Source organism: Geoglobus acetivorans (assembly GCF_000789255.1).
In the GTDB taxonomy this organism is placed as follows: domain Archaea; phylum Halobacteriota; class Archaeoglobi; order Archaeoglobales; family Archaeoglobaceae; genus Geoglobus; species Geoglobus acetivorans_B.
Window position 1 is genome coordinate 1 of sequence record NZ_CP009552.1, and the last position, 54,142, is coordinate 54,142.

Sequence of the window (54,142 nt, forward strand, 5' to 3'; positions counted from 1 at the left end):
CAATCTTGCTGTTTGGGGGAAAAATTTATCATATATCTTAGTAGCTTAGAATGTTTATGGACTTCAAGGATGATTTTAACGACCTGAGCTTAGATAACGGTGAGCGAAGTATCGATGAATTTGATATAATGTTTGTCATATCAATACTCTTAAGCTTGCTAATCTTTGCATATATTCAGCTTTCATCCTGATAACATCTGAAAAGGATACATTGGTGAGGATAAATTATAAATTCATTATCGGGTCTGAGTGTGAGAGGGATTGGACATGAGTGTTGAGAGACTGTTTCTGCACGAGAAGGCTGTGGACATCATAGTGAAGATCTACGAGGCGGAGAAAAACGGAGAACTGGCTTACCCGCTCAGTATATCCAGAGAGGTTGGCTCGCCTTACAGCTACATTTCCAAGGTTCTGGGAATTTTTGAAGATAATGCACTTGTGGAAAGCGAGTTCGAGGGTAGGATCAGAAAGGTAAAGCTGACGGATGATGGCAAAAAAGTTGCAGAGCTTTTGATTCAGCTGAAGGGTTTACTCAACAGAGATTTTGTTGCAAGAAAAAGATTGAAAATTATCGAAGATGTTTTCATGAGTCTCGACGGTCACAGGGGTGAAAAAGCCCTGAGAATCCTCTTGCCCCTGAAAGCCGAACTTGAGAGAGTTGAGAGCGATGATAGGGAGGTAATCGAAAGAGTTGAAGAACTGAGAAAGAGAATTGAGGAGATCATAAATGCCCAGTAGCAGTTTGGTTGATTCACTTAATTCTCTCGATTCGAAAAGGGATTTTGTCATAAATACTCTCTCGAGGTTAATTGAAATCAAAGCACTATCTCCCGAAAATGGTGGCAATGGTGAATGGGACAAGGCAGAGTATGTTGAAGGGCTGCTGGATTTTGCAGATGAAGTCAGGAGATATGATGCTGAAGATGAAAGGGCAAAAAACGGATTGAGGCCTAACATTGTGGCGAAAATAAAGGGCAAGAGCAGCAGAACTCTTTGGGTTGTAACTCACCTTGATGTTGTCCCTGAGGGCGATCTCTCTCTATGGGAAAGCAATCCCTTCAAAGCCAGAGTGGAGGGAGACAGGATTTATGGCAGGGGTGCTGAGGATAATGGCCAGGCAATAGTTTCAACTCTGCTTGCAGGAATGTTTCTTGCAGAAAATGAGCCTGACATCAGTTTCGGGATGGTTTTTGTTTCGGATGAAGAGACCGGCAGTGATTATGGTATTCAGCACCTGATTAAAGAAGGGGTTTTTGGAAGAAATGATCTTTTTGTCGTTCCTGATGCTGGCAGTCCTGATGGCTCTCTGATAGAAGTGGCTGAGAAAACGATTCTCTGGCTCAAGTTTGAAATATTTGGTAAACAGGGACACGCCTCAAGACCAGACACGTCATTTAACGCAAGCAGAAGAGCCATGAAGATGCTGCTGGAACTGGATGAGCTTCTCCATAAAAAATACGATTACAGAAATGAATTATTTGAGCCGCCCTATTCCACTTTTGAACCCACCCGAAGGGAGAAAAATGTTGATAACGTGAACACCATACCAGGACTGGATGTGAGTTACATGGATTGCAGGATTCTGCCGGATTACGACGTTGATGAAGTAATTGAGTTTCTGGAAAACTATTTCGAGAGAAAGAGGAGTGAAGATGGGTACGACTGCAGAATGGAAGTTGTTCAGAAATCGTGGTCACCACCTACAAATGAGGATGCTGAGATTGTTTCAAAGCTCAAAAAAGCGATAATGGATGTTAGGGGAATCAAAGCAAGAGCGATAGGTATTGGAGGGAATACCTGTGCATCGTTCTTCAGGAGAGCTGGCTTTGAAACTGCAGTGTGGAACACGAGTGATGAGACAGCACATCAGCCGAACGAATATGCCAGGATTTCGAATATAATTGAGGATGCCAAGGTTTTTGCATATCTTGCTTTTGAGAGGTGATGTGATTGTTTTATGATATCAGAGAAAAACCATTCATAATCTTCTGGGAATTAACGAGAGCCTGCATGCTTGCTTGCAGACACTGCAGAGCCAGAGCGATAAGGAAGAGAAATCCAGACGAGCTTACGACCGATGAGGCTTTTGGTGTAATCGAGCAGATAAAGGAGTTTGGCAGACCATATCCGCTCGTCGTTTTTACAGGTGGAGATCCTCTGATGAGGGAAGATGTCTTTGATATTGTTGAATATGCAACTTCCAGCGGTATCAGAGCAGCAATAGCTTTCAGTGGAACAAAGCTTGCTACGAAAGAAAGACTTGGGAAGCTAAAGGATGCAGGCATCTCCAGAATAGCAATAAGTCTCGATGGCAGCAATCCCGAGATACATGATCATTTCAGGGGTGTTGGTGGAACGTTTGAAACAAGTCTGGAGATTCTTGAGATGGCCAGGGAGCTTGAAATATCCCGGCAGATCAATACAACTGTGACGAATTTTAACATGGCCGATCTGCCGAATATAGCGAAAATCGGGATTGAGAACGAAATCGCTCTCTGGGATGTGTTCTTTGTTGTGCCTACCGGAAGGGCAAAGGCCGAGTACATGCCAACTTCACAGGAATTTGAGGACATTCTCAACTGGCTGTACGATTTATCTAAGGAAACACCTCTCAACGTTAAAAGCTCTGCAGCCACACACTTGAGGAGAATTGAGTACATGAGGGACAGCGGAACCTATGATTTGCCTCATGGGGAGCTTTACCACAGGCTTGCAGAGTCTCTGAGAGATATGCCTGAAGGAAGCTCCAAAGAGATAGTTTCCGGGGCGCATGGTAGGAGCATGGCAAGGGACGGCATCAGGAGAATGATGGGCATAACCGACGGGAGAGGGATGTTCTTCATCAGTCATGTTGGGGAGGTTTATCCGAGCGGCTTCCTTCCGCTGGTTGCGGGGAATGTCAGGACGAGAAGTCTGAAAGATATTTACGGAAATTCAGACATATTTGTCAGCCTGAAAAACCCGGATAATCTCAGAGGCAAGTGCGGAAAATGTGAATTCAGGCACATCTGTGGTGGTAGCAGAGCCAGAGCATATGCGATGACTGGCGATTATCTTGCAGCAGAGCCAAGATGCGTTTACAGGCCTAAAGGGACAGAAGTAATAATGTGACTGCTCATTTTTTGCTGATTTTTCTCTTTTATTGGCTTTTTGAATTTTTTCTGTTTTTAATACCATGCCCCAAAAATATCACGATTTTAAATTATAATAAATCCGGTCGATAAATTTAGCAAAACTTATTAATCATGGTCTTAATGGCTGGGGTATGGAAGCGGTTATCGTCCTTTTGCTCTCAGTGATTGCCTTAATCTTCGCACTGGGCGCATGGATCACTCGCGATAACTTCTATTCAGCACTATTCATGTCTGCAACGATGCTGGCCGTAGGTGCAATATATGCCTTCCATGGTATCTATTCGGTTTTCGTCCTGATTGCTTTCATATTCATTGGTGCCGTGGGTATTGTTACTGTGGCTCTTGCAGCAACATACCGTTTTGTCAACCCGAGGAAGGTCGATGAACGGTGGCTTGTCGTTGGTGAGGTTATTGCGGTAATTCTCGCTGTGACGGTTGGACTGAATACATTTATGGCAGGAGAGTTTTCAGATGCGTTTGATAAGATGCTCACGGATTATTCTGTTCTTGTTGCATTTCTGATCGTTCTGACGGCTCTACTCATGCTCTCTGCAATAAGCATGCTGAGGAGGGATAGCGCATGATTGAAACCGCAACGTCTGTCGGGCTGCTCGTAATCGGGTATCTGATTGCCACATCTGCAAAGGATGTTATCAGACTTCTGATATCTCTCGAGCTGATGTTCTCGGCAGTATTTCTGTCAGTTGTGCCTCTCTTCACCAACCCTTCTCTGATAGCTGAGGGCAATGCCATTACGCTGATAACGGTCTTTACGAGCGCAGGAGAATTGCTGATTATGATCTCGGCAATAATATTCCTCGACAGGAAGTTCAGAAAAACGACAGTGGATGTGATAACTACAGGAGGGGATGAGCTATGAGTCTTGCACTGTATGCATTTTTGATTCCGCTTGTGGCGATAGTTGCTGCGCCATTCATAAGGGGGAAGGGTGCATCGTACCTGTCCTCCATTGCCTTCATTCTGTCCTTCCTATTCATACTTTCGGATTTCGTAACGAAAAGCAGCTTTACTCTACCGCTATTCAATGCGCTTGAACCGATTGGAAAGATATACCTGCTTGGTGATGCAATAAGTCATGCCTTCGGGTTCACTATAGCTTTCGTTTCTGCAATGGTTGCTCTGTATTCATATCCGTATATGAAACACAGGTTCGAGGAGATGGGTCTCAACTCCGATGTGGAATTCAGGAAATACTGGTTCCTCTATAACCTGTATGCTGCATCAATGCTCTGGCTGGTATATGCCGGAAATCTCATTCTGCTCTACATCTTCCTTGAAATTTCTCTTATTGCATCGTTCCTCCTGATCTACTACTATGGCTATGGAAACAGGGTGTGGGTGGCGATTCTTTACTTTGTATGGACCAACATAGCTGGAGTTCTCGCGCTGGTGGGAATTCTGCTGATAGGTTTTGAAAACAAAACACTCGCGCTGGACAGCATCGCCGGAGTGAGCATGCTTGCGTGGACCCTGATTTTCATCGGCATGATGGTGAAGCTTCCTGGGCTGGGCCCGCATGTATGGCTGCCCTGGGCTCATGCTGAGGCACCCACTCCTGTCAGCGCTCTTCTGAGTCCTCTCACGGTCGGTCTTGCAGCTTATATTCTTCTCAGAATCTACCTGATCGATCCTTCCTTCATTCTGACTTACAGGTGGGAGATTTTCATATATGGTGTCATTACAAGCATTGTGGCTGGCTTTGGCGTGTTCAAGCAGACTGATCATAAAAGGCTGTTGGCGTACTCGACGATATCCCAGATGGGTTACATTCTAATTGCATTTTCACTCGGAACTGCTGGAATTGTTGGAGTTATCATTCAGTACATCAGCCACGCTTTCGGCAAGTCAATACTCTTCATGAGTGCTGGGGCAATCATAGCAACATATCATGGCCTGAGAGACCTCGATAAGATGAGCGGATTGCACGAGCAGGTTCCAACCATTGCAAATGCCGCTCTGATTGGCTTCATGAATCTGAGTGGTATCCTTACCATAGGAATGATTGGCGAGTTCTTTATTCTTAAGGGACTGGTTGACACCTATGGACTGTCTCTCGATACCATGCTCCTCGTGGTCTTCGTCTTCATAATTTCCGGGCTTTACAGCTTCTACACAATGAAGCGGATTTACTACGGCAAGGTCAGAGATTATGATAAAGTGAAGGTGAACAGGTTGCTTGACACGCCCCTCTACCTCATAGGTGCGATTTCGTTCCTCTTCATCCTGCCCCCACTTGCCACATGGTTTGTTGATGCGATATTAACATTCCTGGGAGGTGGAATCTGATGGAAGCGCTGATGGAGCTCGAGCTGAGTCCAGTGATCTGGCTTGCTTTGTTCTTCACACCCATACTTGCAAGCTTCCCTATAGCACTGATATGGCCGAAGAGACAGGATGAATTTGCCAGAAAACTGCCGTATCTCAGCGTCTTTGGACTGTTCGTGTCATTCCTGATCACTCTTTTTATTCTCTTCAGAGTCGAAGAAGGAAGGTATGTTTATCCCTGGCTTACTGCTCTGGGTATAAACTTCACCTTTGTTGTGGATTATCTCAGCAAATACATGGGCGCTCTGACGGGCTTTATCGCCTTTGTGATCGGAGTATATGGTACAGAATACATGAAGGAGGACTACAGGCTTGGATGGTACTGGTTCTTCTTCAACCTTTTCACGGCAAGCATGCTGCTTGTAGTTTACAGTGATAACCTGTTCATGCTGCTCATTGGCTGGGAAGGACTGGGCATTGCATCATGGGGTCTTATTGGCCACTGGTTCAGAGATGATGATGAAATCAGCTATGTCGGTGTGCTCAACAGGGTTGTTGGACCCCTCAAAATGTTCTGGAGCCCAAGCACGGGTGGATGGAGGGCCATATCGACGATCAGAGTTGGGGATATGCCCATGTTTTTTGCAGTGGCGGCAATTTTCGCTCTGACCGGGACCCTTGACATTTCACAGATCAACTGGGGTGGTCTGTTCGAGCATATCGGAACTTTGGGAACTGTGGTATTGCTGGTAGCGTTCCTCATGGGTCCATTCACAAAATCTGCACAGCTTCCGTTCAGCGAATGGTTGATGACTGCCATGACCGGTCCAACAACCGTTTCGGCATTGCTCCACTCCGCAACAATGGTCGCTGCCGGAACTTACCTGTTCATGAGGATAAGCTGGTACATTCAGCCATGGACACAGCATGCTGAGGGGCTTGAGTATGTGTATGCTTTTGTTCTCTTCCTTGGGCTTATAAGCAGCCTTTACGGTGCGCTGGTTGCTCTCGCGAGCCGGGAAAGGAAGGTGCTTCTCGCTGCCTCAACAATGTCGAGTCTTGGATTGATGTTTGCTGCAGCAGCATCCAGCATGTGGGTTGGCGAGTTTGCAATAATCGTTGCGTTCTGGTATCTCATCACCCATGCCTTTGCAAAAGCCACTCTGTTCCTTGTCGCCGGACACATAATCCATGAAACTCATGACAGATTCCTGTGTGGTGATAGGGAAGTTTTCAGCAAGATGAAGGTTACAGGCATTGTAACCCTCTTTGCGACCGTAACTCTCGCAGGCATACCTCCGCTCACCGCATACTGGGTGAAGTCGGGAATGGATGAGGTGCTGCACGAACTTAACCATGAGTTTGGTTTTATTCCCCTTGTCTTGCTGATAACAATATCTGCAATTTATGCAGCGTTCTTAGCCAAGTTCTTCGCTCTCAACTTCTGGAAGGGTAGGAAGGTACACCTGCACCTGCATGGTGGGAGGGTGATGACGACTGCATACACTGCAATGGTTTCCATGCTTCTCGTTCTTCTTGCCGCAATCTTTTATGGATTGGACAGTAATGCGGCGGAGTTTGTTCCTGCTGGCTTAGCCACGACATCTTTTGCCGTTGGACTGCTGGTTCTCACGACATATACGATAGGTTTCATGAAGCCAGAATACTACTCACCAGTTGGACAGGTTTTCTATGATAGGTTCTACATGATGGCCCTGAACGACTATATAGTGCCAAGAATCGGCTGGTTAATTGCACAGGTTGTGGATGTGTTCAACAGGACTCTTGACTTCATAGCTCACAGCTTCATTCCGGGGCTGTTTGAGGCGTTCTCATACGGTATAAGAGTGATTCAAAATGGAAGTCTTGAAAGGTATGCTAAGATAGTTGTGAGCTTGGTACTGGCTGTCTTGCTGATAGTTTCAATAACGGGGTGGTGGTAAAATGGAGTTTGTCATTTACTCGCTATTAATTCTCGCGGTTTCAGGAGCCCTGTCAATGAAAAACAAGTACATCGGACTTGCTGGAGCGCTGATAGCAGCTCTACTGACGGCCGTCAACAATCCACTTCTGCTCATGATCCTGGTCATTGCAATAATTAATCTTGCTTCCCTTGATCTGATGAAGGGCTTTTTGAGGGGAGTGGATTACACACTTGTCGGATTGATCTTTGTTGCAACAGTGTACGCATTCTACTCTCAGAGTCTCGCGTTCCTCCTCGGTATGTTTGTGGTGGCGAGTGTTCCCACGTACATGATGGTGATGGCCAGTGATACCGGAATGAGGGTCGAGGTGGGTATAAAGTACATGACCTTCATGGTAATTGCAACAGTTCTTTTCCTGATCGGAGCAGTTTTGATGGTTCATGCAAGCGCAACTTCGAGTCTCGCCCTTTACTACATAGGATTTACAATGCTTATCGTTGGACTCGCAATAGAGGTTGGAGCCGGCCCCTTCCATGAATGGGTTCCGGATGTTTTTGACACAGCCGATCCAATCCCCGTCTCTGTTATAGCGAGCATTGCAAAGTTCGTTCCCTTTGTGGTTGCATTCAAGATCGTGTCATCCACCCACATGGGTGATGAGGTCATAACGCTGATCGGAAGTATTCTTGCGGTCGTCTCTATGCTGGTGGGCAATATTGGTGCATTGACCAGCCAGAAACCTGCGAGGATTCTTGCATACTCCACAGTTGCAAATATGGGTTATATAATCGCAGCTCTGATTGTGGCCGTAAAGGAAGAGTTCATCTATCTGGCGTTTGCAGGAGCAATGCTTCAGCTTCTCACAAACTCACTTGGTAAGATTGGCTTTTTCATTGGAATTAAGGAGAAAGCCATGCCAACTGTAGAAACATACGTGCTGGCTCTATCCTTCATAGGCCTGCCGCCTCTGATGGGATTCTGGAGCAAGCTGTACATCCTTTCTTCACTGGTTTATGCGAACTTCATATGGGTTGCTGTGCTGCTCGTTTTGAATTCGGCCATGTCTGTCCCGTATTATGTCAGACTGATGAAAACTTTTGAGGGAACGAAGGGCTACCGGAAAGTAGCGGCGTATCTGATCACACTGACTGCGGTACTGATGTTGCTGACGGTTGTTCCGCCCAACTGGATAATCGAGTCGAGCAAGCTGCTCATGAGCTATCTTGCAATCGGAGGTGTCTGAAATGGAGGAAGTCATTGTCGTCGCATTTGTTGTGGTGGTCAGCTTCATTGTGGATGTGGCAGTGTATCTGCTTGCTAACCTACTCCCGAAGAAAAACCCCACTCCTCTGAAGTATGAGCGCTGGGAGTCTGGAAACATATCTGTTGGATTTCCAAAATACACTCTTCCAATGCAGTATTTTGGTTTTCTTGTGCTTTTCATGGCTTTCGAGCCTGTCGTTGTTCTGATACTGCTGTTTGCAATGTTTCCGGGTCTTGATTACCTGAAATTCCTCGCCATAGCGCTCGTGGCAATGCTTCCTGCATTTTACTTTGCATATAGGTTAGCTGATGAGGCTTCCCACAGGAGGGATGTGTATGGATGAAATGATTGAGTTCCTTCATAAGGGTCCACTTGCACCGCTCAAGAAATGGGGTACCAAGTACAGCATATGGCCAACTCACCTCGTTACCGCTTGCTGTGGTGTAGAGCTGGCCCATGCGTTTGCGAGCGGTTATGATGGTGAGAGGCTTGGAGTGCTGAACTTTGGAATGGCCAGACAGACGAACTGCATTGTGGTGGAAGGTGCGATAACGAGAAAGATGGCGAGAGCTCTGAAGATAACGTATGAGCAGATGCCAGATCCAAAGTTTGTGATTGTTATGGGCGTCTGCGGTATCAAGGGCGGCCTCTTCTGGAACGGATACAACATGGTAAAGCCTTTTGAAGTCGTTCCTGTGAAATACTATGCGCCCGGCTGCCCCCCAACTCCAGAGTCCCTGCTCAGATGTTTCAGAGCGTTGCAGAATGAAATTGATACGGGTGAGCCGAGAAACACAATAGTTTATCCCACTGTAAGGGAAGCTGTTGAAGAGGGTAAGAAAAAGAAGAGGCCGAAAAAAGTACCTCCTCCTCCAAAATATGTGGCAAGCAACCCGTCTGTTGTCGTTGATGTGCCGAGAGAGGACGGATGGCCCGAAGGAAAGGAAATCGTTGCAAAGCTTTCAGAGGTGTTGGGGGAGCTTGGCGATAGGATCACAATAACCGGCAGGAACAGAGTGGCTGTTAGAGTTAACAGAGATAATTTTGTTGAAGCTGCCAGAAAATTACTTGAAGCGGGTTTTGACCACATCAAATCCGTTAATGTGATCGATGTCCCTCATGAAGGTAAGTTCATTGTAGAATATGTTGCATCGAGTTATCTCAATCCTGAATTCACCACACTGCTCGTTACAATGATTTCTGAAATTGACAGAAACGATCCGGTTTTCCCGAGTTTGATTGAGGTATGGCCTGCCGCGGATTATCTTGAACGAGAGCTACACGACCTCTTTGGAGTGTGGTTTGAAGGAAATCCCTGGATGGGCAGGAAGTTCCTTCTGGCTCCAGACACTCCGGAAACACCACTCAGAAAAGACTTCAAGCTTCAGGATGATGTTTACATAGGGGGTGAGTGAGATGAAAGAGTATGCGCTTGACCTTGCCGTTGAACCTCCTCAGGAATATCAGTCTTATTTCGTCCCGGTTTCAAAGGAATTTCTTGAGGATGCTTACAAAAGTGATGACTTTGTGGTCTTTGTAGGGCCCCAGCATGGTGGAAGCGGACACATGAGGCTTATTGTGAGGGTAAAAGGGGATTTCATTGTGGAGGTCATTCCGGATCCTGGCTATGTCCACAGATCCATGGAAAAGCTTGCAGAAACAAAGCTCTACGTCCAGAACATCCCTCTCTTTGAGAGGCCTTCAATAATCGATTTTGGAAATTACAACCTCGGTTATGTCAGAGCAATTGAAGATGCTCTGGGAATTGAGGTTCCGGAAAGGGCCAAGTACATCAGAACCATCCTCGCTGAGCTTGGAAGAATCGGAACGCACCTCTATGATGCAGGCATTCTTTCCGTGTTCATTGGCCATACAACCGGTTTCATGTGGCCCTTTGCAATGAGAGAGTTCATAGTTGAAATATTTACGAGAATTACTGGAACGAGGATTACAGGTTCCTTCATCGTGCCGGGTGGTGTGAGAAGGGACGTTGACGGGAAAACACTGGATGTCATAAAGAGGATGACCTATGCCCTTGAGCACAGAATAAAGAAATTCGAGAGAGTGTTCATCAGAAATCCAACAACGATTGCAAGGCTGAGGGAAGTCGGTGTGCTGAACAGAGAGGATGCGGTAAAGTACGGACTTGTAGGACCATTCATTCGAGCTTCTGGAGTCGAATACGATGTCAGAAAAATTGATCCGTATGAAGCCTATGAGGAAATAGACTGGGATATGGTGGTCGGAGAAGATGGTGATGGATACACGAGACTTCTCGTGAGAGCTGAAGAAATCGCTCAGAGCATTCGCATGATAAGGCAGCTCGTCGATAACATTCCTGAGGGAGATGTATTGAGCGACGATATTGTGGCATTCAATAAAAAGGATATTAGGGGCAGCTTTTTCGAAGCATATTCGAACATTGTGCTTCCTGAGGGAGAATACACAACCCTGACTGAATCTGCAAGGGGTACACTGCTGTTCTCCATTGTGAGCGATGGTGAATCGACGACTCCGTACAGGGTTAGAGTGGTGACTCCGAGCTGGATGTACCTAAAGGGATTCATGGAAGCCTGTAAGGGTCACAGGCTTGCAGATTTGCAGGCGATTTATGGCAGCTTTGGATATTTCCCTCCTGAAGCTGACAGGTGAGGTGGTAAGATATGGAATCTGACGTGATATTCGTACTGCTTGATAGGATCCTGAGCGTGTTCACTTCAGAGATGATACACATTCCAGCAATACAGCCGATTGTCGATAAGCTGATGAATATACCTCTGGTTAATCTGCTGGTGGCGTTCCTCCTGTGGAAGCCCATATTTCACATGGTCTTCTTCCCCGGGCTTATCGGCATAACGCTTGTGCTTCTGTGGATTGTTTACTTTGAGAGAAAGCTTACGGCAAGAGTTCAGTGGAGAATTGGACCAAAAGAAGTGTCCAGGAGAACAGGAGGGTTGATTCAGACGCTCGCAGACGGTATGAGATACTTCTTCCAGGAGGTAATCATACACAAGGGTGCCAACAAATTCTACTTTGCACAGTTCCCACTGCTGTCTTTCCTGCCGGTTCTGCTCCCCATACTTTTCATACCTGCCGGCGGCTCATATGGTATTGATACATCGTACGCCCTCTTCGCGGCTGTCGCTCTTGTATCACTCATTCCTGTCTTTATAATGGGTATGGGGTGGGCATCCAACAACAAATTTGCCTTCATTGGAACTGTCAGAGAGGCATTCATTTACTTTGCCTACGAAATTCCCTTCATTCTTGCAGTTGCCTCGATGGTTCTCGTTTATCAGACTGCCAATCCCTTTGAGATAGTTGCAAGGCAAACCATTCCGGGAGTATTTCTGAATCCGATAGCGTTCCTGGTGTTCTTCATAACCACTCTCATTGCAACGGGCAGACTTCCGTTTGATATTGCAGAGGCTGACCAGGAGGTAGCTTTTGGGCCTTACGTTGAGTATTCTGGCATCTTCTTCGGTCTTACAATGACTCTGCCATACGAGAAGGTTTACATACTCTCGATGCTCATGACTCTGCTCTTCTTTGGAGGGTGGAATGGACCATATATAGCGCCTCTGGGGGAGTTCTCTTACGTTCTCTGGTTCTACATAAAGACGTTCGTTATTGTGAGCGTGATTGCTCTTGCGAGATCGATATACGCAAGATACAGGATTGATCAGACCCTGAGGCTGGGATGGAGTGTTCTGTTCTGCCTCTCGTTAATCAGTCTTGTAATTTCAGCGGGGTGGGCCGCATGGTGAAGCGAGTAAAGGCACCGGAAAAAAGCATTATTCGGAGTGCAGTTGGACATTTGAGGGCGATTACTGAAGTTACGAAAGAGGCAATCAATCCCGGAACGATAACGATAAGCTATCCTCATGAGAGGAGAAAACTTCCTGAGCACTTTAGAGGAATAATCCTTTTTGAGAAGGAAGACTGCATAAGCTGTTTCAGATGCGCACACATCTGTCCTGCTAACGCCATTCAGATGTACCCTAACGAGGAAGGCAGATACTATCCGGGTGTGGATTATGCAAAGTGCATACTCTGTCACTTCTGTGTGGACTCATGTCCGACTGCAGCTCTGAGGCCATCCAAGATTCATGATGTTGCGTTCAAGGATGTTGAGTCGATGCTGGTTACCGCCAGACAGATGGAGCACGTTCCTGAGGTTGAGAGGGAGGACAAAGCAACCGTCGAGTACGATTTCGATGGGGATATCAAGCTGATAAAGCGAAAAGAGTTTGAGGAACTTACAGTTGAGTTTGACCGTCCAGATAAACCGGACTTTAAAGCTGCTCCACTGTATCCAGAAAACTGCATTGGATGCAGACTCTGCATGTTCTCCTGTCCTGTTGATGCGATAAAGTCGAAATTGGAGGGCAACAAGGTTACCTTGGAAACGGATTTTGAGAAATGCACTGGATGCGGAATATGTGCGAGGATATGTCCAACAGAAGTGCTTGTGCTTACGCCCGTGAGGGGAGGTGAGGAATAATGCCTGTGCCAAAGAACTGGGTATCCATCGAAGTCAAGGAACTTGAGGATCTGCCGTGCCTCAGGTATGCAGAAAAGCCTGAGAGGGCGAGCAGCTGGAGGCTGCTCAAGGAGAGGGTTGTTGAGGCGGGAATATGCAGTCACTGCGGGACATGTACTGTTTGTCCGGTGGATCTGATCATTCTCGAGGACAGACCGGTGGACTTTGACCCGAAGAAGGGTTGCATGGGATGCGGAGTATGTGTCGCGGTTTGTCCGAGATATAATTACTCTCCGTTAAACGGAGTTGGAGAGTATATTGAAGCTACTGCCGGGAAATCAAAGAGATTCATCGGCCAGGACGGAGCCATGGTCACAGAGTTCATGGCCACAGCCCTCGAAATGGGGGAGATAGAAGTTGCACTGTTTGTTGCGAGAGATGAAATGTTCCGGCCATACATAGTTCACGTCAGGAGTTCCGATGAACTTCTGAATACCAGAATCACGGGAACGAAGTACAGCTATGCTCCCGTCATGCCAGAGCTTCACAGAATTATCAAGAGATATGAAAGCATTGGTTTTGTTGGGACACCATGCATGATTTCAGGCATCAGGAAGCTTCAGCAGAAAATTCCACTCTACAGGAAGAAGGTCAGACTCGCTGTTGGTCTGTTCTGCACTGAAAACTTTTACTGGCACCAGCTTTACGACTATCTGAAAGAGAGAGGTGCTGATTTGAAGAATGCCGTGAAGACTGACATAACCAAGGGTAACTTCATTGTTACCTTCAGGGATGGTTCAGAATTCACCATACCGGTTAAGGAGATGGAGGAGATCGTTCCTGACGGATGTCATGTGTGCCAGGATTTTTCTGCTGTGGAAGCAGATGTCAGCATCGGAAGTGTGGGCAGCGATCCGGGATTTTCGACGGTTCTGATCAGACAGGAGAACGCAAAGAAAATTTTTGATTACATGGTTGAGAAGGGCTATGTGGAAACAGGAAAGGCGAAGATGAAAATAGTTCAGAGACTGTGCGATTTCAAGGTCAAGATTCACCCATATCCTCCAAAGGAAGAAGAGCCTGAAAACTCTGAAAGCACCCAGTAAATTTTTTATTCTTTTTCTTAATCAATCATGTTAACCCGCCGTTGCGGCTGGAGTCAGCAGTCGCTATGCGATGAAACGCCGTCGGCAAGCCGTCAATCACACTCTTCTTTCAGAGGTCTGTGGGAATATCCAGAAACTCAACATCTACTCCCAGCTTGTCCCCAGCGACGTTCATCAACGCCTTCACTCCGGGGGTTTCGCTGTTGTAGTGGCCGAGATATATGATATTCATTGCACAATCTTTTGCAGCGTGATATGCAGTATGCTCGATTTCTCCCGTGATCAGTAAATCTACACCTTCTTTTTTCGCTTCCTCAATGTATCCTGCACCTCTCCCGGAAATCACGGCTATTTTTTCCACGTAATCGTCGCCGAATTTCATGTATCCCACTTCGCCAAACCGGTCTTCGAGGATCTCAAGTATCTCTTCAAATTCGGAATTTGCATAGCCTGCATAACCTATTTTCGTGCCTTTATAATCTCCAAATCTGTCTTCGGGCTCGATGCCGATGTATCTGAGGATCATTGCATTGTTCCCGATTTCTGGATGGGCATCAAGTGGTATGTGTGCTGCGTAAAGAGAGAGCTCGTTTTCCAGCAGAAACTTCAGCCTCTCCTTCATCAGTCCGGTAACCCTGTCGACTCCGTTCCAGATTATGCCGTGGTGCACAATGAGCATCTCTGCCTCGCATTCGAGAGCATAGGTGAAGCTCTGCATCGAGGCATCCACAGCAAATGCAATTTTTTCGACGTCATGGCTGCCTTCAACCTGCAATCCGTTCGTACTTGCGTCAGGGAAGTCATGAACTTTGAGGTACTCATCAAGAAATCCTTCGATAAGTTTGAGATCCATAGGTAGAGACTGTCAGCAATTTAAAAACATTATCGAAAGATTTTTTTGCATCCATCACGATAAAAAAACGGGGTGATAATGTGAGAAAGGTTATTTTTATACTAACTGCAATTATGCTCGCTCTGGTTACAGATGCTGGGGCAGTCTCGGTCGACTACACGGTCAATCCTTCAACTCCACACCCCGGCGACGTCTTTACCATTGGCGTTTTTGTATCCTCTCAGGGGTCGGTTTTGAGAGATTTGAAAATAACTTTCATGGAACAGGAGGAAAATCTTGCGATTCTCAAGGATGGAGAGGAAGTATCCAGGCTTACCAGAGATGTTGGAGACGTTTACGGGAACGCAAAAACTTCAATAAATCTAATCGCCCACTCTGGCGGAGTTTACAACCTCAGGGTCAAGGTTGTCTACGACTACGGGACAAAAAGCTTTGAAGAGGTACTATCAATTCGAGTTCTCGAGAAGCCTTCGTTCAGGGTGTCTCAGTACACCATCCCCGAGCTGTTTCCGGGGTCCCAGTCAAACGTGTCCTTCAGCATATTGAACAGTGGGGGAAAAGCCAGGAACCTTGTGGCCGAGCTTGTAACGCCGAAAGGCATAATTTCTTCTGGAAAAATTGAGAAGGATGCGGTCGATAAGGGGGAGGCTTTCAATCTGATGTTCAATCTGAGCGCAGTACAGTCTCTGAAGCCCGACATATATCCGATGACTCTTTCCCTGAGGTTTGAAGACACCTTCGGGAATCCATACTCTGAAAACTACTCGTTTTCAGTCAGGGTTGAAGCAAAACCGGCAGTAATCATCTCTGACATATCCACGAACCCTGACAGCATATATCCCGGAGATAGCTTCACCCTTTCTGTGACAATCCAGAATTCCGGAAAAGGAAAAGCAGAAAATGTCAGAGCTGTGCTCTCATATCCGGCTGGCTTCTCGGGTGAGACTGAAGGATTTGCAGGAGACATCGAGTCCGGGACTGCAAAAACGGTAAACTTCAGGATTAAGGTCAGCAAGGATGTTGAAAGCGGAACATATCCGTTCAAACTTTCGGTGTATTCTGACAGCTTAGGCGAAGTAAAGGAATTCGAATTCAGTATTTTTGTTAACGACTTTGGGGATATAGACCTTGAAATTTCTGGAATTTACTTCTCTGAGAGACCTCTTACGGGTTCGGAATTCACACTTTCCTTCCAGCTCGAAAACGTTGGGCAGCAAACTGCAAAAGCCGTCAGCATAGAACTGGAACTTCCTGATGGATTCGAGGGACGAAATCAGTATTTCACCGGGACCATTGAAGGTGGAGACTCAGCAACTGCATCATTTGACCTCAAGGCTCCCGAAAATCCTGGAGACTATATTATCAGGGCAAAAATATCGTATCTGGATTCCAGGTATGAACGGCACGAAGTTGAAAGGACATTCACCCTGCATGTTTACTCGACAGAAAGCATGGGCGCACTTTATGCTGGAGTTCTGGCTGTTATTTTGGTCATTGCTGCCACACTCCTCTGGAGGAGAAGCAAAAAATGAGTCTGATCTCTCTCGAGGATGTCTGGAAAACCTACAGGATGGACAGAGTAGAGGTTCATGCTTTGAGGGGAGCCACCCTCGAGGTGGGTGAAGGTGAGTTTGTTGTCATTCTTGGACCTTCAGGTTCGGGGAAAACGACCCTGCTGAATATAATTGGCGGGATAGATCTGCCCACGAAGGGGAAGGTGTATTTCAGGGGTAGGGATATCTCGAAACTCGATGACCGGGAACTCACTCTCCACAGAAGGAAGAATGTGGGTTTTGTTTTTCAGTTTTTCAACCTTCTTCCAACCCTGACAGCGAGAGAAAATGTTATGATTGCTCAGGAACTTGTTGATAATTCCAGAGACGTCGATGAGGTTCTGGAGTTTGTGGGGCTTGGGGATCGAGCCAGTCATTTTCCCTCCGAGCTTAGCGGTGGCGAGCAGCAGAGGGTTGCAATAGCAAGGGCGCTTGTAAAAAATCCGCCACTCATTCTTGCAGACGAACCCACCGGAAGTCTTGATCTTGAAACGGGAAAGCGGGTTTTGAGGGTTATGAGGGACATAAACAGGGAAAGCAAGATAACGTTCATCCTTGTTACGCACAATTCAGTCATAGGAGAAATGGCTGACAAAATCGTAAGGCTTAGAGATGGGAAGGTTGCTGACATTAAAATAAACGAATCTCCGCTTGAACCGGAGGAGCTTGAATGGTAGCGATTCTACATCTGAAGGTATTTAGGGACATAAAGGCTCAGAAATATCAGTTTCTGGCAATTATCTTTCTGATCGTGGCAGGAGTTGGGCTTTTCTCAGCATTTTACATGGCCTATCTGAATTTGAGCACCACTTACCATCATTTTTATAACGAAATGGATTTTGAGGACCTTTCTGCCACGTTCCTTCCAATCAGTCAGGAAAAGCTTGAGAAGGTCAAGAGAATAGATGGAATAAAGGACTTTGTCATAAGGACGACGCTGTATGGCGTTTACGAAAGAGAAAACAGAGAAATCACTCTAAGAATCGTTACAATGCCTGATAAAATGGCAGTTAACAGACTGTACCTTGTGGAGGGCAGGTTTCCGGACAAGGGCGAAAACGCAATTCTGCTGCTGAAGAATTTTGCAGACTTTCACGGGATAAAACCCGGTGAAGTTATTGAGGCAACTGTGGATGGAAAGAAGGTAAAATTTACGGTTTCTGGGATAGTCTATTCTCCCGAATTTCTCTGGATATTTGAGTCCGGGAGCTGGATCACAACCCCTGAGAACTATGGTGTTGTTTTTGTCAACCACAGAACACTTGAAAAAGCGCTTGGGAAGGAATTGCCACCAACGGAAATTCACATAACTGTGGTTGATAAAAGCAGGGTGGAAGGGGTCATAAACAGAGTTTCGGATGTGATTGGCAAGGACAATCTGATCACAATTTACAAAAGAGAAGATCAGCCAAGCTATCGGGCGCTAAAAATGGATCTCGATGGATTCAGGGAGATGGCAGTAATGTTCCCCGCTCTTTTTTATCTCATCTCTGCCATGATGATTTACATACTGATGTCCCGTCTTGTCAGAGAACAGAGAAGAGTTATAGCAGTTTTGAGAGCCACTGGATATACTAAGACAGAGATACTTGTTCACTATTCCCTTCACTCAGTAATCTCAGGAATTGTGGGAACTGCTGGAGGAATTGTACTGGGCTTTGTGCTATCTTCCGTAATAACTGATGTTTATGTGGGTTATCTCAACATCCCGTATTCTATAGTGGGAATTTATCCTGATGTCATCATGTTCTCTTTTGTTATGGGTATGGGCGTCCCAGCATTTGCAGGTATATTGACTGCATTGACTGCGGCGAAGGTCGAGCCGGCTTCAGCACTGAGGGGCATAGAGGTCAAATCTGAAGGCATCAGGGCTGAAAAACTCTTTGCAATTTTTTCGAGAGCATCGCTTCTCACAAAGTTTGCAGTCCGAAATATGTTCAGAACTCCCCGGAGGACTGTTTACTCTATTTTTGCAGTAATGTCGAGTGTCGTGCTACTCCTTGTATCTCTTTCGTTTGTTGATGCGACCAATTATGTTCTTGACACACAGTTTAATGAAATCACAACCTACAACGTAAAGGTGAAAACAGGCAGCGAGGAGATTTACGACAGGATAAAGAAAATGGAAGAGGTTGAGGAAGCCATAAAATTCATTGAAGCAGGAGTTGTTATAGAGAAGGATGGTAAAAGGAAAGCGACTGTTCTTTATGCTCTGCCTGCTGACCAGAATCTTATCAATATATTTGATATGGAGGGGCGGCGGAGGTTACCTCCATCAGATGGTGTTGTTTTGCCAGAAATAATTGCCAGGGAGCTCAGAATTTCTCCGGGTGAGGTAGTTTACCTGACTTCCCCCGAATTTGGAAAAATAAAGGTTAGGGTGTCGGAGATCTATGATCAGCCAATGATTCCTGCAATGTATTCAGACATTGACTATTTTTCGAGAATTTCTGGACAGAAATTCAACACAATTGCAGTAAAATTCAGAGATGGCATGGTGAATGAAGGGAAAACACGTATTTCAGAACTTGAAGGAGTCAGGATAGATTCAGTGGATGAACTGAAGGATTACATTGATCAGGTTATGGGTCTGATGTATGCTTTTACGGGTTTTGCACTTATTTTTGGTGGGTCCATTGGTTTTTCGGCAATCTTCAACACCGTAACTATAAGTGTTATGGAACGAAGGGTCGAAATAGCAACCCTTAAGATGCTGGGATTTACGGATGGAGAAATCTTCAAGACTCTGGTACTGGAGGTCGTTTTAATGGGATTTGCAGGTATAGTTCTTGGCATTCCTGCTGGTTACTATGTGGCTGGAAAATTCTTTGAGTCATTTGAAAGCGAGCTGTATCTGATCCCGATGAGGATTTCTCTTGGAAGTTATGCGATCTCCGTGATCTTTGTTCTGATGGTCATATTGCTGTCAATGGTTCCTGCATTCAGGTATATCAGGAAAATGGATATTCAGAAAATTGCAAGCGAGTTTGTTGGTTGAAATAAATCAAAATTTAAAAAAGCTCAGGTTCTGTAAGCTTCACCAAAGTCGAAGTCCAGTTCCTGGCTTATCAGGTCTCCTACTTCCCCGAGCAAACTTACCAGTCTGTTGTAGGAGTCCATAAAGTTCCTGACACTCTCAAGCTCGTTCAACTTTCCCTGAATTTCGGTCAGGGAGTTCAGTAAAGCCTCATCTACTTCTCCCATGAGCTGTTTTGAGAGGAATTCCTGCTGCTTTTCCTGAAATTCTATCAGAAGATTCTGAGCAACTTCATCCTGCTTTAAAACTTCTTCTGTGGCAATAAATTCCCTATATTCCTCGCTCTCGGATATAGATTTTGCAAGGGCTATTGCCCTATCTCTAATTACGTCATTCATTTATTTCACCTTCCTTTCTTCCCCGCTTGCCTTACAAACTATTTTAATGTTTCGCTGTTATCTTGGCATGAGGTTGTGGATACGCTGTGTTCTCCGATATATTTATTAAGCCATTTAGAAAAGCTCGCTTAATCACGCTAATGGAGGGTTAAAAATGAAATCAGCTTACGCGTACATAAGGGATGCATGGAAAAGACCCTGGGATGGCTATGTTGGCCAGCTGATGTGGGAGAGATTGCAGAAGTGGAGAAGAGAGCCAGCCATAGTCAGGGTCGAGAGACCCACGAGACTTGACAGAGCAAGAGCCCTTGGATACAAGGCCAAGAAGGGAGTTGTAGTAGTGAGAGTCAGGATTAGGAGAGGTGGAAGGAGAATAAGCAGGCCTAACAAAGGCAGGAAGACAAAGAACCTCATGGTAAGCAGACTGACGCCCAAGAAGAATCTCCAGTGGATTGCTGAGGAAAGGGCAGCAAGGAAGTATCCAAATATGGAAGTGCTCAACTCCTACTGGGTTGGAGAGGACGGCAGATACAAGTGGTTTGAGGTAATTCTCGTTGACAGAGCACATCCAGCTGTTCTGAGTGATCCGCAACTTTCCGGAGTGGCGAATCAGAAGGGCAGGGTTTTCAGGGGGCTAACCTCTGCGGGGAGGAAATCAAGAGGTCTGAGGAAGAAAGGCAGGGGAGCTGAGAAGGTCAGACCAAGCTACCGGGCCAATTTCAGAAGAAAAGATTGATTCCCAATCTATTTTTATGAAAATTGACAATATCGTTCTTTCAGCGATTGTTTATTCTACGGAGGATCCAGATAAGGTTTCTCAGGCCTTATCCAACCTCATTCCATTTGAGTTTGAAATCCTTGTGAGCAGGGCAACCGGACACTTTGGAAACCCTCTGGAGTTTCTTGAGGTGGAGCTGAAAAGAAAAAGGGAGATAAAGGAATTCTGGAACAATCTCGTTGACCGTCTTGGAGATCAGAGGGAAGTTCTTGTGGAATTCATTGAAGATGTTGTCGATGAGGAAGGTGTGTTTCACATAAGGCTCAACAAACAATCTGTGTATCTTGGAAACGTTGAGCTTGATTTTGGTGGGGACTCAATACTTGTCAGAGCAAAACTCGTTACGTTTCCAGCAAGAAGGGAAAAAATTATTGATTTCGCAAGGAAGATAATCTCTGAAGGTTATGATTGACTTCATAAGGTTTGATTATAAGGGAAATGTGGATTTCGGGTTTAAAACATATGTTGTTTTTGGAGAAGAGACTGAAAGCAATTATCAGGGCTGCATGATTTATGCATCTTCCACAAAAGAGCTGAGAGGGAAGCTAAGGGGTGTGGATGGATTAATAGGCGTTATGAGTGAGAGGGTTGATGTTAACAGGTATGCGGTGATGCGAAAGAAGGTGGATGTTCTGCTGGATTTTCCGGGCAGAAAGCTTGATTATCCAACTTTTAAGCTTGCAAGAGAGAAAGATGTTCTCGTTGAGATATCTCTTTCAACGCTCATGAGTTTTGAAGGATGGCGAAGAGTGGGTTATCTGGATGAGCTGAGGACGATGTTCAGAGTTATAAACAAATTCGACACACCCTTTATACTTACAAGCGGTGCGGAGAATATTTACAGCATGCGGAAAATGTCTCAGATTTATCATGTGTTTGATTTTCTCGGGGCAGATGTGGAAAGGGCAAAATTCTGGGCGGAAAGGCTGTACAGAAGGCTATACGACGACAGTTACATTATGGATGGAGTTGAAATCCTATGAAAGCACTACCCCCCTCACTCAGGAAGAGAAAAAGATATATTGCTTTCAGATTTATTGGAACTGGAAATATAGAAAAATCTGAAGTTTCAGATGTGCTGAAAAATACCACGATCCAGCTGTTTGGGGAATTGAATGCCCCAAAACTCCGTTTGATTGAGTTCGACGGTGAAGCTGGAATGGTAATGTGCGAGCATAGTGAAGTGGATAAAATAAAAATAACCCTAACGCTGATTGAGGAAATAAATGGTAAAAAAGTAATCCCGCTGATATTAGGTGTCGCAGGGACAATTAAAAGCTGTAGAAGAAAATATCTGGAGGTGTTAAGAAATGCAGATTCCGCAAATGGGATATGACCGGGCGATAACGATTTTCAGCCCAGATGGTAGATTGTATCAGGTTGAATATGCAAGAGAGGCTGTGAAAAGGGGGGCAACCGCAATCGGAATTAAAACAAAGGAAGGAGTAGTTGTTCTGGCGGATCGGAGAGTGGGTAGCAGGTTGCTCGAGGCGGATACAATTGAAAAAATTTACAGGATCGATTCTCACATCTGTGCTGCAACTTCCGGACTGGTTGCAGATGCAAGAGTGCTTATAGCAAGAGCGAGGCTCGAGGCTCAGATTAACAAGCTCACCTATGATGAGCCAATCGGTGTGAAAGAGCTTGCAAGAAAAATCTGCGATTTCAAGCAGCAGTACACTCAGTATGGTGGAGTCAGGCCTTTTGGTGTCTCTCTTCTGATAGCCGGTGTTGACGATGAACCCAAGCTTTTTGAGACTGACCCAAGTGGTGCTTTGTTAGAGTATAAGGCCACCGCAATCGGTTCGGGAAGAAATGAGGTTATGGAGTATTTTGAGAAGGAATACCGTGAGGACATGTCTCTGGATGATGCAATCCTTCTCGGTCTGGTGGCGATGGGCAAGGCCATAAACAGCGAGCTTGACGCTGAGGGAATCGAGGTGGGAACCGTAAGGGTCGACGATAAGGAATTCAAACTTCTGACGTATGAGGAACTCGGGAGCTACATTGAAAAGGCAAACCAGATAATCGGCGAGGAGCTCGGCAAGTAAAGGGGGCTCCGGCATGGTATCCTTAGAGAAGGCAGTGATTGCAAGGCTTCGAAAGGGTGGCGAAAACTTCGAAGTTCTTGTGGACCCATACCTTGCGAGAGATCTGAAGGAAGGCAAGGAAGTGAACTTCGATGAACTTGTGGCGGCTGAAGAGGTGTTTCATGATGCAAAGAAGGGAACAAGGGCATCTGTGGAGGATCTGCAAAAGGTCTTTGGCACATCCGATATAACCGAGATCATAAGGACGATAATTCTTGAGGGAGATGTTCAGATAACTGCAGAACAGAGAAAGGAGATGCTTGAACAGAAGAAACGGCAGGTTATTGAGTACATCCGTAGGAACGCAATTGATCCGAGAACGAATGCTCCCCATACGTATTCGAGGATAGAGGCTGCTCTTGAGGAAGCAAGGGTGAACATAGACATTTTTAAGCCTGCTGAGGCACAGGCGAAGGAAATTGTTAAGGCTTTAAAGCCAATTCTGCCTCTGAAGTTTGAGGAAGTTGATATAGCAATAAAGATTCCTCCAGAATATACTGGCAAGGCCATATCAGCTCTCTATAACTTTGGAACCGTTATTAGGGAGGAATGGCAGAGAGACGGGAGCTGGGTATGTGTGATGAGAATTCCTGCAGGAATGCAGGCAGATTTAATGGACCTGCTCGGCAGGGTTGCAAAAGGGGAGGCGCTGACAAAAATACTGAGCCGGAGGTGAAATGATGACAAGGCCTATAGTGTTGCCCGGAGAACTGCTCGCATCAAATCCAAAGGTTGCGGGAGCCGGCACGTATGTTGATAAAGGGAAGGTTTATGCAAAATTCCTGGGATTGCTTGATAAATCGGAAACGTCTGTAAGGGTAATCCCTCTGAAAGGCAGGTACATCCCATCTGTGGGGGATGTCGTTATTGGTATTGTCAGGGAGGTTACGTCCAACGGATGGGCGGTGGATATAAATTCGCCCTACCAGGGGTTTTTACCCGCTGCAGAAAACCCCGAGATGAGACCAAACAGAAAACCGAACGATATCCTTGAGATAGGTGATATAATAATTGCCAAGGTCGTCAATATCGATCCTAAAATGAAGGTTACGCTCACGATGAAGGATAGAATGTGCAGGGCGGTCAGGTTTGGGAGGATAGTTCCAATAAACCCTGCAAGAGTGCCAAGAGTCATCGGAAAAGGAGGTAGCATGATTAAGCTCTTTAAAACCGAACTTGGAGTTCAGATTATCGTTGGCAAGAACGGACTCATCTGGATAAGCGGTGACAGGAGGAAGGTAAATATTGTGGAAGAGGCAATATATATTATCGAGTCTGAAGCCCATACTGAGGGGCTTACAGATAGGATTACGGAGTTTGTTAAGAGGAGGAAAGGTGAATTAAATGGTCAGTGAGGATTTGAACAGGCTTAGTGGAGATATTCAGCTAATTGTTGATGGGAAGAGACTGGATGGTAGAGGCTTTGATGAACTCAGGCCAATAAACATCAAGGTCGGCGTTCTGAAGAGGGCCGACGGTTCGTGCTACCTTGAAATGGGTAAGAACAAGGTTGTTGCCGCGGTTTATGGGCCAAGAGAGGTCCATCCGAGACATCTTGCCGATCCCGTCAAGGCTGTTGTGAGGTACAGGTACAGCATGGCTCCGTTCAGTGTGGAGGAGAGAAAGAGACCCGGTCCTGACAGAAGGAGCATAGAGATATCCAAGGTGAGCAGAGAGGCCATAGAGGCGGTTGTAATGAAGGAACTTTTTCCGAGAAGTGGGATAGATGTCTTTGTTGAGGTCCTTCAGGCAGATGCTGGAACAAGGACTGCATGCCTTAATGCAGCAAGTGTGGCTCTGGTTGATGCTGGCGTGCCAATGAGGGGACTGATTTCGAGTGTTGCAGTTGCGAAGGTGGATGACGTTCTCGTTTTGGATCCCATGAAAGAGGAGGATAATTACGGTCAGGCAGATATCCCCTTTGCCTTCTTCATCAGAAATGACAAAATCGAGTCCATTGCACTCCTGCAGATGGATGGCAGGGTGAGCAGGGACGAGTTCAAAGAAGCACTTGAAATGGCAAAAAGAGGGGCAATGGAGATTTACCAAATGCAGAAAGAGGCGATAAAGGCGGAGTACATGATTGAGAGTGAAGAGGTGAACAGCGATGAGTGAAGACATTTTGCTTGACATAAAACGAGATTATATCCTGAGCAAGCTTAGAGATGGGGAGAGGATTGATGGCAGGGCTTTTGATGAATACCGGAACATTGAGATAGAAACGGGACTTGTGGAGAAGGCCGAAGGATCAGCGTTAGTCAAAATCGGAAACACTCAGGTCATTGTTGGAGTGAAAATGCAGCCTGGTGAACCCTTCCCCGACACCCCCGATAAGGGCATCATAATCACGAATGCAGAACTTGTACCTCTTGCATCACCCACATTTGAGCCGGGACCTCCAGACGAGCATTCCATTGAGCTTGCAAGGGTTGTTGACAGAGGCATCAGGGAGAGCGAGGCAGTTGATCTGTCAAAGCTTGTTATTGAGGAAGGGGAGAAGGTGTGGATGGTCTTTATAGATGTCTGGGCTCTTGACGATGATGGCAACCTGATGGATGCCTCAGCCCTTGGAGCCATTGCGGCCCTCCTTAATACAACGGTCCCCGCTGAGAGGTTTGAGGCTGGAGATGACTTCCCTCTTCCGGTCAGGGATCTGCCTGTGGCAGTAACCACCCAGATTATTGGAGACTATGCAGTGGTTGACCCGTGCAAGGATGAGGAGAATGCGTCGAAAAACTTTATAACCGTAACCACCGACAGCGAGGATAACATTGTGGCCATGCAGAAAAGCGGAAGCCATCTGCTTGATGAGGACAGGCTGATCGAAATAGTTGATATGAGCATAAGAAAAGCCAAGGAGAATAGAAAACTGCTCAAAGAGGTGTGAGGAATGGCGAGAACAAAAAAAGTTAAAATGGCTGGGAGGTACGGGCCCAGATATGGTCTCAGAGTTAGAAGAACGCTCATCGAGATTGAAACCGCTCAGAGGAAGAAATATGTGTGCAAGAAGTGTGGGAAAAAGGCCGTGAAGAGAGTTGGGACTGCTATTTGGGAGTGCAGAAGCTGCGGATACAAATTTGCGGGTGGGGCATACATACCAACGTCACCCTCAATGAAACTTGTTGAACAGGCTCTGAGCAAAGGTAGAAGCCTATGAGCGTTTTTATCTGTGTTTTCTGCGGGTCCGAAGTGGATATCGATCTGGACAGGAATCACATCCAGTGCACGAAATGTGGTAGCAGGGTTGTAATGAAACCCAAGCCACCCGCATTGAAAAAACGAGTAAAGGCAGTATAAAAACAGAAACCATTTTCTAACCCATTTTCAAAAATAATTTTATGGATACGAAAGTATGTCCGTTCTGTGGAGGGGAAATGCTGAAAGGTAAAACGAATCTCTATGGTCATGCAAGATATTTCTGGATGAAACCCTGGGCAGGATTTTTTTCCATGTCGGTAAATGCTCACCCCTGGCTGTGCATCCGATGTGGAGTGATTCTGCCTTATGTCGAGGAACGGGAGCTTGAAAAAATAAGAATGGAATATGAGCGTCAGAGAATGGGATAAATCCATCAGAGAAATCTCGGCACAAGTCCCTGCAGCATCATGAGGTCGAGGATTGCTATTGCTGTCATCGCCTCTGCAACAACAACCGCTCTCGGTACTATGCAGGGGTCGTGCCTCCCCCTGACGGATATTTCCTCGTTTTCCAATGTTCTGAGATTCACGGTCTTTTGAATTTTTGAAATGCTTGGGGTTGGTTTTACTGCGAGCCTTATGAGTATGTCCTGACCGGTTGTTATTCCACCGAGGACGCCACCGGCATTGTTCGTGAAGAACCCGACTTGTCCCTTTTCCACATACATTTCATCGTTGAATTCACTTCCTTTCAATCTTGCCGATTCAAAGCCTGCTCCAAACTCAACTCCCTTCACGGCCGGAATGCTCATGAGTGCGTATGCGAGGTAAGCTTCGGCCTTCATGAATACTGGCTCTCCGAGTCCTGCGGGAACCCCTTTGACAACGATTTCGACAACCCCTCCAACACTGTCTCCCTCTCTCATTGCTTCCCGGATTCTCTCCAAAGCAAGTTCTTCTTTTTCGGCATCTGGAAACCTTATTTCGCTCTTCTCTGCTTTTTCGAAAATTTCCTCGATTTCACCATCGACCTCTGCTCTCACTCCAGCAATTTCTCCGGAGTAGCCATACACCCTGATTCCGAATTTTTCGAGAATCTTTTTCGCTATCGCTCCGCCAGCAACTCTTGCAACGGTCTCCCTCCCTGATGCTCTGCCTCCCCCTCTCCAGTCCCTGATGCCAAACTTTGCGAAGTATGTGTAGTCTGCATGGCCCGGTCTCGCAAGGTCTTTAATTCCCTCATACGCTCTGGAGTCTGCATCTTTATTTTCTATGATGATTGCGATAGGGGTTCCGAGGGTTTTACCTTCAAACACGCCAGAAATTATTTTTACCTCGTCTTTTTCCTTTCTTGGCGATGCAAATCTGCCTCCTGGCCTTCTTCGCCTCAGCTCCCGGTTTATGTCCTCTTCATCGAGGCTCAATCCTGCGGGGCACCCATCGACAACACAGCCCACAGCATAACCGTGGCTTTCACCGAATGTCGCAACCCTGAACACTCTTCCAAACGTGTTTCCAGTCATAACACCTCAACTCCTGCACCGAGTTTTTTCAAATCCTCAAAGTAATTGGGATATGATATGCTCACGCATTCAGCATTTTTCACAGTAACCTCCCCTACGAGACCGAGCAGAGAAAATCCCATTGCAATCCTGTGGTCTCCATGGCTGTCAACAGTGCCTTTACTCACACCACCACCTCTGATTATCATCCCGTCTTTCGTTTCTCTCGCTTCGACGCCAAGTCTCTTCAGGTTCTCCACCACTGTTTTTATTCTGTCTGTCTCCTTTATCCTGAGATGCTCCGCGTTGTAAATTACTGTCGTCCCTCTCGCCACAGCACCGAGAACCGCAACAGTGGGTACAATGTCGGGTGTATCCCCTGCGTCGAATTCAATCGCCTCAAGTTCAGAGTTCTCGGCAATAATCTTATTGCCCCTCTTTTTTACTGTGCCGCCCATCTCCCTTGCAACTTCTATGAATCTTTTATCTCCCTGTTTCGAGTCGATTGCATTTTCAATAACTACTTTTCCGGCCAGAAGCCCCGCTGAGATTAGGTAGCTCATCGAAGAGTAATCCGGTGGAATGGTGAACTCTCTGAGCCTGAATTCGGATGGATATATGTAAAATGTGCTACCTTCGGTTTCTATACTTATGTTACTCTGTTCCAGAACATCCAGTGTTATGTCGATGTATGGTCTGGATTTGATTTCACCTACTTTCAGTGTGGATTCTCCCTCGAGGAGTGGAAGAGCAAACAGAAGTGATGTTACAAACTGCGAGCTCTTACCTGAAATCTCCAATTGGCCGGGATTGATTTTTCCTCTGACCCTTAAAGGGGCGTTGTAGTCATGGCTTCCATGAATTCTGGCCCCGAGCTTTTTCAGCACTGAAACAAGCTCCCTGTTTGGCCTTTTTCTCAGAGACTCATCTCCATCGATAACCGAGCTGTGCGGGATTGTTGAGAGCAGAGATAGTAAAATTCTCAGAGTAGTGCCTGAATTCATTGTGTTGTAGTACCCCGGCTTAATGGTTTCTGTGCCGAGAAAGTAGACGTTTCTGTTTTTTTTAACAAAGTCTGCTCCCATTTTTTTGCAGGATATCAGCGTTGCAATCGTGTCTTCCGATATAAGTGGGTTATAGATCACAGATTTTGGTGAAAGCGATGATGATATGAAAGCACGATGTGTGTAGCTTTTTGATGGAGGGGCAGTAATCGTCCCATTTATATTGCTTTTTGATATCTTTACGTTCATCACACCTCTTTCCCGCCCTGCCATAATATCTTTTTCGCAAAAATCACAATCTTTTTTAGGGCTTATCCGAGATTGGTCTGTATGAGCATCCTCAGGTTTTCGGATGACCTTTGCCTCATTGATCTCCCGCAGAAGCTTGAAGGATTCAGGAAGTTTATCAGTGCATGGGTGTACACCGGAGACGAGTACACTCTTGTGATCGATCCGGGGCCCAAAAGCACGATCCCCCTCCTTGTGACGTCATTGAGGGACATGGGTATCCGGGATGTGGACTACGTTCTCATCACTCACATTCACATCGATCATGCTGGTGGGCTGGGAGAGTTTCTGAGACACTTTGAAAATGCAAAGGTGCTCGTTAACGAAAGGGGGAAGGAACACCTCATAAATCCTGAAAAACTCTGGCGTGGTAGCCTTAAGGTTCTGGGAAAGGTGGCCGAGCACTACGGTATTATTGACCCGGTCCATCCTGAAAGGTTTGTGGACGCCATAGATGGTGTTGAGGTCCTCTACACTCCCGGTCATGCCGTGCATCACCAGAGCTATATTGTTGGGGATTACCTCTTCGTTGGAGAGGCCTTTGGAGTAACTCATGAAGTATGGGACGATGTATATCAGAGGCCTGCAACTCCGCCGAAATTTGTTCATGAAATTGCCATGGACTCGGTTAAAAAGCTGAAGTCCGTCGGAAAGAAAAAAGCATGTATGGGACACTTTGGAATGCTTGAAAACAGTCTTGATGTGGCAGAATATGCTGAAAAACAGCTGGATCTCTGGACAGATGCAGTTTTCGATGCCATTTGTTGCTCATCTGTTGAAGACTTTGAGTCAGTTTATGGAATCGTTGTGCATGAATTGCTTAATAAGGATCCCAGATTTTCTAACCTGGAAAAACTCGACGCCGATGTGAGAAAGCGAGAAGAGTATTTCATAAGAAACTCTATCAGGGGAATGTATGAATATGTTAAAGAAAACAGGATATGATTACTTCCCTCTCCTCTCCTTTGACTTTGGCCTCAAACCCTTGTACCCGCACTTTCTGCAGACCTTGGCCTTTATGGGATTCCTTGCATTGCACCTCATGCATATCTTGACGTTGAATAGCCTTGCTTCAGCCTCTGGGAATCTTGCCATAATGGCAGCAAGGGGGGAGTGTATTTAATACTTGCGATGTTTAAGGCGTTAAATATGAGTAGCTTAAAATAGCGATAATCCGAGAACAATAAAAGGGGACATGATTCTCGATCTGGAATTCTCCTGTTTTATTCCTCAAAATTCTCCAGAATCACCTCTCTTATCTCTTCAAAGACCCATCCATCTATAGCCGGTTGAAATCCGATATAGGTCAGATTGTCTTTTTCTCTGGTGTACTTTACATAGAGGATGGGGAATTCGATTGTTGCATTTTTGGCTCCATTGCTATAGGAGATGGTAAGGTTGGCTTTATAGATCATTGTTTCATTCTCCATCAACCCATCTCTGGCAAAGAGCTTTTCATTTGGAGCTAATGAGATGTTGTGGTTTTCTGCAAAGCTCAGCTCTTTCTCTGTGTCTTCAATAGATCTATTCATTTTTATCCTGTCAGAAAACATTTCGTAGAGTTCTGTTGCATTTCTTTCGTTGTAGAATTTGATGAAATCCATAACAATCTTTCCCGGATGGATTGGAGTCATAACAAGTGGAGGAGGGGTGAGGAGTGGTGCTGGTTTTTCTGGAGGTAGAGGCTGCCTCTTGTACACAGTCCCTATATTCACAACCGTTTCGTTCTCTATATCGACGTAAATGTAGTTGATGGAACTTTTTGTATCCACAACGACCACAGGATAATCTTTGGAAATTCTAACACCCTTGTAGATCCTTTCTAAGTGGGACATCGTCACATTGAGAATTCTGTAATTAGTGCCAATTATCTTCTTAACCTCACTATCGTTTAGGGCTATTTCAAGAGCTTTTTCACTAATATTGATTTTTTCACTTTCATTGCCTTTAGTATGTAAATTTGATTTCCTTTCACTATCCAAACAGCCAGATAAAGTTAACGAGGACAAAATAATTAAAATTAATAATGAATGTTTTATTAAATCCACGTCCAGTACGCCCATGAACTCACCTCCAGTTTGTGGTATTCTTTCACCGGACACGGGTCTGGAGAATGCCACCAGTCCGTATTTACATTGTCGTCCCACCACACAGCGTAATCTTGGATGTATAGGAATGGATCGTCGTGCTTTGCAACGCCGTAATCGTCTGTATAGCTTCCGGTATCTGTCCACACTTCATTCGCCTGATCGATGTTGTTCTCTCTGTACCATAAATGCCCACTTCTAACCCACTCTCCGTTAATCCAGATATTGTATATGTAACCCCACGCACCAACTTGATCTGTCACGTAGACCAAGTAATTTGTGAAAGCGGAAGAATTTGTTGTGCCGTGCCATTTCCACTGCCCCTCGTCGTTGTCATAGGTAAATATGTACATTTCTGTTGGTTCTCCATCAACGAGCCACCTAACAACACCAGCTTCAGTCCAGTAATCTTCGCCAACAAGCTTTCTACCGACATGAGTTGTTATTACGTGCTGAACAGTCCCATTTGGCTCAAGTCTCATTTCGTTCGGCCTCAAATTCGTGTTTATTCCTCGATAAACATTATCTGGAACCACCTCCATAACCTGATTGGCTTGACTGGATGTCTGACTTATGCTTGCAGAATTCTTGTTTGGAACTCTGAGTGGCTTTAAGAATGACATCTCTTTTGTAGATGGTTTTTTGAACTCTCTCCAAGCCGCTCCTGTTTTGGGATCCCAACCCAGATTATATTTTTCTAATATTTTCGATAATTTCTCCGTCACTCAATCCCCGAGCTTTTAGAGCTTTAACTATTTTAGTTACTGGATTTACATAGATGTTTAGCTGTTCTATTTCTGCCTTTGATGGAATTTTGTCTGATTGGATATTTATTTTAGTTTCTTCACCCAAAATTTTTTCGACAATTATAGTTATGTCTGCCGGATACTCGTTCCCTGCTGTAATTCCCATACATAGTGTCACCAAAACCAGCAACATCGCCAATGCTCTTCTCATCTAACCACCTCTTTTACCACATAACAGTATTACATCATACTGACATATAACAATTCTGACCATATTTTAAGAAAATATTATTAATTTTATATTCTCAAAACATGGTCAGAAAGTTTATATTCCTTTAACGTGAATGTCAAATAACTTGACCGGGGCTGTCAAGAATAACATTAAAAAATAAAAAATCCAAATAAAACACATGCACCCCGCAATAACCCAGCTAATAGAAGAACTCAGGGTTAAAAAAGTCTTTCGAAGGAACAAGAAGAAAGTTGAGCTAAAATACTCTCAGCCCCACTCTACTTCTACGGACTCTCTTTGGGAAAAGCACAGGTGGGCTTTATAAAGACTGGAATTATGTTACAGGCATGAGACCTTTGGAACAAGAAATGCTGTTGAGGGATTCTTTTCTATTATGAAGGGGAGAACAAAGAGGTTCTTTAACAGGTTTCCCTTTAACAGTTCCTTTGATTCCGTTCAGAGCTGGCTGGAGAGCTTTGTTGGGTTGTGTAATCTGGGGGTGTTAATTTGACAGTCCCCACCAAACCTCTTTTGGAAGTAGTTTTGCCTTTAAGTATTTTTCGAATATGTTAGATATGAATGTAACAAAATCGTCGGCTTCAAATGCTCATTCAACAACGATGCCTTGGATGAAATTCATCAATCTTGATAATTTGGGCTGGAGGTGCTGCACATGCTGTTGAAACGACATCGCCTTCTTCTAATTATGTCTTTAACAGCACTAATGATTTTTACATTCTGGAAAGTCATTTCTCCAGCAGCTATACCAGTCATGTCGCCCATAGGCTTTGTCAAGCTCAAAACCACGTTTCCGGAAGCTCCTGAAAGAATGCCAGTTTACAGGGTCGTTGGAGGGGAGATCATTGAAACAATTTCGAATTCGAGTCCGGAGTACTGGAAAGTGAGGAAAAACCTGCCGTCGGAAGAGGAGGCAGTCGAGATCGCCCTGAAAGCCCTTGAAAGGTATGGTGGTGTTCCCGAAGATGCTGTGCTGCGTGGAGTGAGAGCAGAGTACGTTTCGTACATGGACTCTTCAGCAGGAGAGGTTGGACGAGAGCCGACACTCGTTGTGGTCAGCTTCAAGCGAGAAATAAACGGATTCCCGGTTGTTGGGCCGGGTGGAGAGATAACCGTGTTCATCGGGGAAAACGGAACAATCGTGGACCTCGTAAAAATATGGAGAAAGCTGGAATACACTAAAGATGTGAGGATAATTTCTCCGCAAAAGGCCTGTGAGCTTCTCCAAAATGGAGAAGTCCTCAGGAAGCCAATGGGTAAATTAAATCTTGAGGTTGTGAAAATTGAGCCCGGATACTACGCAGGAGGGATAGGGGAAAGGCAGGAGTACTATTATCCAGTATGGATCTTCCACTGCAGGGATGGCTTTGGAAAGAACATTACTCTTGCGGTGAGTGCATTGGCCGAAGTTGTAGGGAAATAACTACTCCTCAATATTTTTTAGAAGACTCCTGATCGCTTCTGAAGGATTCCACACCTCTATCAAACCCGCCTTCTTGATCGGATCAAAGTGTTTGTCATTTGTAATAGGAACTGCATTTGTTTTAAGGCATTTGGCAGCATGAACTGCATCAGCAACCTCATTTTCTGGAAAATACTGCCTGCACACTTTGATCTCCTCATCTTGAAGGATTTACGATAATAACTCTGAGCCTCATAAACTCAAGAAAATTCTCGGCATCAAACGCCTTGGCATATTTTTCATACTCTGCAAGCAAAACGTCATTTGCCACCAGAACAAATTCTGGATTGGGGAGAAGGCATAGAACTAATTCTGTTGTTTTCGTCCATCCTTTTTTAATCGCGGCTATGAAAACGTTGGTATCAATCAGAAATTTTGTGTTTTCTTCTTGCAATTCTGTTCCCTTCCTCTTCTATTTCTCTTTCCAGCTTTTCCAGATCAATTGATTTTGCTTTTTCTATAAGATTCTCAAGCATCTTTCTAACGTCAATTCTCCTGAGCACAACTGCATTTTCATCTAAATCTGCCACCAGAAACTCCTCTCCTGGTTTTATGTTCATTCTATCCCTTATTTCTTTGGGCAGCAGAATCCTGCCCTTCTCGTCAATTTTTGCCACTGGCATTTTCCCACATTTCCCACTTGGTTTGAGAGGTTATAAAAGGTTTTGTAATGGTATGAATTTGGTTTACTGAACTAAATTATGAGAGTAAAATCTTTTAAAGTTGTCTGAGAATATTGCCCTATGGCCTCTGATATCATGAACAGGATAGAGCGACTTGAGAATAAAATCGATAGGATTCTTGAGTTGCTGGAAGACCTTGTTATTACCGAAGAAGAGATCAGCCTGATCAAAGAAGCTGATGAAATTGTATCCAGAAAGGAGTTTGATAGGCTGGTCAAATTATGAGTTATGAAGTTTACATGCTTCCAAAAGCAAAGAAAAAGCTCGATAAGTTTCCGGATTCCCATAGAATAAAACAAAAGCTTGAAGAACTTGAAAATTTCCCCAACGTTCGCAATGTTGTTAGAATTTCCGAAAATATTTACAGAATGAGGATAGGTGATTACCGAGCGCTTTTCAAAGTTTATGAGGAGACTTCGGTTATTGTTGTGGTAAATGTGGATGTCAGAGGAAGGATTTACAAAGGATTGTAGATTTGAGTTAACGTGGAGGCTTGCACTAAGCTGTTAAAGTTTGTTTGCTTCATGGTCCCTGTCTATTTGAAAGCAATTCCAGAATGAATTTTACCGAACTTCTTCAAAAGTAATTTATCCATTCACGAATTTCTTCTTTCAATGGGCATTCTCGAAAAGTTCGAAGAATTTGAAGGTGAGGGTGCGAGGAGGTACGATAAGGCTGTTAGCAGGGTATCGTCGATTCTCTACTGGCATGCGATCAGGGATCTGAAGAGGCTGGGGGTGAAAGGAAAATATCTGGAAGCTGGCTGCGGGCCCGGAATTCTCGCCGTGAGGGTTGCGAAGGAGCTTGGGGTGAATGTTACAGCCTTTGACCTCTCTGAAGATATGATAGCGATTGCAAGGGAAAGGGCGAGAGACACGGGCGTTAATGTGCAGTTCAGGACCGGAGATGTGGAGAGCGATTACTTCGGCGAGTTTGACGTGGTCTATTCCACCTTCTCCCTGCATCACTGGAACAATCCGGAAAAGGGGCTGAAGAATCTGTGGAGGATGGTGAAGTCAGGAGGTGTGCTTTACATTCTGGATGCGAGAAAGGAGGGATTTATAGGGCACGGTCTGAGTTTCGATAGGCTCAGGTCGCTTTTTGAAAGTCTTGAAAATGCCGAGAAACTTGAGATCAGGAGGAGGTTTCCGCTGATGACTTCTGCGGTCGCTGTGAAACGGGTTTGACTTGGTTGATGCAGTTACCTGTTCGTTATGTGCCTATTCTCTGGAGAATAATTCCGGCGGGAATATATGGGCTGGAGTGTTCACTCCCTTCAAGATTCCTTTAAATCTTAGGCCGTCCGGTTTTACACATTCAGGTTAAACTTAAATACCCTAAGTTTCCCCTCAACACTATGGCAAGGAGACCAGCAAAGATGTGGAGAAGGCTGGAGAGACCATACACGAGAACAGAGTACATTGACGGTGTGCCAGGAATAAGGCTCAGACAGTTTGAGATGGGTAATAAAAATGCTGAATTCCCTGTCATGCTCACACTTGTAGCAAAAGAGTCTGTTCAGGTAAGAGATACTGCTCTGGAGGCTGCGAGAATTGCTGCCAACAAGTACATTGCAAGGAGAGCCGGTTCGAGCAACTACTTCCTCAAGGTCAGAATCTACCCGCATCACGTGCTGAGGGAGCACAGAATGGCTACCGGAGCAGGAGCAGACAGAATTTCGCAGGGTATGAGGAGAGCCTTCGGAAAACCGGTTGGCAGAGCAGCGAGAGTCTTCCCGGGAACAAGGATCATCAGCATCTGGACGAAGCCTGAACATTTTGAGGTTGCAAAAGAAGCTCTGAAGAGGGCCGGACAGAAGATGCCAACTCCCGTGAGTGTGGTGGTGGAGAAGGGTCGCGAGCTTCTTAAAGGGAAAGTTTAAATTTTTATCTTAACTAAACTTTCGTAGTATTCCACTATCTCTTTTCCCCCTACAAACGGGATTCCGTGCTTCTCTGCATATTTTATTGCATCGGCTTTCGGAAGCGCTTTTCCGGTCCTTTCATCAAGCATTTCACATATCGTGACTGCCGGGACTATGCCTGCCATCTCCGCTACTGCAATGCTCAGCTCTGTCTGTCCCACCCTCTCAAAGACCAGACCTTTCGATGCCTTGAGTACTGCAACGTGTCCCGGACTCCTGAATTCTGCACCAAAATCGAATTCTTTCCCTTTTTCAACCGCAGCAACTGCCTCACCAATCTTCCTTATTGTCAGAGCTCTGTCGGTATCTGTAATGCCGGTGTATGTGTCTCTGTGGTTTACCCACAGGCTGAATGATGAGCGGGAATCGTATTTTATGTCAAAATGGGCGAGTTTTTCAAGGTCGGGAAATCTGCTTGATGAAGCTTCAAGAATTTCGTGCATGAAGGGCAAGCCAAGTTTTTCCGCTGCCCTGAATGGAATTGAGACACATATAAGCCCTCCACCATCTCTTCTCAGCATGGCAACATCTTTTGGCCGGACCTCAACGGCGGGTATTGCTATGTCTGTCTCCCCCTCCCGGTGGTCAAAATCGTAGATCAGCACGGGTTTTCCTTCCCTGAATGCATCTATTGCTTCCTCAATCATAAGATCACCTCTATTTCCACATTATCTCCGTCCCTGAGACCGAGCTTTTCCCTCAGTTTTTCGGGGGCGATAATCTCGAGAACGTCCTTGCTGTAGTGAGTTCTCTTCGGGATTATGACTGCCCCTTCAATTCCATCAATTCTGCATCTGAACGCCTTCACGTCCCCAAATGTTCGGTCTTCGGTTTTGAAACCCTCTATTAGGATACCATCTTCTTCGTCAAGAACTCTCCTGAAATACATCTGCTCTTTCGGGATTTTCAGATTCAGAGTTCCAGGATATGGGGCGAATCCAAGTTTTTCTTCAAACTGCCTTTTATACCCATCTAAGCTGACGTAATATTTCCCTTCGCCGACTCCGCTCATCACTCTGCCGGTTATGCAGATCTTCTCCTCACCTTCGAAGATTTTTTTCAGTTCGAGGTATTCTCTGTAGAGCAGTTCCTTTCCCTTTTCTGTAATCACAACATACTGGCCGTCACTATCGATTATCCTTTCTATGTATCCGTTTTCTTCCAGTTCTTTGAGCTTTCTTGCTGCCGTTTGCAAGCTCTGATCTATCTTCTCTGCAAACTCCTTGGAGCTTATCTTGACGACTTTTCTGGTGGCATTCATCATTGCAAGCTTTTTAAGCTCGGTCAACATCTTCTCAAAATTGAGAAGCTTCTCATATAAACTTATTGGTGGAGTGAGCTATGCAGAAATCATGGGGTATTCTCGAAAAATGAGACGATCCTTTCAAAAACGTCCTCCCGTGTTCCGGAGGATATGAGTACGATCTTTCTGGCTTTTATTCTCATGAAATTCTCTATCATCGCTCTGAATGTATCGTCGTCCAGCCCTCCGCCTGAATACTCCAGCTCATGGAGATCCTGACCGAGATACCAGATCACTATTTCTGGACTGTCATCCTTTATCAGATCCACGACTCTCGAAAATCTTTTCAGGTAATTTTCTTTATCCAAGCCTCTCGAAATTCTGCATTTCATTTCCTGAACGATTTCGCACTTTCTGTCTCCGTTTATGCAGTAGAATGAGGCGCTGCATATTCTGTATGTGTCGCTGTGATGAGCATCGGTCTCAAGCACTGCAATTTTTTCGTATCCCTTATCTTTGAGCCTTTCAACTAGAACAGTTATGTCATTAAAAAAGCTGTACCCCTGCCATTTTTCCCTTCCGGCCTGATGACCTGTGGCGGTGGTTGGAACGATGACAAGATTGTAATTTTCAATTTCCTCTGCTGAGGAGAGAACACACCTTATGGATTCATATGCAATTTTGAAAAACGGAGTATTCTTAACTTTCTCGTAATACTTTCTGGAGTGGATTTTGAGTATGTAACTTTCGGGATTGATGTGGCGTGCTGCGAAATGCACCGGACCCTTCACTCTCTTTGAAGATGGCATCCAGTCCGATTCGATTTCTTGATTATAAATTATAACAAATTCCATACTACATTCTTCGGGAAAACCAATAAATAATTTGTGATGGATGCAGGAATGATGATTAAAGTGGTTTTCCTACCCTCTGGCAAGAGAATTGAGTGTGAAGCTGGAAAGTCCATTCTTGAAATTGCTCAGAATGCCGGTGAGGGAATCAGAAGTCTTTGCGGAGGTAAGGGTGCCTGCGGTAAGTGCCGGGTTATTGTAAGAAAAGGTGATTTCAGAATAAATCCCGAACCGCATGAAAAGTTTCTTTCCGAAGAAGAGAGAAACGAGGGAGTTGTTCTGGCGTGTCAGGCCTTTCTTTCCAGTGATGCTGAAATATTCATTCCTGTTGAATCCCGCCTTGAAAAGCAGCAGATTCTTTCAGATTTTATTGTTTCGGCCGGTGAACTGTCCCCTTACGTCTGGAAGGAGTTTTACCGGGATTCTTTCCTTCCTGAGATAATCTCACAAAGGGGTTATGTTCTCTCATGCAATCCCGTGGTTGAAGATGGCGATTTCACTCTGGTTTTGAGGGGAAAAGAGGTCATAGCTGTTGAGGAAGGAGATACGAGAGATGAGTGCTTTGGGCTTGCCATTGACATTGGTACAACAACTCTTGTCGCTGCCTTGATAGACCTCAATACCGGAAAGGTGGTGAACATAGCTTCGGATTACAACGGACAGATAGTGTACGGTGAAGAGGTACTCTCAAGAGTCGAGTTCGTCTTCAGCAGAAAGGATGGGCTCGATATTCTCCAAAGAGCAGTTGTAGATTCGGTAAACGCTCTCATAGATAGATTGTTAGAAGGCTATTCTTCTCCGGAAAAAATCTATGACGTGGTGGCAGCCGGAAACACGTTGATGACTCACTTCTTCCTGAAAAGAGATATCGATTATCTCTTCAGATCTTCCAGAGTCAGGGTGGAAAAGAAAGGTTTTGTTGACAGGGCGAAAGGGATGGGATTGAACGTGAACGAGAACGCTCTTGTATTTGCACTGCCGCCGGTAGGACGGTATGTTGGAGGAGACATAGTGGGTGACGTTCTCGCGGCAGGCATCGCCGATTCCCCCTATCTCTCACTGATGGTCGATCTCGGCACGAACGGTGAAATCGTTCTGGGAAGTGAGGGCTGGGCAATCTCCACGAGTGTCGCCTCTGGCCCCGCTTTTGAGGGTTATGAGATAAAACATGGCAGCAGGGCGGTGGAGGGCGCGATAGATCACGTCGAGATAGACAGCAGTGGGGTGAAGTATACTGTAATCGGCGGGAAAAAGCCCAGGAGTATCTGCGGGAGTGGGCTTATAGATCTGCTTGCAGAGCTTTTCAGGAACGGAATTGTTGATTTTCAGGGCAATCTTGACAGAGAGCATGAGCGTGTGAGGAAGGGTGAGTCCGATTACGAATTTGTTGTTGCTTACGCCGATGAAACCGAGACAGGAAAGGATATCGTTCTTACCCAGACCGACATTGACACACTCATCAAATCGAAAGCGGCGGTGTGTGCCGGGATAGCGGTGCTGATCAAGAAGGCCGGAATAAGTCCTGCTGATGTGGAGCGGTTTTACATTGCCGGTGGCTTTGGATACTACATCGATTTCGAAAATGCTATCACAATTGGGCTTTTTCCGGAGCTGCCAAACGCTGAGGTGAAGCAGATAGGTAACGGCTCACTGGCAGGAGCGTATCTTGCTCTGACCTCACAGAAAAAAAGAAATCTTGCCGAAACAATGGCTAAGCTTATGACTTACTTTGACCTCAGCACAGATGCGGATTTCATGGATGAATACAATGCTGCTCTCTCGCTGCCCGGAAAACCTGAACTCTTTCCAACGATCTATGACCGATATGTTTGAAAAGCTTTATTTTCTTAAATCAGCATTTGAATCATGGATGTCGATATAATCCATTTTAAGAGGCCAGAAAAGCACAACGCTCTCGATCTTGACCATTTGAAGGAAATCTATGACGAACTGTGTAATTGCAGTAATCCTGTTGTCATTTACGGGGAACCGAGCTTCTCTTCCGGGCTCGATCTGAACTTCGTCCAGCATGCCAGCGAGCCTGAAATAATCGAATTCGCAGACATCGCCAATGATCTGATTCTAAGGATAGCATCCCATCCAAAACCGGTTGTTGCTTTTGTTAAAGGTTACACCTTTGGAGCTGGATTCAGCATAGCTCTGGCGTGTGATGCAATAGTGGCGGATGAAAGTGCAGTCTTTTCAACCGGATTTGCCAAGCTTGGAATTGCACCGGACATGGGAGTGTCTTTCCTCCTGCCCAGGATAACGGGATTGAAGAGGGCGCTGAGGCTGCTCAGCACTGCCGAAAGATTTGGGGTTGATGAGGCAATCAGACTGGGGATAGTTGACAGAAAGGGAAATCTGGATGATGCTGTGGATCTTGCCAGGAGAATGGATGGGAATTCAATAAAATACATAAAGGAGCTGGTTTATTCAGGTTTCAGAGAGCATGTAATGAGAGAGAAGGAAATGGCTTTAAAGTCAATCGAAGATATGAGGAATGTCTAAATCTCTTCGTTTTACCCAGAATGGAGGTGGAAAATTGATACATGCAGGAATAATTGGAGGTACAGGATACACGGGTGGTGAGCTTTTAAGGATTCTCTCAAAACATCCCGAGGTTGAAGTTGTGGCCGTAACATCAAGGAGAGAGAAGGGCAGAAAAATTCATGAGGTTCATCCGCATCTTAAGGGATTTTACGAGATCGAGTTCATCGAGCCTGATATTGATCACCTTTCCGAATGCGATGTGGTGTTCACCGCAGTGCCCCATGGAGAGGCAATGAAATACGTTCCCGAACTTTACGAATCCGGTTTAAGGGTGGTGGATCTTTCGGCAGATTACAGGCTCAGCAGGGATAAATACGAGGAGGCTTATGGGAAAAAGCATGAGGCGTACATAGAAGCAGTTTACGGACTTACCGAGCTCCACAGAGAAGAGATTCCGAAAGCCCGGCTTGTCGCAAATCCCGGATGCTATCCCACCGGAGCAATTCTCGCAGCAGCTCCGCTTGCAGAGCTGGAGCTGATTGAAAGGGTTATTTTCGATTCCAAGAGCGGAATAAGCGGGGCGGGAGTAAGCCCGACGGAATTCACTCACTATCCCAACCTTCATGAGGCGATCGTTCCATACAAGATCACAGACCACAGGCATTATTATGAAATGGAACAGGAGCTGAGCAGATTTCAGGACGACGTGAGGGTCTCATTCACTCCTCAGGTTTTTCCCGGATCGAGGGGTATACTGACCAACGCTCACATATTCCTGAAAGGAGAGCTTGAGCAGGACGAACTGGAGAAAATTTACAGGAAATTCTATAATAGCTCCTATTTCATAAGATTTCAGAAGGCTGTGAGGCTCAGCTATGTCCGAGGAAGCAATTTTGCTGACATTTCCATAAATAAGGGTGCTGACAGGGTTGTCGTCGTCTCTGCAATAGATAATCTTGTTAAGGGGGCAAGTGGACAGGCTGTGCAGAACATGAATGTAATGTTCGGGCTTGATGAATGGATCGGACTGGATTTCCCACCACTCTTCCCGTAGAGGTGAGGTTTTATGGGCGAGGTGTTTCAGAACGAACTGGTAAAAGAGCTTGTTGAGAAATACAGGGTTCTTTGGGCAATAAACCACGCGAAAGCCCTCATGGCATGGGATAATGAAACATACATGCCGAAGGGCGGAGTAGGAGAGAGGGCAATGGCCATGGCCAACCTCAGCACACTTGAGCAGAAGCTGATGCTCGACCCCGACTTTGTATCTTTGCTTGAAAGGGCAGAGGGAATTGAAGACCTTAATGAGTATGAACGGGGCGTTTTAAGGGTATTGAGGAGGAATATAGACTACCTCAGAAAGATACCTCCCGAGATTGTCTTTGAGATAGCCAAAACGTCTCAGGAAGCTGTGCAGGTTTGGGACGAGGCCAAAAGAAAGAATGATTTCGAGAAGTTCAGACCCTACCTTGAAAAGCTCTCCAACCTCGCAAGAGAGGTTGCTGAAAAGCTGGGGTATGATGACAATCCATACAGTGCTCTGCTCGATCTTCATGAAGAGGGACTGGACATCAAAAAGGCTGACAGGATATTTGATAAGGTCATTCCCGCATCCAAGAAAATACTCGAAAAAGTCAGGGAAGATGATCTGTTTCCGGATTCGCACCCGCTTGAGGAGGTAAAGTATGAAACAACTGTTATGGAAAAAGTGAACAGAGAACTTCTCGATTTGCTTGGCTATTCCTGGGAAAGAGGACGACTTGATGTCAGCCCGCATCCGTTCACGATTACTCTGGGAATAGGTGACGTGAGAATCACGACCCGGTATGAGGGGTTTGATTTCAAGAGAGCGATGTTCTCGACAATCCATGAATTCGGACATGCTCTGTATGAACTTCAGGTGGATGAGAGGCTGAAAATGTCCCCCATCGCAGGTGGAGTGAGTCTCGGAATTCACGAAAGCCAGAGCAGACTAATGGAGAACATTGTGGGGAGAAGCAGAGCCTTTGTATCACTTATAAGGCCATTGCTGGAGAAACATCTTGATTTTGTGAGGGATTACGATGATGACGAGCTTTACAGGTACTTCAACACGGTGAAGCCGGGCCTCATAAGAGTGGATGCAGACGAGCTTACGTATAACTTCCACATTTACCTCAGGTACAAGCTTGAGAAGCTGCTCATTGCAGGCGAAATTGGTGTGGATGATTTACCAGAACTCTGGAATGAGGAAATGGAGAATCTGCTTGGAATAAGACCGACAACTTACAGTGAAGGGGTGCTTCAGGACATCCACTGGAGCCATGCCTCCTTCGGCTACTTCCCGTCATACACTCTGGGGAACGTGGTTGCAGGACAGATCTGGACAGAGATTGTAAAGGTGATTGATTTCGAGGATACAATACAAAACGGAAAATTTGAGGAAATTTACGGTTTCCTGAAGGAGAGGATCCACAGGTGGGGTGGCACCTACTCGCCTCAGGAATTGCTGAAGAGGAACTTTGGAAGGGACTACGATCCGGAATCACTGATAGCATACCTCAGGCAGAAGTACACAGGTTGAGAAACCTTTCATTTTCTTTTTAACCCGGACAATGGATTCGGTAGCGCCGGGGGTGGGATTCGAACCCACGCGGGCATAGCCCACGCGCTCTCCAGGCGCGCGCCTTACCACTCGGCAACCCCGGCCTGCCAGCGACTATGTGGAGTTGAAATATAAGTATTGTGCTGAGCAACCATTGCATGCATCTGCAGCATTTATTTATTGTCACGCCGGCAAAAATTGGGAATCTCAGAATTCTCTGAACATCTCTTTGGAAATGCTGCAGAGCGGGCATATCTCGGGAGGAGTACCGGTAAAAATGTATCCGCAGTTGGGGCACACGTAGATTCTATCATCGAATGCTTTATCTCTGCCGCTCTCCACGAGGACTCTGAGCTTTCTGTAAACTTCTGCATGTTCTTTTTCGGCTTCAAGAGCCCATCTGAATGATGTTGCAGCCCTTTTTCTGTTTTCCCTTATCGCAGTATCGTAAAATTCAGGATACATTGTCTCGATCTCGTGGGTTTCACCCCTTATCGCTTCATCTATGTTCTTCAGAGGATCTTCGATCTCTTTTTCTTTCAGGGCTTTCAGGTGGTTCTTTGCATGCACGAATTCTGAAAATGAGAACGCTTCGAAAACTCTTGCGAGGTTTTTCAGACCCTTTTCCTTTGCCACTTCTGAAAAGATTCTGTACTTTATGCTGGCCTGACTTTCTCCAGAGAAGGCATTTTTCAAATTGTCCTCGGTGGACACTTTTATCACCGCAGATTGATATGAAAAATCCTGATAAATAGTTTTCGCGATCATTTCATGTACTGTAAAATTTGCGTCCTCAGCTCTCTGTAGCTCTCATCGTCAAACCCCTTTTTGTATTCTCTCAGAAGCTTTTTCAACTCCTCATTTTTCATGAGTCTTAGCCTTGAGTTCAGATACACTGCGAACTGCGTGAGATTGGACGGTCTGCATTTTATGACGCCCCTCTCGAAGTCTATGAACACGATTCTGTCAGAAATGATTATGTGTCTGTCGGGGTGGTTCATTTCTTCCTTCTGGATTCCCAGCACGTCCAGTTTCCTGCAAATATCCAGTATCCTGCCGATGGTTTCGCTGTTCAGCTCATTGATCACGTCCTTTATTGGTCTGCCTTCTATGAACTCCATTTCGATTTCAAGTTTTTCCGGATTTATTGAGTACAGCCGGGGTACAAAATCGAACTCCTGCAGAAGGCTGAGAAATCCTGCCTCCTTCCAGAAATTGTATCTGTACGCTGGAAAGAACTGCTTTATCGCTCTGTCTCCCTCCACCCTTACTACTGAGTGTCTGCCCCTCATACTCTCATTACATGGATGCTCTCGGCGATTTTCTCGTCTATGGCAATCTGGGAGTTTCCGAGCTGTATTAAATAGGCAGGATAGACTCTCATAACTCTGATTCTTTTTCCTGGCAGGATTCCCAAGGATATCAGTTTCTTGATGGTCGATTCATCTCCTGAAATATATTTGATCTCACCATGCTCTCCAGGGGATAGAGAGGTGAGCCTTACGACAAGGCTCTTGACTTCTTCCTCTCCCCTCAGACAGCACTCTCCCCTGGGTATCTCTCTGCCGTGAGGGCATATGGATGGGTGGCCGAGAAGCGTGCAGATAGCCTCTTCAACCTCCTCGCTGATGACATGCTCAAACCTGCATGCTGAGCTCTCCACTTCCCTGTCGCTTGCCCTCAGCACATCGTGTAAAAGCCTTTCAGCAAGTCTGTGCAGTCTGATTATTTTCTTTGCCCTTTCATGGCCTTTTTCAGTGAGTGTCTTCCCGTCGATGTATTCTTTCTTTTGCAGCTCAGACAGGGTTTCGCCGTCAAGTTCGGGAAACTCCTCATTTCTTTCAACGGTTCTGACATAGATTTCCTTCAAGGCATTTTCAATTCTTTCGTCATTTCTCATAACAGCACCTCAAGAATTTCTCTTACTATAAATCCTGCTGTGAATGCTATTGTCAGTGCAGTTAATGCGGTTATGACTGCAAACTTCCAGCCCCTTTCCTTTCCGATTACGGAGAACTGGGCTATACATGGTACAAAGAGAGTTAGAACGACCATTGAAACTATTGTCTGATTGTAATCGAGCAGACCTCCTGAGACCAGATCGTAGAGACCTGCAGTGCCGTAATCTCTTCTGAAGAACCCGTACAGAAATATTTCACCCATTTTGGGTGGGAGCCCGAGAACTTCAGCGGGTCGTCCAAGGAGTCCAACAACCAGATCGAAGACTGTTGTGATTCTCCCCACCCATATCGCAACGCTTATGAGCAGAAATATTGGCAGCACCTCTTTAAAGTACCATTCGAGTCTTGATACGGTTTTCATCATGATGTTGGACAGTGACGGGATCCTCAGAGGGGGAATTTCCATGTAGAATGATGGCGCCTCACCGGGGAGATATTTTCCTGCAAGCAATCCAATCGCGAGCAGTATGGTGAATACCGAGAACGCCCATACGGCAAGAGCGAAAGAATCTGGAACGATTCCGAGGATTATTCCAAGCTGTGCCGAACAGGGTATTGCGACTGCGAGCATGAGTGTTGCGATTATTCTCTCTCTCCTCGACTCAAGCACCCTCGTAACGATTACGGCCATTGTCCCGCAGCCGAGACCGAGCACCATGGGTATGATTGCCCTGCCACTCAGGCCTATTTTCTTGAAAAGCCTGTCAAGCAGCATGGCCATTCGTGGGAGAAATCCTGAGTCTTCCAGTATTGAAAATGCAAGGAAGAACATTGTAACGATGGGGAAAATTATCGCCAGAGCATACCTCAAACCGAGTGTTACCACCCCGTATTCCCCACCTATAAGTTCTCTTATCCAGTAATTCGGAATGCTGGACTCCAGCCAGGTATTGAGCGGCACGTTTATGATTGTTTCATACCAGGATTCAATTGCATCAACCATTATCTGGGCGCCTATGACGCCAGCAAAAATGTATAGGAAGTACAGCGCCGCTATACTCATCGGAATTGCGGTAACCGGGTTGAGGCTCAGCTCATTTATTTTGTCGTATATTCTCCTTTTTTTCTCGATCTGAACCACTGCGTCTTTTAGTAACTCTTCTGAGAGTCTCTGGTATTCCATCGCCAGCAGGTATGCTATAGACCTTCCCATCCTCCTTCTCAATTCGGAGAGTTTGTTTTCGTCTATGTTCAGTTTTTCTATCACATCTCTGTCGTTTGAAAGGGCGAGAATCGCCAGCAACTTCTTGCTGATGGTGCTCTCCTGACCAATCAGACCTTCGGCCTCTTTTATTGCCTCTTCCAGTACTGGTGAAAATTTAAACGTTCTTTTTTCGAGCCGGATTTTGCTCAGCTCTTCAATTTTCTTCAAAAGCTCTTTTATTCCTTTCCCCTTTACAGCGACTGTTTTTATCACCGGAATTCCAAGTTTTTCCTCAAGTTTTTTTTCGTCTATTACCATTCCGGCCTTTTCGGCTTCATCCACTGCATTCAGAACAAGGATGACGTTAAAACTCGTTTCAAGTAACTGCAGTGTCAGCGGCAACCCCCTTTCGATATTCTTGGCGTCAACGACGTTTACTATGACTTTCGGCTTTGAATTGAGGATTATATCTTTTGCAACTCTCTCCTCCTCTGTTATGGAGAACAGAGAATACATTCCGGGCAGATCCGCAACTGTGAGGTTCAGACTTTTTATCTTTCCTGTGAGGATATCCACTGTCGTGCCAGGGTAATTGGAGACATCTGCGTATCTCCCTGTGAGCTTGTGGAAAATTACACTCTTTCCAACGTTCGGGTTCCCGACAAGAAGGACATCGTAATCTGGGTGTGTGTGCTGTGTGGACTCTGTGCCGTGACAGTGCATATTTTAGGGTAACCTAAAAATTATATAAACTTTATGGCTCCACACCCCTGTTCGTAATTTTGAAGAAACAGTAAATGCCCTCTGGCATGGACCTGTGCTTTACGAGCCTGGCTATTCTTTCATCTCTGGTTTTTTCCAGCGAGATTATAGTTTTTGATAGATGGTCAATACTCGGACCACCTATTGGTCTGATCTCTCCGCTGTTTACGTCTGTGAACATTTGATTCGTGAATACCACTGCCAGGTCGTGTTTTCTCGCCAGTCCCAGCAGGAATGTCAGCTGGGATGTGAGCTCCCTTTTAACCCTGATCTGCCGGCTCTCGTCTTCAAGCTCTGAACGATACAGGGCTGTCAGCGAGTCGATGATTATTAATTTAATCTCCCGGCTCTTCAGCAGTCTTGCAAGCTCCTTTACGGCTGTGCTTTGCTGCCTGAAATCAAAAACCTCGTAAATGTAGATGTTTGACAGCACTGATTTGTCCTCAAAAATCTGATCTATTCTTTCAGCCGAAAGCCCCTCTGTGTCAATGTATGCAACGCTGAACTCTTTTGCGGTGTTGTATGCGAGCATCAGGCAGAGCGACGTCTTGCCTGTTCCACTCTCACCGTATATCTGGGTGATGGTCCCGGTTTCGACTCCTCCTCCGAGGATATCATCGATGCATTTACTTCCCGTTTCAAGCTTCATTGATTTTCTCCTCTATGATTTTTCTGACCTTAATAACCGGAATTCCCGTTTCCCGGGAAATCTGCTTGATGTCCTCGAATTCAGGCTTGGTTCTGTAATCGGAAACCTTGACTCTTACGATATACTTTTTTCCACCCACTTCAACTTCAATTTTTTTGATGTGCCTGCTCGCTTTAATCCTGTGGTGGACAGGAATAATCCTCACCCCTATGCTCGTGGTCTCTTTCATAATTGTTTCTGCTACCTCTTCAGCCCTGCTGTGGTCTGCAATAGCTTTCAGTATCCATGCGGGTCTGCTTTTCTTGCCAGTTGCGGGGATCAGGGAGACATCGTGGCAAATCTTCGAAAGAATCTCCATGGCATTTGCTATGTCTTCCCCACTCATGTCGTCTATGTTGGTCTCCACAATCACCACGGAATCTGCTTTACTCCCTTCTGCAAGTATCAATCTCAGAAGATTCGGTTTCTCCAGTTCCCTCGTTCCAGCACCATAATTTATGTTTTCTACGCGGAAGGGCAGGTTTGGGACTCCCTCTGAGAAATGAGACAGTATTGCCGCACCTGTGGGAGTCAGGAGTTCTCCTTCTCCATCCATCAGCACTCTCAGTTTGCTGTTCTTAACGATTTCAAGAGTCGCGGGAGCCGGAACCGGAAGAATACCGTGATGTGTTTCGGCAAAACCTCTACCTGCGTAAACTGGAGTCGTAAAAATCCTGTATCCCTTGTTTTTCAACCTTGTAATGCCCGTTACGGCACAGACGACATCGAATATGGCGTCATCGCTCCCAACTTCGTGGAAAATGGCGTTTCTGTAATCTGTCCCATGTATTTTTCCTTCAGCCTTTGCAATACGCTCAAAAATCTGCAGGCTTTCTTTCTTCACGACTTCTTCGATATCTGCCCCGGCAATGAGCTTAACGACCTCTGAATACCTCCTGCTCTTTCCTCTTTCTTCCACTTCGACGAGATTGGCTTTTATTCCGTTTCTCTTAACCTCTTTCAGTCTGAGCTCAATGTTCAGACCCATGGAGTTTACCACATCCAGCAGATCATCCTGACTAAGTGTAACGTTCAGGAGTGAGCCAGTAATCATGTTGCCGCTCGCCCCAGAGAAGCAGTCAAATATGGCCATCTTCATCCTATCACCACAACACTTTTTACTCAGTTTCCTTTAAATTGTTACCATGGAAGAAATCGCACTCAAGGTTAATCAGGCTTACCCAAGTGATTCAGGAAGGGGTATAGCCAGACTTGATCCCGAAACAATGTTCAGGCTCAACATTTCACCGGGAGATATAATTGAAATAGAAGGCAGGAAAAAGACGGTTGCGAAAGTCTGGAGGGCTCCGAAAAGAGACTGGGGTAAAGGAATAATAAGGATTGACAGGTTCATCCGGGAAAATGCTGGCGTTGGTATTGGTGACACGGTCAAGGTCAGGAAAGCAGATTACAGCATTGCAAAGCAAATAATCCTCGCCCCGCTGAAGAAAATAGATTACCGGCTCTTTGGTGCAGACCCGGAAAGCTATCTGAAGCATCAGTTTCTCAAGAGGCCTGTTGTTGAGGGGGACATCATCCCCCTTGTTGGTGCAACAGTGACGTTTGGGAGGCAGCCCCAGCAGCCGGTTCTGCTTGCGGTTGTCAAGACCGATCCGAAAAGTGCAGTCATCATCGATGAAACCACGAAAATAGTCCTGAGAGACAAGCCCGTGAGAGGTTTTGAAAGGTTTGGGAAGGCAGGAGTTACTTACGAGGACATAGGCGGCCTCAAGAAGGAGCTGCAGAAGGTCAGGGAGGTTATAGAGCTACCTCTCAAGTATCCTGAGCTGTTCCAGAAGCTTGGGATCGATCCACCAAAGGGTGTGCTGCTTTACGGTCCACCCGGCACCGGAAAAACGCTCATCGCAAAGGCCGTGGCGAATGAAATCGGGGCAAGCTTCTTTACCATTAATGGACCCGAAATCATGAGCAAGTTTTACGGTGAGAGTGAACAGAGGCTCAGAGAGATTTTTGAGGAGGCGAAGGAGAACTCTCCAAGCATAATTTTCATAGACGAAATTGATGCAATAGCTCCCAGGAGAGATGAGGTTACAGGAGAGGTTGAGAGAAGAGTCGTCGCCCAGCTCCTCACTTTGATGGACGGCCTCGAGGAGAGGGGGCAGGTAATAGTCATCGGTGCAACCAACAGAATCGAGGCAGTCGATCCCGCTCTCAGAAGGCCCGGAAGGTTTGATAGAGAAATCGAAATAGGTGTGCCTGACAGGGAAGGCAGGTATGAAATTCTTCAGATACACACAAGAAACATGCCTCTCGAGCCTGATTACTCTCTTGAATTCGTTATCCCCTCCCTTGAGAGCCTGAGAGAGATACTAAGAGAGAACGGGGATGTAAGACATGCAGACATCGAGTTCATAATCGAAGAGGTAAAGGACCTTGAGAAAAGGGACGAAATAAGGTCTGCGATAGAGAGCATACTGCCAGGGGATCTCAGAGAGGAGCTGGAAAGGGAGATTGTAAAGACGATGCTCCGGTATCTTGCCGACCAGACCCACGGTTTTGTTGGTGCGGACATAGAGGCATTGTGTAAGGAAGCTGCAATGAAGGCTCTGAGGAGGATAATTCCTCATATAGATCTAAACGAAGACACCATACCTCCAGAGCTTCTTGAAAACCTGAGAGTTACCATTGATGATTTCAGGGAGTCTCTGAAGGAAATTGAACCTTCCGCAATGAGGGAGGTGTTTGTTGAAATTCCAAAGGTTACCTGGGACGACGTTGGTGGGCTGGACGACGTAAAAAGGGAAATCATTGAGGCTGTGGAGTGGCCATTGAAGTATCCTGAGAAGTTCAAGAAGTTCGGCATCAAACCACCAAAGGGTGTGCTGCTTTACGGTCCACCCGGCACCGGAAAAACGCTCATCGCAAAGGCCGTGGCGAATGAAAGCCAGGCCAATTTCATCAGCGTTAAGGGAAGCGAACTGCTCTCAAAGTGGCTTGGTGAGAGCGAGAAAGCCGTGAGAAAAATCTTCAGAAAAGCCAAGCAGGTCGCTCCGTGTATTGTGTTCTTTGACGAGATAGACGCCATAGCTCAGATGAGGGGGTTCGACGAGGGCAGCAGAGCTGTGGAGAGGGTTGTCAATCAGATTCTGACTGAGATGGACGGCCTTGAGGACCTTGATGGTGTTGTGGTAATCGGAGCAACAAACCGCCCCGACATTCTCGATCCTGCTCTGCTCAGGCCCGGTAGATTCGACAGGCTGGTTTACGTGAAACCGCCAGACAAAATGAGCAGGCTGGCCATATTCAGGATCCATACGAAGGGTATGCCTCTTGCGGATGGCGTGGACCTTGAGGAGCTTGCTGAGGTTACAGAGGGCTATGCCGGGGCAGACATAGAGGCAGTCTGCAGGGAGGCGGTTATGCTTGCTCTGAGAGAAAACATAAACGTGGAAAGGATAGAGATGAGGCATTTCCTTGAGGCCATCAGAAAGGTGAAGCCCAGCATAACGGATAGCATGCTGAGCTTCTACGAAAGGTTTGAGGAGAAGGCAAAGGAGGTTAAGAGAACACAGAAGGCCATGCTGGGTTATGGTTAGCGAAACATTTATACCTTTTTTCATTTCAATTTTAAAAGGTGGTGATAATGGTTTTTGCAAGAGAAATGCTCAACAAGGTGGTTTTGCTGAGCGATGGAACTGTTGTTGGTGTCGTGCACACTCTAACCTTTGACTTCAAAACAGGGAGTCTCGTCAATGTTGTGGTGAGGCCGAAAAATGAGGTCGAGGGATTGAAAAAGGAGGATGGTTACTACATCATTCCGTTTGAAAGTGTTAGGTCCGTAAGTGATTATGTGGTAGTGGACAGGAAGAGAGTTTGATGAGGGAGTATCTCTTTCCGCCCCTGATTTTACCACTATTTATTGCAATCATCCTGCTGCCATTTTTTGCGATCCTCTTTGCCTTCGGTGCCACCTCAGCACTTTCAATAGTTCTCGGAATGTCCGTTAATGAGGCAATGATAATATTCACCATGATCGTGATTGGGTCCCTCATAAATATCCCTGTTTATGAAAAGGCAGGCAGGATCATTGAAAGGAGGTTCAGCTTTTTCGGACTTATTTACTCTGTAAGGCGAAGGGAAAAGATAGTTGTGGCGGTAAATGTCGGTGGGTGTCTGATTCCATCGTTCATTTCTCTCAAGCTCCTTTCGGAGATGGATATCTCCGCATTTCTTCTGGCGTTTTTCATAACTTCCGCTGTTACCTATGCCGCTGCAAAACCGGTGCCCGGTGTGGGCATAACAGTTCCAATGCTCGTACCTCCCCTGACTTCGGCTCTGGCATCCTATCTTTCGGTTCTCCTCTTCTCTCTCCCCCTGATGGATGTACCAAGGCTGGCCTTTGCGAGCGGAGTCCTTGGCTCACTTTTCGGAGCGGACATATTTCATTTAAGGGATCTTGAAAAAATAGGTTCCGGGGTCGTGAGCATAGGTGGTGCCGGCACATTCGACGGGATTTTTCTGACCGGCCTGTTTTCGGTTCTGTTTGCAGTGTGGCTCATGTGACCTACGGTTTCAGAATTTCTATATCCAGGACGTATCTGTTGACTCGAGGAGCAAAGTTTCCACATTCTCTCCAGAACAGAATCCTGGCATTGTAACCCGTGTCCTCAATTTTTCCGACAATCTCCTTTTTTTTGTTTTCAATTTCTTCTTCCCCGCTGAACGTGTAGAAATGGAGTGTGCCACCACTTCTGATTTTTTTGAGTGCGATGTCGAGGAAATCTCCGGCATTGTAGGGGGCAGGCATTAGAATTCTGTCAAATGCACCGTCAAGCTCCGGCACGACTTCCCTCACGTCTCCTTCAACGACCTTTACGACATTCTCGACTTTATTGATTTTCACATTCTCTCTGAAATACCTTACCGCTTCCGGATTAAGCTCGACGCCGATAACCTCTGAGGGCCGTGCCAGCTTTGCGATGACGATTGCGTATGGCCCGACGCCTGCAAACATCACGAGAACACGCTCTCCATCTTTTACAAGCCTTGCGACTCTCTCCCTCTCTCCAGAAAGCTTTACCGTGTAGTAAGCTTTCGTCGGGTCAACTCTGAATCTGCAACCGTGCTCTTTTGCCACCGTTTCGGTCTCTCCGCCATAAATGACCTCGTATCTTGCAACCCTGAATTCGCCGCTGACCTCTCCGGTTTTTCTGAGGATGGTTTTGACGTGCTTGTGCTTCAGCCTGACCCATTCAACGATATCATTTTTCAGATACATCAGCTGTTCCGGCAGATCGATTATCATCACATCTCCAATAATTTCAAAACCTCGTCTCAGCAGGGCTATGTCCGAATCCCTTGCTTTACCTTTCAGATAGTCTTTCAGCGTCATTCTCTCCATTCAGGACTACCTTTAAGGTTCTGTTAATTACACTTTTCGCCATACTGTTCATCTGCCAAAACCGGTAAAGCTTAATTATTGCCCTCTGTGAATGGGATCATGGTCAAGCTTGCCGTGTCTGGAAAAGGTGGTGTTGGAAAAACTACTCTCACAGCTGTCTTGGCTCATCTCTTTGCGAGAGATGGTTACAATGTCATCGCGATTGATGCTGATTCTGATATGAATCTGCCATCTGCCCTTGGCGTGAAGCAGGTGAAACCTCTCTCCGGGCTGAAAGATGTTATTGAACAGCGGGTTAAGGGCCCTCTCGGAACTTACAAAGTAAATCCCAGGGTTGATGACGTTTTTGAGGCATATTCTGTGAGAAATGAGGATGGTGTTAGGGTTGCAGTTCTTGGAACGATTGAGAAGGGCGGAGATGGATGTTTCTGCCCTGAAAACGCTTTTTTGAGGGCAATACTGAGGCATGCCATCTTCAGAGAAAAGGACGTTCTGCTCATTGACATGGAGGCAGGAATAGAGCATCTGGGCAGGGGAACAGCTAAGGGAGTTGATCTGCTAATTGCAGTTGTTGAGCCTGGAGTGAGGAGCTTTGAAACTCTTTCAAGAATAGAAAAGCTTGCTGAGGATATAGGGATAGATCGGGTCGGAGTGGTGGTGAACAAGTATATAGAGACTGAAAGGTCTAAGGAGCTTGTTGAAAATCTGGATAAACCATTGCTTGGAGTAATTCCATACAGTCAGGCATTTATAGAGGCAGACCTTGAAAATCTGCCCCCGTACAGGGTTGTGGATCTTGAACCCTTCATCGAGATAAAGAACAACATAATGCGGATGGTGGGCAGATGAGGGTTGCAATCCTGCTCAGGAAAAAATATGGGAAAAGAGCTGTGGAGCAGATTTCGAAGAAATTTGACGTAGTAACATTCAGGCTACCCGATGAGCTGCCGGAGCTGATTGATGAACCTGAAGAGATAGAATTGCCGGATGAAATTTTTGATAGTGACATCATTCTGAGCTATGCTCTTCATCCTGATGTGAGCTACGAGCTGATAAGGAGGTCTGAGGGGAAAAACGTGAAAGCTGTAATTCTGCCTGGCGGGCCAAAAAGTGGCTCAAGAACT

At 45.8% G+C, this 54,142-nt stretch carries 66 protein-coding genes, 1 tRNA gene and 1 pseudogene (1 of these 68 cut by a window edge); 46 read left to right on the forward strand and 22 right to left on the reverse strand.

The window, feature by feature from the left end; genetic code table 11:
• The first annotated feature begins 56 nt into the window (after nt 1-56).
• From GACE_RS11820 to GACE_RS00070, 15 genes are all read left to right on the forward strand, one after another.
• On the forward strand, nt 57-191 hold the full coding sequence (locus tag GACE_RS11820) for a hypothetical protein (protein WP_318249225.1): 135 nt from the start codon (nt 57-59) through the stop codon (nt 189-191).
• A 76-nt stretch (nt 192-267) separates the two neighbouring features.
• Nucleotides 268-738, forward strand: coding sequence for a hypothetical protein (locus GACE_RS00005; RefSeq protein ID WP_048090127.1), 471 nt, complete (start codon nt 268-270; stop codon nt 736-738).
• Nucleotides 728-1,945, forward strand: coding sequence for a M20 family metallo-hydrolase (locus GACE_RS00010; RefSeq protein WP_048090129.1), 1,218 nt, complete (start codon nt 728-730; stop codon nt 1,943-1,945). The genes GACE_RS00005 and GACE_RS00010 overlap by 11 nt, the downstream gene beginning before the upstream one ends.
• A 5-nt stretch (nt 1,946-1,950) precedes the next feature.
• Nucleotides 1,951-3,111 (forward strand): TIGR04053 family radical SAM/SPASM domain-containing protein, encoded by a 1,161-nt coding sequence (locus GACE_RS00015; protein WP_048090131.1) that lies wholly within the window; start codon nt 1,951-1,953, stop codon nt 3,109-3,111.
• A 154-nt stretch (nt 3,112-3,265) separates the two neighbouring features.
• The gene (locus GACE_RS11085) at nt 3,266-3,718 is read left to right on the forward strand and encodes an NADH-quinone oxidoreductase subunit J (protein ID WP_052400151.1); all 453 of its coding nucleotides are present in this window, start codon (nt 3,266-3,268) and stop codon (nt 3,716-3,718) included.
• Complete coding sequence (locus GACE_RS00025; RefSeq protein ID WP_048090132.1) at nt 3,715-4,014, forward strand: NADH-quinone oxidoreductase subunit K; 300 nt, start codon at nt 3,715-3,717, stop codon at nt 4,012-4,014. The genes GACE_RS11085 and GACE_RS00025 overlap by 4 nt, the downstream gene beginning before the upstream one ends.
• Complete coding sequence (locus tag GACE_RS00030; RefSeq protein ID WP_048090133.1) at nt 4,011-5,441, forward strand: complex I subunit 5 family protein; 1,431 nt, start codon at nt 4,011-4,013, stop codon at nt 5,439-5,441. Before GACE_RS00025 ends, GACE_RS00030 begins: the two co-directional genes overlap by 4 nt.
• Nucleotides 5,441-7,363 carry an NADH-quinone oxidoreductase subunit 5 family protein gene (locus GACE_RS00035; protein WP_048090134.1) on the forward strand — a complete coding sequence of 641 codons (1,923 nt, stop codon included), beginning with the start codon at nt 5,441-5,443 and terminating at the stop codon, nt 7,361-7,363. The genes GACE_RS00030 and GACE_RS00035 overlap by 1 nt, the downstream gene beginning before the upstream one ends.
• A gap of 1 nt (nt 7,364) precedes the next feature.
• Nucleotides 7,365-8,588 carry a proton-conducting transporter transmembrane domain-containing protein gene (locus GACE_RS00040; RefSeq protein WP_048090136.1) on the forward strand — a complete coding sequence of 408 codons (1,224 nt, stop codon included), beginning with the start codon at nt 7,365-7,367 and terminating at the stop codon, nt 8,586-8,588.
• 1 nt (nt 8,589) lies between these two features.
• Nucleotides 8,590-8,952 (forward strand): NADH-quinone oxidoreductase subunit A, encoded by a 363-nt coding sequence (gene ndhC, locus GACE_RS00045; RefSeq protein WP_052400152.1) that lies wholly within the window; start codon nt 8,590-8,592, stop codon nt 8,950-8,952.
• A complete protein-coding gene (gene nuoB / locus GACE_RS00050; protein WP_052400310.1) occupies nt 8,945-10,024 on the forward strand; it encodes an NADH-quinone oxidoreductase subunit NuoB in 1,080 nt (359 codons plus the stop codon). Before ndhC ends, nuoB begins: the two co-directional genes overlap by 8 nt.
• Before the next feature lies 1 nt (nt 10,025).
• Nucleotides 10,026-11,261 carry an NADH-quinone oxidoreductase subunit D gene (locus GACE_RS00055; protein WP_048090139.1) on the forward strand — a complete coding sequence of 412 codons (1,236 nt, stop codon included), beginning with the start codon at nt 10,026-10,028 and terminating at the stop codon, nt 11,259-11,261.
• Between the two features lie 11 nt (nt 11,262-11,272).
• Nucleotides 11,273-12,376, forward strand: a complete 1,104-nt coding sequence (nuoH, locus tag GACE_RS00060) for an NADH-quinone oxidoreductase subunit NuoH (protein ID WP_048090141.1) — start codon at nt 11,273-11,275, stop codon at nt 12,374-12,376.
• Nucleotides 12,370-13,113: a 4Fe-4S binding protein gene (locus tag GACE_RS00065; RefSeq protein WP_048090143.1), complete on the forward strand. Its 744-nt coding sequence runs from the start codon at nt 12,370-12,372 to the stop codon at nt 13,111-13,113. Before nuoH ends, GACE_RS00065 begins: the two co-directional genes overlap by 7 nt.
• The gene (locus GACE_RS00070) at nt 13,113-14,198 is read left to right on the forward strand and encodes a Coenzyme F420 hydrogenase/dehydrogenase, beta subunit C-terminal domain (RefSeq protein ID WP_048090144.1); all 1,086 of its coding nucleotides are present in this window, start codon (nt 13,113-13,115) and stop codon (nt 14,196-14,198) included. The genes GACE_RS00065 and GACE_RS00070 overlap by 1 nt, the downstream gene beginning before the upstream one ends.
• Before the next feature lie 109 nt (nt 14,199-14,307).
• Here GACE_RS00070 and GACE_RS00075 read toward each other — a convergent pair whose 3' ends face one another.
• The gene (locus GACE_RS00075) at nt 14,308-15,051 is read right to left on the reverse strand and encodes a Nif3-like dinuclear metal center hexameric protein (protein ID WP_048090147.1); all 744 of its coding nucleotides are present in this window, start codon (nt 15,049-15,051) and stop codon (nt 14,308-14,310) included.
• 80 nt (nt 15,052-15,131) lie between these two features.
• Here GACE_RS00075 and GACE_RS00080 point away from each other — a divergent pair, with 80 nt between their 5' ends.
• From GACE_RS00080 to GACE_RS00090, 3 genes are read left to right on the forward strand one after another with little or no spacing between them, the layout of a single operon-like run.
• The gene (locus GACE_RS00080; protein ID WP_148305880.1) at nt 15,132-16,583 is read left to right on the forward strand and encodes a COG1361 S-layer family protein; all 1,452 of its coding nucleotides are present in this window, start codon (nt 15,132-15,134) and stop codon (nt 16,581-16,583) included.
• A complete protein-coding gene (locus GACE_RS00085) occupies nt 16,580-17,281 on the forward strand; it encodes an ABC transporter ATP-binding protein (RefSeq protein ID WP_048090151.1) in 702 nt (233 codons plus the stop codon). Before GACE_RS00080 ends, GACE_RS00085 begins: the two co-directional genes overlap by 4 nt.
• Nucleotides 17,275-19,602: an ABC transporter permease gene (locus tag GACE_RS00090; protein WP_048090152.1), complete on the forward strand. Its 2,328-nt coding sequence runs from the start codon at nt 17,275-17,277 to the stop codon at nt 19,600-19,602. Before GACE_RS00085 ends, GACE_RS00090 begins: the two co-directional genes overlap by 7 nt.
• A gap of 23 nt (nt 19,603-19,625) precedes the next feature.
• On the opposite strand, the gene GACE_RS00095 is transcribed toward GACE_RS00090, so the two are convergent.
• Nucleotides 19,626-19,979, reverse strand: coding sequence for a YlbF family regulator (locus tag GACE_RS00095; protein ID WP_048090153.1), 354 nt, complete (start codon nt 19,977-19,979; stop codon nt 19,626-19,628).
• 154 nt (nt 19,980-20,133) lie between these two features.
• Between GACE_RS00095 and GACE_RS00100 the strand changes: the two genes are divergently transcribed.
• The 12 genes from GACE_RS00100 to GACE_RS00150 are packed head-to-tail and all read left to right on the forward strand — an operon-like array spanning nt 20,134 to nt 26,413.
• On the forward strand, nt 20,134-20,715 hold the full coding sequence (locus GACE_RS00100) for a 50S ribosomal protein L15e (protein ID WP_048090154.1): 582 nt from the start codon (nt 20,134-20,136) through the stop codon (nt 20,713-20,715).
• Nucleotides 20,716-20,731: 16 nt separating this feature from the next.
• Nucleotides 20,732-21,169 carry an RNA-binding domain-containing protein gene (locus GACE_RS00105; RefSeq protein WP_048090155.1) on the forward strand — a complete coding sequence of 146 codons (438 nt, stop codon included), beginning with the start codon at nt 20,732-20,734 and terminating at the stop codon, nt 21,167-21,169.
• A complete protein-coding gene (locus GACE_RS00110; protein ID WP_048090156.1) occupies nt 21,162-21,740 on the forward strand; it encodes an RNase P subunit p30 family protein in 579 nt (192 codons plus the stop codon). The genes GACE_RS00105 and GACE_RS00110 overlap by 8 nt, the downstream gene beginning before the upstream one ends.
• The gene (locus tag GACE_RS00115; protein ID WP_048090158.1) at nt 21,737-22,093 is read left to right on the forward strand and encodes an Rpp14/Pop5 family protein; all 357 of its coding nucleotides are present in this window, start codon (nt 21,737-21,739) and stop codon (nt 22,091-22,093) included. Before GACE_RS00110 ends, GACE_RS00115 begins: the two co-directional genes overlap by 4 nt.
• Complete coding sequence (gene psmA, locus GACE_RS00120; protein WP_048090160.1) at nt 22,068-22,808, forward strand: archaeal proteasome endopeptidase complex subunit alpha; 741 nt, start codon at nt 22,068-22,070, stop codon at nt 22,806-22,808. Before GACE_RS00115 ends, psmA begins: the two co-directional genes overlap by 26 nt.
• Before the next feature lie 13 nt (nt 22,809-22,821).
• Entirely contained in the window at nt 22,822-23,523 is a 702-nt protein-coding gene (locus GACE_RS00125; protein WP_048090162.1) for a ribosome assembly factor SBDS, read from the forward strand.
• Between the two features lies 1 nt (nt 23,524).
• Entirely contained in the window at nt 23,525-24,202 is a 678-nt protein-coding gene (gene rrp4, locus GACE_RS00130) for an exosome complex RNA-binding protein Rrp4 (protein ID WP_318249226.1), read from the forward strand.
• Nucleotides 24,192-24,962 carry an exosome complex exonuclease Rrp41 gene (gene rrp41 / locus GACE_RS00135; protein ID WP_048090164.1) on the forward strand — a complete coding sequence of 257 codons (771 nt, stop codon included), beginning with the start codon at nt 24,192-24,194 and terminating at the stop codon, nt 24,960-24,962. The genes rrp4 and rrp41 overlap by 11 nt, the downstream gene beginning before the upstream one ends.
• Entirely contained in the window at nt 24,955-25,734 is a 780-nt protein-coding gene (rrp42, locus tag GACE_RS00140) for an exosome complex protein Rrp42 (RefSeq protein ID WP_048090166.1), read from the forward strand. Before rrp41 ends, rrp42 begins: the two co-directional genes overlap by 8 nt.
• A gap of 3 nt (nt 25,735-25,737) precedes the next feature.
• The gene (gene rpl37A, locus GACE_RS00145; protein ID WP_048090168.1) at nt 25,738-26,004 is read left to right on the forward strand and encodes a 50S ribosomal protein L37Ae; all 267 of its coding nucleotides are present in this window, start codon (nt 25,738-25,740) and stop codon (nt 26,002-26,004) included.
• Nucleotides 26,001-26,144, forward strand: coding sequence for an RPC10 family protein (locus GACE_RS11325; protein ID WP_084063624.1), 144 nt, complete (start codon nt 26,001-26,003; stop codon nt 26,142-26,144). The genes rpl37A and GACE_RS11325 overlap by 4 nt, the downstream gene beginning before the upstream one ends.
• 41 nt (nt 26,145-26,185) lie before the next feature.
• Nucleotides 26,186-26,413, forward strand: coding sequence for a hypothetical protein (locus tag GACE_RS00150; RefSeq protein ID WP_048090170.1), 228 nt, complete (start codon nt 26,186-26,188; stop codon nt 26,411-26,413).
• Between the two features lie 5 nt (nt 26,414-26,418).
• On the opposite strand, the gene aroC is transcribed toward GACE_RS00150, so the two are convergent.
• Nucleotides 26,419-27,507, reverse strand: coding sequence for a chorismate synthase (gene aroC / locus GACE_RS00155; protein WP_048090172.1), 1,089 nt, complete (start codon nt 27,505-27,507; stop codon nt 26,419-26,421).
• Nucleotides 27,504-28,739: a 3-phosphoshikimate 1-carboxyvinyltransferase gene (gene aroA, locus GACE_RS00160; protein ID WP_048093427.1), complete on the reverse strand. Its 1,236-nt coding sequence runs from the start codon at nt 28,737-28,739 to the stop codon at nt 27,504-27,506. Before aroA ends, aroC begins: the two co-directional genes overlap by 4 nt.
• Nucleotides 28,740-28,820: 81 nt before the next feature.
• On the opposite strand from aroA, the gene GACE_RS00165 reads away from it, so the two are divergent.
• A complete protein-coding gene (locus tag GACE_RS00165) occupies nt 28,821-29,723 on the forward strand; it encodes an MBL fold metallo-hydrolase (RefSeq protein ID WP_048090174.1) in 903 nt (300 codons plus the stop codon).
• Here the strand turns inward: GACE_RS00165 and GACE_RS00170 are convergent, their stop codons facing one another.
• The 4 genes from GACE_RS00170 to GACE_RS00185 form a co-directional block, all read right to left on the reverse strand.
• A complete protein-coding gene (locus GACE_RS00170; RefSeq protein ID WP_048090177.1) occupies nt 29,724-29,873 on the reverse strand; it encodes a 50S ribosomal protein L40e in 150 nt (49 codons plus the stop codon).
• Between the two features lie 128 nt (nt 29,874-30,001).
• On the reverse strand, nt 30,002-30,841 hold the full coding sequence (locus GACE_RS00175) for a hypothetical protein (protein WP_148305881.1): 840 nt from the start codon (nt 30,839-30,841) through the stop codon (nt 30,002-30,004).
• Nucleotides 30,817-31,488, reverse strand: a complete 672-nt coding sequence (locus tag GACE_RS00180) for a hypothetical protein (protein ID WP_148305882.1) — start codon at nt 31,486-31,488, stop codon at nt 30,817-30,819. Before GACE_RS00180 ends, GACE_RS00175 begins: the two co-directional genes overlap by 25 nt.
• 64 nt (nt 31,489-31,552) lie before the next feature.
• Nucleotides 31,553-31,822: a hypothetical protein gene (locus GACE_RS00185; RefSeq protein ID WP_048090184.1), complete on the reverse strand. Its 270-nt coding sequence runs from the start codon at nt 31,820-31,822 to the stop codon at nt 31,553-31,555.
• A gap of 346 nt (nt 31,823-32,168) precedes the next feature.
• On the opposite strand from GACE_RS00185, the pseudogene GACE_RS12035 reads away from it, so the two are divergent.
• Both GACE_RS12035 and GACE_RS00190 read left to right on the forward strand, forming a co-directional pair.
• Nucleotides 32,169-32,354 (forward strand): annotated as a pseudogene (locus tag GACE_RS12035) (IS6 family transposase); the annotation flags it as partial.
• A 162-nt stretch (nt 32,355-32,516) separates the two neighbouring features.
• Nucleotides 32,517-33,284, forward strand: a complete 768-nt coding sequence (locus tag GACE_RS00190) for a hypothetical protein (protein ID WP_148305883.1) — start codon at nt 32,517-32,519, stop codon at nt 33,282-33,284.
• Here the strand turns inward: GACE_RS00190 and GACE_RS11825 are convergent, their stop codons facing one another.
• From GACE_RS11825 to GACE_RS00200, 3 genes are read right to left on the reverse strand one after another with little or no spacing between them, the layout of a single operon-like run.
• A complete protein-coding gene (locus GACE_RS11825) occupies nt 33,285-33,470 on the reverse strand; it encodes a hypothetical protein (RefSeq protein WP_318249228.1) in 186 nt (61 codons plus the stop codon). It abuts the gene before it with no gap.
• A 10-nt stretch (nt 33,471-33,480) separates the two neighbouring features.
• Nucleotides 33,481-33,717, reverse strand: coding sequence for a hypothetical protein (locus tag GACE_RS11830; RefSeq protein ID WP_318249229.1), 237 nt, complete (start codon nt 33,715-33,717; stop codon nt 33,481-33,483).
• Nucleotides 33,686-33,946 carry an AbrB/MazE/SpoVT family DNA-binding domain-containing protein gene (locus tag GACE_RS00200; RefSeq protein WP_048090189.1) on the reverse strand — a complete coding sequence of 87 codons (261 nt, stop codon included), beginning with the start codon at nt 33,944-33,946 and terminating at the stop codon, nt 33,686-33,688. The genes GACE_RS11830 and GACE_RS00200 overlap by 32 nt, the downstream gene beginning before the upstream one ends.
• A gap of 120 nt (nt 33,947-34,066) precedes the next feature.
• Between GACE_RS00200 and GACE_RS11585 the strand changes: the two genes are divergently transcribed.
• The 4 genes from GACE_RS11585 (at nt 34,067) to rplJ (ending at nt 35,888) form a co-directional block, all read left to right on the forward strand.
• Nucleotides 34,067-34,231 carry a hypothetical protein gene (locus GACE_RS11585; RefSeq protein ID WP_158413781.1) on the forward strand — a complete coding sequence of 55 codons (165 nt, stop codon included), beginning with the start codon at nt 34,067-34,069 and terminating at the stop codon, nt 34,229-34,231.
• Nucleotides 34,228-34,479, forward strand: a complete 252-nt coding sequence (locus GACE_RS00205; protein WP_048090191.1) for a type II toxin-antitoxin system RelE family toxin — start codon at nt 34,228-34,230, stop codon at nt 34,477-34,479. The genes GACE_RS11585 and GACE_RS00205 overlap by 4 nt, the downstream gene beginning before the upstream one ends.
• Nucleotides 34,480-34,620: 141 nt before the next feature.
• Nucleotides 34,621-35,193 carry a class I SAM-dependent methyltransferase gene (locus GACE_RS11090; RefSeq protein ID WP_052400153.1) on the forward strand — a complete coding sequence of 191 codons (573 nt, stop codon included), beginning with the start codon at nt 34,621-34,623 and terminating at the stop codon, nt 35,191-35,193.
• 170 nt (nt 35,194-35,363) lie between these two features.
• On the forward strand, nt 35,364-35,888 hold the full coding sequence (gene rplJ / locus GACE_RS00215; RefSeq protein WP_048090193.1) for a 50S ribosomal protein L16: 525 nt from the start codon (nt 35,364-35,366) through the stop codon (nt 35,886-35,888).
• Here the strand turns inward: rplJ and ribB are convergent.
• From ribB to GACE_RS00230, 3 genes are read right to left on the reverse strand one after another with little or no spacing between them, the layout of a single operon-like run.
• Nucleotides 35,885-36,577, reverse strand: a complete 693-nt coding sequence (ribB, locus tag GACE_RS00220) for a 3,4-dihydroxy-2-butanone-4-phosphate synthase (RefSeq protein WP_048090195.1) — start codon at nt 36,575-36,577, stop codon at nt 35,885-35,887. The two genes, rplJ and ribB, sit on opposite strands and share 4 nt — an antisense overlap.
• Entirely contained in the window at nt 36,574-37,221 is a 648-nt protein-coding gene (locus GACE_RS00225) for a winged helix-turn-helix domain-containing protein/riboflavin kinase (protein WP_048090197.1), read from the reverse strand. Before GACE_RS00225 ends, ribB begins: the two co-directional genes overlap by 4 nt.
• Nucleotides 37,222-37,280: 59 nt before the next feature.
• Complete coding sequence (locus GACE_RS00230; protein ID WP_048090199.1) at nt 37,281-38,027, reverse strand: arginase family protein; 747 nt, start codon at nt 38,025-38,027, stop codon at nt 37,281-37,283.
• Between the two features lie 48 nt (nt 38,028-38,075).
• On the opposite strand from GACE_RS00230, the gene GACE_RS00235 reads away from it, so the two are divergent.
• The 4 genes from GACE_RS00235 to GACE_RS00250 are packed head-to-tail and all read left to right on the forward strand — an operon-like array spanning nt 38,076 to nt 43,080.
• On the forward strand, nt 38,076-39,857 hold the full coding sequence (locus tag GACE_RS00235) for an ASKHA domain-containing protein (RefSeq protein ID WP_048093431.1): 1,782 nt from the start codon (nt 38,076-38,078) through the stop codon (nt 39,855-39,857).
• A gap of 33 nt (nt 39,858-39,890) precedes the next feature.
• Nucleotides 39,891-40,535 (forward strand): enoyl-CoA hydratase/isomerase family protein, encoded by a 645-nt coding sequence (locus GACE_RS00240; protein WP_048090201.1) that lies wholly within the window; start codon nt 39,891-39,893, stop codon nt 40,533-40,535.
• A gap of 34 nt (nt 40,536-40,569) precedes the next feature.
• Nucleotides 40,570-41,571 (forward strand): N-acetyl-gamma-glutamyl-phosphate reductase, encoded by a 1,002-nt coding sequence (argC, locus tag GACE_RS00245; protein WP_048093433.1) that lies wholly within the window; start codon nt 40,570-40,572, stop codon nt 41,569-41,571.
• A gap of 12 nt (nt 41,572-41,583) precedes the next feature.
• Complete coding sequence (locus tag GACE_RS00250; RefSeq protein ID WP_048090202.1) at nt 41,584-43,080, forward strand: carboxypeptidase M32; 1,497 nt, start codon at nt 41,584-41,586, stop codon at nt 43,078-43,080.
• A gap of 44 nt (nt 43,081-43,124) precedes the next feature.
• On the opposite strand, the gene GACE_RS00255 is transcribed toward GACE_RS00250, so the two are convergent.
• The 7 genes from GACE_RS00255 to larC all read right to left on the reverse strand — a co-directional run bounded on the left by GACE_RS00255 (nt 43,125) and on the right by larC (nt 48,755).
• Nucleotides 43,125-43,205: transfer RNA gene (locus tag GACE_RS00255), tRNA-Ser, on the reverse strand.
• A 103-nt stretch (nt 43,206-43,308) separates the two neighbouring features.
• Nucleotides 43,309-43,824: a rubrerythrin family protein gene (locus tag GACE_RS00260; RefSeq protein ID WP_318249230.1), complete on the reverse strand. Its 516-nt coding sequence runs from the start codon at nt 43,822-43,824 to the stop codon at nt 43,309-43,311.
• A gap of 41 nt (nt 43,825-43,865) precedes the next feature.
• Entirely contained in the window at nt 43,866-44,393 is a 528-nt protein-coding gene (locus GACE_RS00265; protein WP_048090203.1) for a hypothetical protein, read from the reverse strand.
• A complete protein-coding gene (locus GACE_RS00270; protein ID WP_048090204.1) occupies nt 44,390-45,001 on the reverse strand; it encodes a metal-dependent transcriptional regulator in 612 nt (203 codons plus the stop codon). The genes GACE_RS00265 and GACE_RS00270 overlap by 4 nt, the downstream gene beginning before the upstream one ends.
• On the reverse strand, nt 44,998-46,929 hold the full coding sequence (gene feoB, locus GACE_RS00275; protein ID WP_048090206.1) for a ferrous iron transport protein B: 1,932 nt from the start codon (nt 46,927-46,929) through the stop codon (nt 44,998-45,000). The genes GACE_RS00270 and feoB overlap by 4 nt, the downstream gene beginning before the upstream one ends.
• A 31-nt stretch (nt 46,930-46,960) precedes the next feature.
• A complete protein-coding gene (gene radB / locus GACE_RS00280) occupies nt 46,961-47,617 on the reverse strand; it encodes a DNA repair and recombination protein RadB (RefSeq protein ID WP_048090208.1) in 657 nt (218 codons plus the stop codon).
• Entirely contained in the window at nt 47,607-48,755 is a 1,149-nt protein-coding gene (gene larC / locus GACE_RS00285; RefSeq protein ID WP_048090210.1) for a nickel pincer cofactor biosynthesis protein LarC, read from the reverse strand. Before larC ends, radB begins: the two co-directional genes overlap by 11 nt.
• Nucleotides 48,756-48,801: 46 nt before the next feature.
• Here larC and GACE_RS00290 point away from each other — a divergent pair, with 46 nt between their 5' ends.
• Genes GACE_RS00290 through GACE_RS00300 form a run of 3 tightly spaced genes read left to right on the forward strand, consistent with a single transcriptional unit; the run spans nt 48,802 to nt 52,180 of the window.
• Nucleotides 48,802-51,213 (forward strand): CDC48 family AAA ATPase, encoded by a 2,412-nt coding sequence (locus tag GACE_RS00290; protein ID WP_048090213.1) that lies wholly within the window; start codon nt 48,802-48,804, stop codon nt 51,211-51,213.
• A gap of 47 nt (nt 51,214-51,260) precedes the next feature.
• Entirely contained in the window at nt 51,261-51,494 is a 234-nt protein-coding gene (locus GACE_RS00295; RefSeq protein WP_048093437.1) for a PRC-barrel domain-containing protein, read from the forward strand.
• Complete coding sequence (locus tag GACE_RS00300) at nt 51,494-52,180, forward strand: DUF1614 domain-containing protein (RefSeq protein WP_048090216.1); 687 nt, start codon at nt 51,494-51,496, stop codon at nt 52,178-52,180. The genes GACE_RS00295 and GACE_RS00300 overlap by 1 nt, the downstream gene beginning before the upstream one ends.
• A gap of 1 nt (nt 52,181) precedes the next feature.
• Here GACE_RS00300 and GACE_RS00305 read toward each other — a convergent pair whose 3' ends face one another.
• On the reverse strand, nt 52,182-53,018 hold the full coding sequence (locus GACE_RS00305) for a class I SAM-dependent methyltransferase (RefSeq protein ID WP_318249231.1): 837 nt from the start codon (nt 53,016-53,018) through the stop codon (nt 52,182-52,184).
• 99 nt (nt 53,019-53,117) lie between these two features.
• Between GACE_RS00305 and GACE_RS00310 the strand changes: the two genes are divergently transcribed.
• Together GACE_RS00310 and GACE_RS00315 are read left to right on the forward strand one after the other, a co-directional pair.
• A complete protein-coding gene (locus GACE_RS00310; RefSeq protein WP_048090218.1) occupies nt 53,118-53,867 on the forward strand; it encodes an ATP-binding protein in 750 nt (249 codons plus the stop codon).
• Nucleotides 53,864-54,142: the 5' portion of a DUF166 domain-containing protein gene (locus GACE_RS00315; RefSeq protein WP_048090221.1), read on the forward strand. 384 nt of this gene lie beyond the right edge of the window; only the first 279 of its 663 coding nucleotides appear in the window; the start codon lies at nt 53,864-53,866; its stop codon lies beyond the right edge, outside the window. The genes GACE_RS00310 and GACE_RS00315 overlap by 4 nt, the downstream gene beginning before the upstream one ends.

Coding starts and splice junctions, on each gene's coding strand:
- GACE_RS11820 (WP_318249225.1), top strand. CDS start 57: ATGGACTTCAAGGATGATTTTAACGACCTGAGCTTAGATAACGGTGAG.
- GACE_RS00005 (WP_048090127.1), top strand. CDS start 268: ATGAGTGTTGAGAGACTGTTTCTGCACGAGAAGGCTGTGGACATCATA.
- GACE_RS00010 (WP_048090129.1), top strand. CDS start 728: ATGCCCAGTAGCAGTTTGGTTGATTCACTTAATTCTCTCGATTCGAAA.
- GACE_RS11085 (WP_052400151.1), top strand. CDS start 3,266: ATGGAAGCGGTTATCGTCCTTTTGCTCTCAGTGATTGCCTTAATCTTC.
- GACE_RS00025 (WP_048090132.1), top strand. CDS start 3,715: ATGATTGAAACCGCAACGTCTGTCGGGCTGCTCGTAATCGGGTATCTG.
- GACE_RS00030 (WP_048090133.1), top strand. CDS start 4,011: ATGAGTCTTGCACTGTATGCATTTTTGATTCCGCTTGTGGCGATAGTT.
- GACE_RS00035 (WP_048090134.1), top strand. CDS start 5,441: ATGGAAGCGCTGATGGAGCTCGAGCTGAGTCCAGTGATCTGGCTTGCT.
- GACE_RS00040 (WP_048090136.1), top strand. CDS start 7,365: ATGGAGTTTGTCATTTACTCGCTATTAATTCTCGCGGTTTCAGGAGCC.
- ndhC (WP_052400152.1), top strand. CDS start 8,590: ATGGAGGAAGTCATTGTCGTCGCATTTGTTGTGGTGGTCAGCTTCATT.
- nuoB (WP_052400310.1), top strand. CDS start 8,945: ATGGATGAAATGATTGAGTTCCTTCATAAGGGTCCACTTGCACCGCTC.
- GACE_RS00055 (WP_048090139.1), top strand. CDS start 10,026: ATGAAAGAGTATGCGCTTGACCTTGCCGTTGAACCTCCTCAGGAATAT.
- nuoH (WP_048090141.1), top strand. CDS start 11,273: ATGGAATCTGACGTGATATTCGTACTGCTTGATAGGATCCTGAGCGTG.
- GACE_RS00065 (WP_048090143.1), top strand. CDS start 12,370: ATGGTGAAGCGAGTAAAGGCACCGGAAAAAAGCATTATTCGGAGTGCA.
- GACE_RS00070 (WP_048090144.1), top strand. CDS start 13,113: ATGCCTGTGCCAAAGAACTGGGTATCCATCGAAGTCAAGGAACTTGAG.
- GACE_RS00075 (WP_048090147.1), bottom strand. CDS start 15,051: ATGGATCTCAAACTTATCGAAGGATTTCTTGATGAGTACCTCAAAGTT.
- GACE_RS00085 (WP_048090151.1), top strand. CDS start 16,580: ATGAGTCTGATCTCTCTCGAGGATGTCTGGAAAACCTACAGGATGGAC.
- GACE_RS00090 (WP_048090152.1), top strand. CDS start 17,275: ATGGTAGCGATTCTACATCTGAAGGTATTTAGGGACATAAAGGCTCAG.
- GACE_RS00095 (WP_048090153.1), bottom strand. CDS start 19,979: ATGAATGACGTAATTAGAGATAGGGCAATAGCCCTTGCAAAATCTATA.
- GACE_RS00100 (WP_048090154.1), top strand. CDS start 20,134: ATGAAATCAGCTTACGCGTACATAAGGGATGCATGGAAAAGACCCTGG.
- GACE_RS00105 (WP_048090155.1), top strand. CDS start 20,732: ATGAAAATTGACAATATCGTTCTTTCAGCGATTGTTTATTCTACGGAG.
- GACE_RS00110 (WP_048090156.1), top strand. CDS start 21,162: ATGATTGACTTCATAAGGTTTGATTATAAGGGAAATGTGGATTTCGGG.
- GACE_RS00115 (WP_048090158.1), top strand. CDS start 21,737: ATGAAAGCACTACCCCCCTCACTCAGGAAGAGAAAAAGATATATTGCT.
- psmA (WP_048090160.1), top strand. CDS start 22,068: ATGCAGATTCCGCAAATGGGATATGACCGGGCGATAACGATTTTCAGC.
- GACE_RS00125 (WP_048090162.1), top strand. CDS start 22,822: ATGGTATCCTTAGAGAAGGCAGTGATTGCAAGGCTTCGAAAGGGTGGC.
- rrp4 (WP_318249226.1), top strand. CDS start 23,525: ATGATGACAAGGCCTATAGTGTTGCCCGGAGAACTGCTCGCATCAAAT.
- rrp41 (WP_048090164.1), top strand. CDS start 24,192: ATGGTCAGTGAGGATTTGAACAGGCTTAGTGGAGATATTCAGCTAATT.
- rrp42 (WP_048090166.1), top strand. CDS start 24,955: ATGAGTGAAGACATTTTGCTTGACATAAAACGAGATTATATCCTGAGC.
- rpl37A (WP_048090168.1), top strand. CDS start 25,738: ATGGCGAGAACAAAAAAAGTTAAAATGGCTGGGAGGTACGGGCCCAGA.
- GACE_RS11325 (WP_084063624.1), top strand. CDS start 26,001: ATGAGCGTTTTTATCTGTGTTTTCTGCGGGTCCGAAGTGGATATCGAT.
- GACE_RS00150 (WP_048090170.1), top strand. CDS start 26,186: ATGGATACGAAAGTATGTCCGTTCTGTGGAGGGGAAATGCTGAAAGGT.
- aroC (WP_048090172.1), bottom strand. CDS start 27,507: ATGACTGGAAACACGTTTGGAAGAGTGTTCAGGGTTGCGACATTCGGT.
- aroA (WP_048093427.1), bottom strand. CDS start 28,739: ATGAACGTAAAGATATCAAAAAGCAATATAAATGGGACGATTACTGCC.
- GACE_RS00165 (WP_048090174.1), top strand. CDS start 28,821: ATGAGCATCCTCAGGTTTTCGGATGACCTTTGCCTCATTGATCTCCCG.
- GACE_RS00170 (WP_048090177.1), bottom strand. CDS start 29,873: ATGGCAAGATTCCCAGAGGCTGAAGCAAGGCTATTCAACGTCAAGATA.
- GACE_RS00175 (WP_148305881.1), bottom strand. CDS start 30,841: ATGGGCGTACTGGACGTGGATTTAATAAAACATTCATTATTAATTTTA.
- GACE_RS00180 (WP_148305882.1), bottom strand. CDS start 31,488: ATGTCATTCTTAAAGCCACTCAGAGTTCCAAACAAGAATTCTGCAAGC.
- GACE_RS00185 (WP_048090184.1), bottom strand. CDS start 31,822: ATGAGAAGAGCATTGGCGATGTTGCTGGTTTTGGTGACACTATGTATG.
- GACE_RS00190 (WP_148305883.1), top strand. CDS start 32,517: ATGCTGTTGAAACGACATCGCCTTCTTCTAATTATGTCTTTAACAGCA.
- GACE_RS00200 (WP_048090189.1), bottom strand. CDS start 33,946: ATGCCAGTGGCAAAAATTGACGAGAAGGGCAGGATTCTGCTGCCCAAA.
- GACE_RS11585 (WP_158413781.1), top strand. CDS start 34,067: ATGGCCTCTGATATCATGAACAGGATAGAGCGACTTGAGAATAAAATC.
- GACE_RS00205 (WP_048090191.1), top strand. CDS start 34,228: ATGAGTTATGAAGTTTACATGCTTCCAAAAGCAAAGAAAAAGCTCGAT.
- GACE_RS11090 (WP_052400153.1), top strand. CDS start 34,621: ATGGGCATTCTCGAAAAGTTCGAAGAATTTGAAGGTGAGGGTGCGAGG.
- rplJ (WP_048090193.1), top strand. CDS start 35,364: ATGGCAAGGAGACCAGCAAAGATGTGGAGAAGGCTGGAGAGACCATAC.
- ribB (WP_048090195.1), bottom strand. CDS start 36,577: ATGATTGAGGAAGCAATAGATGCATTCAGGGAAGGAAAACCCGTGCTG.
- GACE_RS00225 (WP_048090197.1), bottom strand. CDS start 37,221: ATGTTGACCGAGCTTAAAAAGCTTGCAATGATGAATGCCACCAGAAAA.
- GACE_RS00230 (WP_048090199.1), bottom strand. CDS start 38,027: ATGGAATTTGTTATAATTTATAATCAAGAAATCGAATCGGACTGGATG.
- GACE_RS00235 (WP_048093431.1), top strand. CDS start 38,076: ATGATGATTAAAGTGGTTTTCCTACCCTCTGGCAAGAGAATTGAGTGT.
- GACE_RS00240 (WP_048090201.1), top strand. CDS start 39,891: ATGGATGTCGATATAATCCATTTTAAGAGGCCAGAAAAGCACAACGCT.
- GACE_RS00250 (WP_048090202.1), top strand. CDS start 41,584: ATGGGCGAGGTGTTTCAGAACGAACTGGTAAAAGAGCTTGTTGAGAAA.
- GACE_RS00265 (WP_048090203.1), bottom strand. CDS start 44,393: ATGAGGGGCAGACACTCAGTAGTAAGGGTGGAGGGAGACAGAGCGATA.
- GACE_RS00270 (WP_048090204.1), bottom strand. CDS start 45,001: ATGAGAAATGACGAAAGAATTGAAAATGCCTTGAAGGAAATCTATGTC.
- feoB (WP_048090206.1), bottom strand. CDS start 46,929: ATGCACTGTCACGGCACAGAGTCCACACAGCACACACACCCAGATTAC.
- radB (WP_048090208.1), bottom strand. CDS start 47,617: ATGAAGCTTGAAACGGGAAGTAAATGCATCGATGATATCCTCGGAGGA.
- larC (WP_048090210.1), bottom strand. CDS start 48,755: ATGAAGATGGCCATATTTGACTGCTTCTCTGGGGCGAGCGGCAACATG.
- GACE_RS00290 (WP_048090213.1), top strand. CDS start 48,802: ATGGAAGAAATCGCACTCAAGGTTAATCAGGCTTACCCAAGTGATTCA.
- GACE_RS00295 (WP_048093437.1), top strand. CDS start 51,261: ATGGTTTTTGCAAGAGAAATGCTCAACAAGGTGGTTTTGCTGAGCGAT.
- GACE_RS00300 (WP_048090216.1), top strand. CDS start 51,494: ATGAGGGAGTATCTCTTTCCGCCCCTGATTTTACCACTATTTATTGCA.
- GACE_RS00305 (WP_318249231.1), bottom strand. CDS start 53,018: ATGGAGAGAATGACGCTGAAAGACTATCTGAAAGGTAAAGCAAGGGAT.
- GACE_RS00310 (WP_048090218.1), top strand. CDS start 53,118: ATGGTCAAGCTTGCCGTGTCTGGAAAAGGTGGTGTTGGAAAAACTACT.